Consider the following 57,671-nt stretch of genomic DNA (forward strand, 5'->3'; position numbering starts at 1 on the left):
GAAACTGATGTCCTACAAATGCATAGGACTGTCTAAAGTTCTGTCTAAAGTCTGCTCCTCCGTAGAGTTCCCTAACCATATTATTGGTGTAGGTGAAATTGAATCCCATGTTCCAGGTCCATTCCATGTTTCTGACCACATCTCCACTTAGGGTAAGCTCTATGATGTTATTGGTCACCCTTCCTGAATTGACCAGCATGGCATTATAACCGGTAGCCCTTGACACATTGGCATTGGAAATCTGCCCATCAGAGTCGGTATAAACATAGGCAGCATCCAGGTATAGCCTGTGATTGAAAAGTCCTACCTGCAATCCCAATTCATAGGAAGTTACAAATTCAGGTAAAATTCCCGGGTTAGGATTGGTCAGTCCCGGCAAGAAGCCTACGGTATTCCCAAAGGGAAAGCCGTTCAGCTGGCTATAAGGATTATTAAGCTGATATGGGGATAAGGTTACATTCCCTGTTTTGTTCCATGAGGCATAGAGCTTAGTATAAGATATTTTCCTCTGTTGTCTAATGGCCGGAATGGCTTCGGAAGCTATAAATGAGGCACTTATACCGGGATAGAAAAAGGACCTGTTTTCCTTGCTTAAGGTAGAGATCCAATCGTTTCTTCCGGTAAAAGTAAGGTAAAGGAGGTCTTTGTATCCAGCCACATACTCGGCATATACAGCCAATGAACGCTGTTCTGATAGAGAGGAGCCTCCGGTCAATTCACCTACCCGGCTACTTTGGTTGAAAATATCGGTATATAGGAGGTTTGTCGCTGCTACGTTGTGTTGTTTTCTATAATCAGTTCTGAGGTTATGTCCGATCAGCAGGCGATTGCTTACCGTGCCTATATCCTTTTTAATACTCATGATCAAATCACTGTTGAACCTTCTGTAGGTGAGGCTCTGATCATTGACAGACCCGGGCGTATTTCTGGTTCCGGGAGCTTCATATTTATTTGTAGTATTTCTGATTTCATCCATGGAGGCATACATTCCTGCCCTGTAAAGGATTTCCATCCAAGGTGTCACCTGGTAGCTGAATTCAATTTTCCCATTGAGGATTTGCTGCTGATTGGTCTGACGGATATTGTCTATCAGAAAATAGGGGTTTCTCAGCCAGGAGCCGTTCGGAATAAAGTAATTGTTGGGATTACCTGGGGAATTGGGATCCTGCCAGTTTCTGATCAGGTCATAATCAAAATTGGCCGGAAACCTGTAAGCACTTATCCAGGGTCCATCTGGGGTTACATCCTTCCTGTTGTTGATGAAGTTGATGTTATAGGAAGTCCGGAGTTTACCAAAATTTCTGGATCCGTTAAACCTAAGGTTCACCCTTTCATTCTTATCATCCGGTATGATTCCCGTTTGTCTGACGTGTTGTGCGGAGAGAAAATAGGTACTGATATCATCTCCACCTGAAAAAGACACATCATTCTGCAGATTCAGGCCCTGTTGAAAAAGGTTCAATCTATTGTCTCTTTCAGGTGCGGCAAATAATACCATGGGCTGTGTACCATCAGGCAGGGGGGTTCCAAAGGGCTGCATGCTACCATCAAAAGCAGGCCCCCAGGATTCAAAAGTTACCGGACTGTAGACTCCATTGTTACCCTGACCATAAACAGTCTGGGCCTCAGGCAAGAGGTAAACATTGGAAAATGTAGTGGTATTGCTTACCCTTACCTGACCTTTTCCCTTGGTTCCTCTCTTTGTAGTGATCATAAGCGCACCATTGACACCTTCCGAGCCATACAGGGCTGCAGCATTGGCACCTTTTAATACGGTGATGCTTTCTATGTCATTGGGGTTGAGTCTGGAGATATCAGGAATCGGGACACCATCCACCACATAGATGGGTTCATTGGGGTTTCTGCCATCAATTCCAGAGCTTCTTTGAAGTGATCTATTGCCTCTAAGTACCACCTGGGCTGCAGGATCTACTTTACTGTCATACATGTTGATCCTTAAGCCGGCAACCTTTCCTGACAATCCGAATATCGGGTTGACTACTTTGCCCTGATTCAACTCCTCAGACTCCACGATCTTGGATGAGGAGCCCAGTTCTTTGGCCGATCGACTTATGCCCAGCGCCCCGACCACCTCTACTTCAGACAGCAAAGTGGCATTTTCCTTCAGGTAAATGATCAGCTCCTCTTCTGCTTCCGGGACGATGACTTCTTTTGACAAAAATCCGATAAATCTAATGATCAACACATCTCCTGGGTTGGCATACATCCTGAATTTTCCGTCCTGATCAGTTACAGCAGTCGTCGGTCTGTCTTTGATCTGTATGGTAGCACCCGGCAGAGGGTTTTTAGAATAATCTTCTATGACGGTCCCAGAGGCATGAAAATGCTGGGCATTCGTTTGGGTTGACGCAAATAAAACACAAACAATAAGTACAATTTTTTTCATGGGCTTCAGATAATTTTCACTACTGTTATTTAGACTTAGTCTAAAAAAGAATTAAGTTTGTGCTGCAAATCTAAGCTCAGGTACGGTGTATCAATGACGCTATAAGGAATTAAAATGACGGTAAAGGGAAAAAGTGGCGTAAAATTATTCAGTCGTCTTTTAGATCAAGAAGAAGGAATTTTTCAGCAATTGGGTACTGAAGGTGTTTCCCATCCAAAAGTAATTTTGAGGAATCTGGAGTTTCCGGGTATCCAAGGGGCTGAGTATTTATCGGATGCGATTTATTATTGTCATGCCAAGATGATACCAGATCACAGACCTTACGCCATCCATGTGCTGTCACAGAAAAACTACATACAGCTAAGTTTTTGTCTGGCAGGCCATCTTAATTATTTCAACAACAAAACCGGCAAGCTTATTTACAGTCTTTCGTCGGGTATGGCCAATATGATTTTCTATGGCGATCAGGAAATCCGGGTGGAGTATGAAGGAGAAGAAGTATTTGAAACTTTGGTTGTCAACATCCATATAGATTACATCCAAAAGCATTTTTCAAAGATCTTTCTTGGCCTTGGAACACTTCTAAGAGATATTTCAGGCAATGAACCAAGGTTAATTTCAGAGAAAGGTATTTTGGTCAGTCCTGAGCTTCGGCAATTGCTGTTGCATTTTGTTTCCAAAAAGTATGCAGGCTGTTTTTTAGCGCATTATGTGGAGATTAAGATCAAAGAAGCATTTATCCTTTTGATGGATAGTTTGGAAGAAAAGGACTCTTATCCTACAACTGCTCAGTTCTTAAAGCCGGAAGACATCGAAAAAATGGAACTGGCAAAATCCATTCTACTTGAAAACTTCAGTAATCCTCCGGGATTAAAGGAGTTGGCCTTGTTGGTAGGTACCAATGAATTCAACTTAAAGAAACATTTTAAACTGCATTTTGGCAAAACTGCCTATAACTATTTACATGAATTTAAAATGGAAAAAGCCAGAGAATTGCTTGCTTCTTCAAAGAAACCTATAGCTGACATAGCGGAATATTTTGGATACAGTCATGCCACACACTTCAGCAGTGCTTTTAAAAAGTGCTTCGGAATGTTGCCCAAGGCTTACAGGGAATCCAATAGTTTCTGATTGGAGTTACAAAAGCCTGAAACCTTCTACCTGCTTGCCTCCCCTGAGTATTTCCAAGAAATTCATATTGACATATCCCATCAATGATTGGCTTGCAGGGAAGCATGTAAGTCAAGGTCTGGTTTTTAAAAATAAGGGGGAGGGCCATATGTCATTAACCCTCCCCGAGACAATCAAAAAATCAACCGTTTAAAATTTGAAGTATTTCCAACTCAGTTCTGGCTTTCTCGAATAGCTCGGAAAGTTGTCTATGTTCATATTCTTTAATGACAAACTGGATACTTTGATGGCAAGTATTGATCACTATAAATCTTCCACCTTCTTCTGTTTGCCAACTTTTTATATTAAAATCTATGGTTTGAAAGGATTTACTGAAAACAAGAAAATCCTCTTCCAGAAATGTAACCATCAGATTGTTAAAATACCATCTTACACAACCGGATTCAAGGCATTTGACCACATTGCTGTTGGGCATTTCAGCCAAAAGAACACTTTCACAGTTTTTCATAATCATTCAGTTTAAATTAGTGCCTGGAATCCGGAATTGCTTCAGTTACAAATAAACCCTATTCACAAAACCAATATTTCCGGATCCAGGACTTGATATCTTTATGAATTTGTACTTTTATCTTTTGATTTTAGGTCTTTATTTTTCAGCTGTGTTTTCAACCATGAATAAAAAACCAAAGCATGCCGATGCATGCAATCAAAACCACTCCATATCCTAAAACTATCTGCCTTTTCTTGATAGCTAACAACATCAAAACTGTTAATAAAACCGCTACCCCCCCCTTGATATAGAGATTTGGAAGGGCGACTTCGAGTACCATGAAATCCAGTACATATACCATACTGAGTACAAATACCAATAGCAGAGAGCAGCATAATGGTATAAGGATAGACTCAAAATAATTCTTCTTTTTCTTCACGCTTCCCATTTCACAATTGTCTTGCTGTTATTTTGGACTTATTTTTTTGTATTTTCTCATTGATTATACTTCTTCGCCTTTTACGCCATCGGAAGAGGTGATAAACAATAAATCCTATCAGGAAAATGTATACACTAGGCGTAATCACCGTAGCCACCCATACGTATCCAAAGAAGGTCACAGCCCATCCCATCAGAATCAAGAATACCAGAATAGATACAGAATAGACAAAAACAGTTTTCATGACAGTGGATTTGAAAACTGTCTTAGCTTCTTTTCTTTTCAGATAAATTATAAAACCGGTAAGAGATAGGAAACCCGAAGTCAGACCCAGGATAAAATACAGGATTTTTGTTATCAGGCCGGCATACCGACCAAAGTGAAGGCCTTCCTGGATGAAATAGAGTTTATGCCAAAAATTCTGTTTTCGACCGTCATAAGCAAAAAGCGTTTGAAGATCTGTTTTGTCCAGGACTATTTTATGAATGTGGGGCTCGTACAAAGTTCCTACATAATCTCCTCTTATTTCAATGGTATTGTATCCGTTTGAGGAAGGAATAATCATCACTGGTTTAAAGTCCGGGAATTCGGTATTGAGTTTTCCCATCAAAGCATTCAGGTCAAAGTTTAACGCTTCGTCCTGTGAGGCCTCTAAGGGTTTTTCTGATCTTTGATAGTGATTGGGCACTTTCATATCTGTCCATGTCATCAATTTGGGTTGCAAGCCAAGCCAGCCCCCTGTGATGGCAATCATCAGATTGAAAAGCAGGGCTGCGATTCCAATTAATTTATGCCAGTCAGCCATAATGACTCGGATTCCTTTTTGATTTCTGATGGCTCCAAACACTTGGCTTTTCATAAAATTACCATAAATCAACAAACCTGTAATAGATATAACCAAGAGACCTATGCCTGCCAAACCGACCAATTGACGACCATACCAGCCATCCATCAATCGTACATGAACCTGTCTGAGGTAGTTGGGGACTGAGTTTAATTGATCTTTCCTCCCCAGATAATCCCCAGTAGAAGGATCCACGAAAACCTTGTAACGCTCAGATTCATATTTTTCACCTGAATAATAATAATCATACACCCATGGATCTTCAGGAGTTTGACCAGGATAAATGCCCAAAAGACTGAACTTAGAAAATTCTTCTGGTAGAGAACCTTCTTCTACAGTTTTGAATACAAAAGATGCCTTCTCCCCTGATTGGGAAGAAGGCAATTGGTAGGAATGATCCAAAAAATCCTCTATTTCGGGAATAAAAATCGCTACTGCACCTGAAATGCTTAAAATACCAATGACTATACCAACATATAGGCCGGTCCAGTTATGAATTCGCCATAAAGTTTTATTTTTAATCATTTTCAACCGCTATTAGAAATTGTAGGCGACTGTTGCCAGGAAGTTTCTTGGCTCTCCCGGGAAAAGTCTGTTGAAATCATACCCTCCGACCCAGTGAACTTGGTTGGCTAGATTTCTGAAATTGACGGAAACCCTAAACTTGTCCACCGTATAATAAAGTGCTGCATCTGCCACGAAGTAGGAAGGCAAGGTCAGTATTGGACTGAAAGTATTTCTAGAGGATACAAAATTACCTCCCAAGGCGATGCCCAGTCCATTTAGATTTCCTTCTGTCAGGACATATTTGGCCCAAAAACCCCCTTGATGGAGAGGAGCATTTTCTTTGATTTCTCCAATTTCCTGCTCATTGTCTGACTCTGTGATGATCGCTCTGTTGTATGCATAATTTGCAGTCAGGCTCAAATTCTTGGTAATATTTCCAGCAAGATCAAATTCAATTCCTCTAGCCCTCTCCTGCCCTCTTTGTGCCAATAGGTCTGGATTTTCAGGATTGTTCGCATTGATTAGAATGTTATTTTGGGTAATTTGGTAAATGGCTGTAGTGGCAAACAATCTTCTATTGAAAAACTCACCTTTGAAACCTGTCTCGCCCATTCTACTTGTCAAAGGGTCAAATGGTCCTCCAAAAACCTCCGGACTACCGATAAAGCCTGCTCCCTGAGGTTGATATCCCTGGGAATAAGTCGCATAAGCATTGATATTTTTGTTTAGCGCATACACTGCACCAAGTCTCGGTATCAGCGCAGCTTGGGTTACCTCTTCTTCCTCACTGCCACCAAAACCTAATAGGTCTGTGTAAAACTCCTGTCTCAGACTGAGTAATAAAGTTAGTTTGTTGTATTCGATCTGATCCTGAATGTAAAAACCATTAACAGAATACTTAGCAGCTGTCAACGGATTATTAATAAAAAGATAATTTTCATAGTTAGAAATCGTAAATCTAGGATTTGCTAGGTTAAAGTGTGGAACATTAGGTATTGGATTGCCATTTTGATCAAACTGGTAGGCATCCCTATTGTAGGGATTGAAGGTATTAATAAATCCTGAACCGTCTGCCCGAAGGTAACCACCGGCATTTTGTGTAGCTCCTCCTACAGGTAACACCCGCTGTATATAATCATAGCCTCCAAGCAACTTGTGTCTGATTTTTCCAGTCGCAAATTCATGAACCAGATAAGCAGATAAGTTATCCGTGTAATTTCTTTGAAACCTTCGGATGGTGGACATTCCCATCAGGGTAGGGATTTCATTTCCATCACCGTCTCTTGCAAATTGGTTGGAAGTCCTGTGTTCCTGAAGGTCTTCCTGTGCCAGGTATTTGATATAGGACACATTCAGTGATGTTTTTTCAGTGAATTTATGCTGAAGGGAAATTGTACTGAATAGGTTATCAATATTCAGATAATCATCAACATAAGCTATGGCAAGGGAAATCGGCGTGGAGAAAAGATCTGTTCCGGCAGAAGCCCCGAAAATCGGCTGTCCCCTATCCAGTTTCCCTCTAGTAGCTGAGTAAACTAGGTCAAAATTTATAGCAGTTTTATCACTTGGCAAAAAGGTAAAAGAAGGTGCCACCATCATATCTGTTCTCCCCTGAAGCGTTCTGAATGATTCAGTATCCTGATAAGCTACATTCAATCTGTAAAGCAGGGTTTTCTCTTCATTCATTGGTCCAGTGAAATCCAAGGCAACACGGTAAGTATTGAAACTCCCGGTAGAAAACTGTAAGGACTTTCTGGACTCATCAAGCGGTTTTTTAGTAACCCTATTGATAGTCCCTCCTGGGTCCGTATTAGCAAATAGTGCTGATGCTGGACCTTTGATAACTTCAATCCGTTCTAAATTTGCAGTAATTGGAAGTGCCCAGAAAATACCACCCGCACGGAGTCCATTTATCAATTGATTGCTACTTCTAAATCCTCTCAAAGTAAAATCATCATAACTGGAAAACTGATTGATTCCACTCATGTTTTTTACAACCTCTCCTGTAGTAAAAGCTTGTTGATCTACCATCAGTTCTTTAGTGACAAAAGAAATTGATTGAGGTATATCTTTGATCGGAGAGGCTACTTTTGTTCCGCTAAAGGACACATCATTTTTATAAGAATCTTCCCGCCTACCTGTGATTTCCACTGCCTGAAGTCTGTATTCATCTTCCTGCAGAGTGACGGTGAAACTTCCAGTTACAAGGTTAGCAGGATCAACATTTATGGATTCCGCAACATAACCAATAGCCGAAACCCTCAAAACAATATTAGAGCTCCTATTGAAAGAAAGACTGAACTTTCCTTCTACATCTGTTACTGTTCCTTGGTTTGTCCCGGTAATTAATAGAGTGGCGCCAACAATTGGTTGTTGATCCTGATTCAAAACAGCCCCTTGGATAACAGACTGACTGTAAACAGTCTGCAAAAGCAGACAAAATAAAAGTGTAAAGAATAATTTCATGTTTTTAACATTAGATTTTTAAAGATGATTTAATTAGCACAGATCCTTCTGGGTAATCTTGCATGGGTATAAAGCAACTCAAGTATTGAAGTTATTTTCAATAGATTACACATTGTTTTTATTTAGACTGATTATAAACGATACAAAGTTGCAAACGGATCTTCCTAAATCAAATTTATTTAGATTAATTCTAAATTGATTTTTTCTATGGGATTTCAGAAATAAATTTTTGTTTGGTTCTACTGATAGTTTGAAAAAAAGTCTTTAGTAAATTGATAAAAGGTTAAGGTATAAATCCTCAATAAGCATATATTATTATGGCTAGAAAGTTCAGTTTGAAGTTTGACAAAAGGCCTGCAAAATTCCATAAGCAAAATGACAAGAAGATTGATCAGCTCTGAGTTCCGCAAAATATAGAAAATTGGCATAAACCTAATGTCGCTTAAGTTTTTGTTGATGGAACTGGTAAGCCAGGAAAAGATGCTCAAGGAATTGTATGAGGAAATATTACAATTATTATGAATCTTGATTTCTATTTATGAGAAAATTATTAACGTTTTTCTCCAAGTTTATAAGCAATTAAATAGGTCAATAATAAGTGATCTGAAAAATATATTCAATCTTACTACATGATGTATAGAATGTTTTTTTGGAAGGAAAACAAAACTTGGATCATTGTAATGAGCCTTACCAGAGTAAGATTTAAAAAACTGATTTTAAGCACTTGGCTTGAAAATGGATCCCAATGGATTGAAATTATTGACAATAAGGTTATTCCTTCAAAGGAAATGAGTAATCCTGCCATTCTTGAAGCGATTAAAAATAAAACACCCAATCGGTTTTGGATATTGGTTGCGGAGAAGAGTGACTGTGTAGGGAATTAAACGAAATAGGAATAAAAGTCTTTGGATTGGAAGGTACGAAGAGTTTGATATTTGTTTTAGGACCGCAAAGCTCAACAAATCACTTTTAGAAGATTCAGGCAAAAAAGGAGGCACCCCTCCCTCCCCTTCCTTCTACATCATGCCTTTGTCTGCAAAGCTGATTAAGCACTTCAGTAAAGATGATATGGTCCAGCACAATGATGTCCAGGTGTTTCCCGGCCTCAGAGAGTTTCCTGGTCAGTCTTCTGTCTTGCTCTGATGGTTTCAAGTTTCCTGAGGGATGGTTGTGGACCAGGATCATCGAGCAGCTCTGGTTTTCCAAATTAAAAAATATGTTTAAAATATCAACACAAAAAGGTCAATAGTATTAACAATAGATATTTTCGAAATTCTTACCCTTATGGATGAAAAAGAAATACAGGTCAATAAAAGGCTGGACAGCATCATTTCATCAAATCCGGATCCCTTTCCCTTTGAGCGGATCAATAAAGGAAAGGCACTCTTAAAGCTAATGGAAGAAATCAGGAAGTACATAGAGACGGATCAATGGCTCCATTTGGGTATGATATTAAAAGAGCTGGAAAACCATGAGATACAGATCATGAAAAAATGAGCACAAACACTCAGCAATCCAACTATTTGAAGACTGATAAAGCAACCCTATTAGAACATGCTCTTCCTTGCTAGACTAGATAAACTTAAACTATTAAAAATATGGAAACCAAAGCATCATTGATGCACCGAATATCCCAGTTGCCGTTACAAGGGTAAGCAAGATCAAGAGCATGGAATAAAAGACTTTTGGTAGGTCCCTACCACTTTTTTCCACCCGGAAATACATTTCCAAAAAGGCTAACGGAAGAATAAACTGTGCTGCATTTAATATGGTCAAAGCTGGCCCTTCAAATGTTTCGGGATCAAATCCTACAGGTCCTGAATTGACCAATAGCCAGAACATAAGACCTATTCTGAAAAACCAGACACCACTGGCAGCCATAAAAAGCCTGAGCCCCCATCTTCTATGGGAAGAGACCATGCTGCTTTTGGCCCGGCTGTAAACAAAGTAGGAGAAAACAATGATCAGAACACCATTGAATGCTGTAAGATTGGCATTTAACTGAGACCCCAAGGGTTTGTTGAGTAGGTTTATCAATATCCCAGTGATACTGGTCAGAAGCGCTACTCCTAGATATATTCTTCCATTTATCCTATGAAAGGCTGGAAAATGCTTCCGTAATGCGGGAATGAGCTGCAAAGGCCCTCCTATAGTAATGACCCCTGCCATAAAAATATGCAAGAAAACTATGGCATTGCTCCACAATCTACCTTCTTGATATCCGTGTGGCATGAAGGAATTCCAGGCTTCCCAGTCTCCCCTAAATGAAGCACCTCCATAAAGCTTTATGATATAAGCTGCAAAGATAACCTGGCCTATGAATGCTGTAACAAACCAAATTTCTGTATTAAGTTTTAGAAGTCCTTCAGCAGAATACCTATTGAAAAGTGTTGAAATGCCATGCTTCTTTATCTGTATCGGTGAACCCATATTTTTGAATTTTCACCAATTTGACAAAATGATTATAGCTTACACTTGACAAATGTTAAGAAATCAATTGCCTCCTGATGCGGCTCAGGCTTTCGGGCCGGATACCTAAGAATGAGGCTATATAGACGAGGGGGACGTTTCGGTTTATCATGGGATTTTTTTGGACAAAAGCTCTATATCGCTCTTCAGCGGTAAGGTTGCCCATTTCTGTCAACCTCTTTTTGTCTTCTTCAAGAAAATGTTGAAGGATCAAAATGGTGTAATCCTTTAGTATTGTGCTTTCTTTTAGCATGATATTTATATCATCCCTTTTGACCCTTAAAATGTCACAGGCTGTAATGCACTGAAGGTTTTCATCAGAAGGTCTTCTTTCCATCATTGCCAAATAGCTGCTAAAAAATCTGGGGCCTTCATTGATATCAACGGTGACTTCGAGACCTTTTTCATTTACATGAAAATTCCTCATGTGGCCGGACACTATAAAATTCTGATAGTCATGGACTGTACCCGCTTTTTCTATCAATTCCCCTTTGGAATAAGTAAAAGGCCTAAAATACTGAAGGCAAAGCTCCTTGTCTTTTGCTGTCATAGGGATCATTTGCTCTACAGTATCGAATAATGCCTGATGCATAAATAAAATTGGTTTGAAAATCCAAACTAAGCTAAAGCACAAAATCAGAATACACAAAAAAAAACGTGGTTGTTTATTGGTTCTAATTTTAATCTAAAATCCATTGAAAAAAACTCCCTAGATTTTCACTATTTTCTATCTCCTCAAGTTTGCATTATATGAATTGTAAATTCATTCCTATAAAAAGGCTTTGTTGCAAATTAAGCCTTCTTGAATAAAGGTTCATATAACTTTTTAGTACAATTAATTTTTAAATATAAACACAAAAAAAGCACCTCTCTAAAAGAAAGGTGCTTTACAAATTCCATTGACACTTTGCTTGGGAATTTAAAAACCTAATACCCGTTGTTCTGGGTAACGTTTTCATTCCCAACAATATCAATGTATAGCTGTGGGATAGGAAAGTACTCATGTTTTCCTTTGACAAACCTTCCATTAGTAAGATGAGAGCGTAGATTTTTCTCTGAATCAAAGTAAGTGTTCATTACTTCGTCAGCTATCTCCCATCTGACAAGATCGAAGAACCTATGTCCTTCCATGGCAAGTTCAAGCCTTCTTTCCAACCTTACTGCATTCCTGGCTACATCCGGGTTGTTCCATGGGGTTTGGTAGCTGTCTATGGCATACTTGGCTGCAGGCATTTGGCTGTTAAGAGCCAAAACAGGCTTAGTATTTTTGGCCCTGATCCTGACTTGGTTCACCAATTCTCTGGCTCCTTCCAAATTGCCAGTTTCTACCAGAGCTTCTGCTTTCCAAAGCAGAAGGTCCGGATATCGTATCACATAATAGTTAAGCGAGCTTATGTACGGCCATACCTTTACCTGAAGACTGGACAAAGCCGATACGATCCTTTTTTTGGGACCATATGGACCATAAGTACTCAGGTCTCTTGCCCAGGACGCTTCATAATTGATCCCCAGATCTAGGTAAGGAATACCTGGTCTTCCCACAGTATGGTCCAATCTTGGGTCCACATAATCCAGTTCAGAAAGGTTATTTCCGGCAACAGGAATACCTGATTGATCAACTTTATAGGCATTTATAAGGTTTTGGCTTGGCCTGTGAAAGCCATATTGCGGGTAGTGTGGGCCTCCCGGAGCTGAAAGTCTATCCCCAATAGCACCGTTAAAATGTCTTGGTTCTCCATCATTTACGGAAAACTGGACTGCAAAAATTATTTCCTCACTGTTATCGTTTTCCGGAAGAAATACATCTCGAAAGTCATCCAGCAGTCTATACTTTCCCGAATTGATTACTTCATCTGCTTCCTGAATGGTTTCATTCCATTTTTTCTGAAAAACGTATGTTTTAGCAAGGTAGGCTGAGGCAGTGTAGCGATTTGGTCTACCTATGTCTTGTTGGCTATCCGGAAGAAGGTTTTTGGCATTTCTAAAATCTGTTTCAATTTTTGACCAAAGCTCCGTATCTGTAAGATCTTTATTGCCTTTGTAGAATGAGTCTATTTCGATATCCCCTTCATCAAGAAACGGAACATTTTTATAGATTTTTTTCAATTCAAAATAATAATGGCCTCTAAGAAACAGCAGTTCTCCTGTCCTTACATCTTTCAACTGGGCATTAAAACCTTCCGAATTTCCCAGAAGGTACAATGCATAGTTTGTCCTTTTTATTCCTTCATACAATGCCAGCCATTTTCTTTGGACATCGGCAATAACAGGCGTTGTATTGAAGATTTCCATTTGGTGGATCTGGTTTTGATCGCCTGTACCTCCCCCTCCTTTGTAGCAGTCATCGGAAACGGCATCCCCGAAGCTCCAGTTGGAAGCGGGAGAATTAAAACCACTTGTGGCATTGTCAAACTGACCGTTCAATACGCTGTAAGCAGCAATTATGGCTCTTTCCACATTTTCAGGCCTGGTCATTTCAGCGGGAGAAACTTCTCCAAACGGTACTTCTTCCAAAAACTCCTGGGAACATGCCAACGTAAGCATTGCTCCCAAAATGCATAAGAATATTATTCTGTAAGATTTCATTTCTCTTGATTTAAAGTTTGATGTTGAGGCCAAGAATTATTGTTCTGGAGGGAGGGTATACACCTCTATCCACTCCAATGTCCAGGTTTCTATTGGAGCTGGAGTAATTTTGAAGGCCGATTTCAGGGGTCATACCGCTGTAATTGGTCAGGGTAAAGAGGTTGTTTGTCTGTCCATAAACCCTAAGTTCAAGTCCTCCCAGTTTATGAGGAGGAATGTTGTACCCAATTTGCAGGTTGTTCAGCTTGATAAATGATGCTTGTTCCACAAAAAATGAAGAGGGCCTGATATTTTCATTTTGATCATCAAGGCTAAGTCTTGGGATTGTAGCTCCCGGATTTTCGGGGGTCCATGCTCCCAATAGATCTGCAGATTTGTTGTAAGCAGACTGGTTAAAGAAGTGGGTTTTGTATTTGGTAAGGTTATAGATATCCTGACCAAAAGATCCGTTGAAGAAGAGGTTAAGGTCAAAATTCTTGTAATTGAAATTGGCATTAAATCCTATAATTGCTTTGGGATGGGGAGAACCTATTACAGTCCTGTCATTGGCATCAATTACCCCATCTCCATTTACGTCTCTAAAAATAAGATCGCCGGGTTGGGCATTCGGTTGTAGACCATAAGACTCAACCTCTTCCACTGATTGAAAAATACCTATGGCATCATGGCCAAAGAAGGAGCCAATGGCCTGTCCGGGCAAAGTTCGGGACACCTCCTGACCAAAATTAACTGAATGAAGGGAAGAGCCTGGAATTCCAAGATAACTTACTCCATCACTGAGCTCCATGAGTTCATTTCTGTAGAAGGAATAGTTCAGACCCAGATTGTAATACAAAGCCCCTGCATTTCCGGAATATTTGGCACCGATCTCCAGCCCTGTATTTCTCATTTTTCCGCCATTTGTCCAAACGCCGTCATTTGTCCCCCCATATGTCGGTGGTATTGGAGCATATACTAAAAGATTGTCAGTAATTTTATTGAAATAATCCATAGAAACAGACAACCTGTTTTCAAACAGTTCAACATCCACACCAATTCCGGACTGTGTGGTCGTTTCCCAGGTCAGGTTGGCATTAGCTACTCTTGTTTCCACGAGGCCTATCGCAACACTTTCCTGTGCACCATCTATGGCATAGTTGGAATGATGGATATTGTTCTGAAAGCTTGCAAGGCTTGAGTAGGCAGGAAGTTGCTGATTCCCTGTCATCCCCCAGTTAACCCTGACTTTCAGCTCATTGACACTTCTTCCCAGGTCAATGAAATTTTCTTCACTTACTCTCCATCCAGCTGAAAACGCGGGGAAAATATCCCATTTGTTATTGGAAAGTCTTGAGGTACCGTCATATCTTACTGTTGCAGAAAGCAAATATTTATCGGCGAAGGAATAGTTCACTTTCCCGAAATATGAAAGTAAATTCCATTGGTCGGCAACCCCTGTATTCTGTTGGTTATCTGTACCATAACTCAGGTACCTGAAATTTGGGTCTTCATAGAGAAACCCTTCCCTGTATGCAGATTTTGATTCAGCGTATTGTTCAATGGCTTCCTGTCCCAGAAGGAAATCCAGTCTGTTTTTTCCTGATTCTATACTATAATTCAGGGTATTGGTCCATGCCAGCTGATAATAAAATGAGCTGTTATCTGATAGGCTGTTTACTACTCTTAATGATAAAATTTCATCATACAAAGGGGCGAATGCCCTTCTGTTATAGTTTTCATAATCCAGACCCAGGTTTGTTCGGAAAGAGAGGTTTTTAAGGATTTCGGCTTCTCCATAAATATTGCCCAGAACCTTTATCCTGTTTCTGGTATTGTCCTTTTGTCTGGTCAATGAGCCCAGAGGATTGGCAATATCATTAAGAGGGTTACCTGCAAAATTTCCTTCAGTATCCCTTACTGGCACGATTGAGGGAAACTGAAACGCATCATATACTATACTTCCAAGTGAGCTATTGATTCCAACATCATTGGTTCTAGTCAGAGATGTGGTAAAATTCTGACCTATGGTAATGCGGTTCTTTATTCTGTATTCTGAATTGTATCTTATTGAAAACCGGTCAAAGCCGGTATGTCTTATAATTCCCTCCTGATTAAAGTATCCAAGGCCGAGCAGTTGTCTGGAATTTTCATCCCCTTTGGACACATTCAAATTATAAGAGTTCACTTTGGCATTTTGAAAAATCTCTCTGACCCAGTCGGTATCTCCGGAAGGAATTGTTTCAGCCTGGTTCAGGAAAATGGGAATCTGTGCCCTTTGAGGGTTATTTCCATAAATATCCGAAGTTGGATTTCTTCCATCGTTTAAAGATGCCTGCCAAAGCATGTCTCCATATTGTTGGGCGGAAAGCATTCTTGGCAAATTGAAGGCCTGTTGAATCCCGGAATACGCATCCAGGCTAACTGAAGTTTCTTCGCTCCTACCTTTTTTTGTTGTGATAATAACCACCCCGTTTGCAGCCCTTGAGCCATATATGGAAGCGGCAGAAGCATCTTTGAGTACTTGCAGGGACTCAATATCCTGGGGGTTGATTGAATTGAGCCCACCTGAGATTGGTGTACCGTCCACCACATAGAGCGGATCATTGTTGTTGACGGTTCCAAAACCCCTGATCCTGATTGAAACATTACCACCTGGACCATTATCAGAGAGCACTTGAACTCCTGGAGCCCTGCCCGCAAGCATGTTTTCGACATTGGCCACCGGAATATTCTTAATTTCATCCATGTTAACCACTGCAACAGCACCTGTCAGGTCCTTTTTTCGTTGGACATCATAGCCCATTACAACAAATTCTTCCAGAAGGTCTCCTTCTTCTTCTAGATATACAAGGATTGAAGTTTCATTGCTTATCGCAACATGCTGACTTCTGAAGCCTATATATGAGATGATCAGTTCCTTGGTCTCATCAGGGACCATGATCAAAAACTCCCCTTCAAGGTCAGTAATAGTACCAATATTTGTTTCGGGAACGAATACAGAAGCACCTACTACGGGTTCATTCCTTTTTGCATCGAGGACTTTTCCCCTGAGTTCCTTTTGATACAAGAGGTTATAGGTATCCGGAGAACCTTTCAATGTCGGGCTTAGATTCCCGGCGAAAGATGAATGACAGATAAGTACCAAAAATAGCACTATCCGCAAGCTACTGATTGCAGTATACCTGCTTTTAAGTAAAATAAAATTCATAAATTTAAATGTTAATGTTATAAGTCGTTTTATAGCTTAATTCTTAACCGGGTTGTTGGCGCAGCCCGGTTTTCTCATTTTGTTTGTTTCATAGGCTTACATAGGATTAGGTTTTTCAGATATTCTTTCAAGCAATGATATTGATGGCCACAGCTCCAAAACTTTGGACTGAAAAAATTCTTTATAATTTGGCTTTAACCGGACATAGTGAACTCATCAGATATCATTCTGCAAATCTATTTTTAATAAACATTTCGTTTATACCAGTTCAGGTTATGCTTATTTTATTTTATGTGCAGGTTATTTCAAGAAATCAGAAAAAAACTTAACTAATATTTAATTGTAAATAATTGGTAATATTAAAAATTTTCAATTAAGTTAATTTAAATAAACTTTTTTTTTAAATAAATGACATTGTTTTTATTTGGAAGGTCAATTCTCCATGAGTTCAGTTCATAAAAAAGATAGGCCTGTATCGGGAACAATAATTGATTTTTGCAAAAGGTTCTATTATGAATCGGAGTAGAACTTTAAGTTAAGTCTGGATACTTATACATCAGTAAAAATCAAGAAAATTTTAATAAACAGGATGAACAAGTCAAATCTATTGAATAGATATAATTGCTTTCCAAGAATGAGGTAGGGTCAAAAAAGTTTTGAAATTCGCAGATGGATTTTGAATAATTTTAATCAGTCATTCTATCCAAACTTTTGGTTTTCGATTAAAAGAAATTCCGGATGAAAACGTTTAATCATCCGGAATTTCAGATTATAGAGAAAAACTCTTTATCGATAAATACATTTAAGACTACTTTTCAATTTTGCTATGGTAGAGTGTTACTCCACTCTTATTGATGACATCAAACTCAATTTTCTCTTCAGTCAAGGAAAATAGGATAAAGCCTGGCTCTGATGCGGTGAACTTTGTATATGGCAGCGTATCACTTTGGGTAACTTCTGATGCCGACCCAGAAATCACCTGTTTGATTCCGTTATGCTCAAGGTATTGAAGGCTGTGGTCATGGCCGCTGATGTAAAGATCTACTTCTGAATGCCTTAACAAATTTTCCAATGATTTTCTAATGGACCTGGTGTCATAACCATTGGTCCTTCCACCTGTATATACAGGGTGATGACCTACTACGATTTTCCAGGCAATTTCGTCATCTTCTTCTTCAATGAGTTTCTTCATCCACTTTTTTTGGGCTAAGGAGTCGGACTTGGCAACATTGGGACCGTAGATAGAATTGGCATAAAATTCTGGGATGAGGCTATTGGTATCTATATAAATGAACAAAGCCTTTTTTCTACTTCCTTTTATAGGAATAGTTTTGGAGTAATACCTATCAGGCATGTTCCATCTTCTGGAAATGCGGGAGTATTCCACCTGGGCATCCGGGTCACCGAGGTAATCATGATTTCCTAAAATAGCGTACCAATCTATCTGAAGATGATAGCTTTTATAAATATCTTCAAATGAATATTTCCACAAGGGGTCAAGGATACTTCTGACACCATTAGGGTAGAAATTATCACCTGATGAAATGATAAAATCGGGTTTATATTTTTTCACCTGATGGAGAAGTTGATCAGCAACTTCCAGCTGCTGATCATCTCCATTTCTCCCCCAGTCACCAATAACTATGAATTTATTGGATCTAACAGTTGGGTCAATTGTCTGTGATTCAACCCTTAATACCAAGCCTGAAAATATCAAACAGAATATTAATAACCTTTTCAGCATAACTTTAATATCCGGGGTTTTGAATCAATTTAGGGTTGGTTGCCAGTTCACCTTGAGGAATGGGAAAAACCCTTCTGTATGTTTCATTGTTGGTTTTCACCGGTAAATTGGTTTCAGCATCTCTGCCCCATTCACTTTCAAATTTCCCAAACCTGATCAGGTCATTTCTTCTCCAGGTTTCGCCAGCCATTTCCCTACCTCTTTCTTCTAAGAGAATATCCAGATCAATGGCAGCCAAGGTGCTGGCATTCCGGATTGACCTGACCTGATTGACTAGCTCCAAAGGGTTTTGGCCCATAGGGTCATTTGCTCCCCTTAGCAAAGCCTCTGCTTTTAGCAGGACAAAGTCGGCATACCTGAACAGTAGGAAATCATTTCTGGAATCTCTGCTGGAAGTCCATGTTGGGTCTGGCGTGTATTTTACATTTCGGGCTCCTTGGGCAATCTGTTGTGGAGATCGCCCTCTATCGAAGGTTTCCACATTCACAAATGCAATCTCAGGGTCCAAAAACACATGGTAATCCCCATCCATCATGGGGCTACCATCATTATAATATTGGTGTCCGACCAACCAAATCCCATTTCTGATGTCCTCTGGATCCTTTTCGAATAAATAGTAAAAATCTGCCCAGGTATGTTGACAATTACCAACGCTAATTGTAGTCGGCAATCCAAAATTCACTCTGGAAAGCGGGTGCAAAGGAAATCTCCCTAACCTCATCCCATTGGCACCAAAATTTTGATCAAATGGGATTGCGAATATGGTCTCTTTAATATGTGGTCCGTTGTTAAAGCCAAACATTTCCATGTAATTCTCCTCAAGATCAAAGGGCTGGTTAGCCCCGTTTTCACTGGCACTCATTATGATGTTAATGGAGTTTACTGCTTCTTGATACTTAGCTGTTCCTGTATATACTTCAGCATTGATATACATTTTTGCAAGAAGAGCATGGGCCATCCAATAAGTTGGTTTCCCGTATGTAGCTGTACCTATTTCTTTGGACAGGAAAGGCAAAGCTTCTGAAACTTCATTTTCCAGGTATGCAAAAACTGCACTTCGGTCTGAATTTCCAGGTAGTGTAAGCTCCCCATATTCAGGGCTGATAGGAACATTTCCAAACAGGTCCATCACAAAGAAATAATAGAGTGCGCGCATTGTCCTGATTTCTGCTACGGTCCCGTCCTTTATTTCACCCTCACTGGCATTTTCCAGGGCGGCCAGTATTTCACCACAAAGGCTGATACCTCTATACGCCCAAGTCCAAGTGGAATTGATATGGGGGTGTGTTTCATCCCAAGTGTGTAGATTTAGCTGTATGTACCTTCCCCCATCATAATAATCTGCTCCTCTGGCAGTAAGGACTGCTTCATCTGTTGTCAGTTCCTGCAGGTAATAATAGTCAAGGGCTATATTGTTTCTCAGCTGTACATATACAGGCCCGGTTACGGAGGCAAACTCTGCGTCTGATCTTGGAAACACATCTGAAGTATAGCTGGACTCTATAGGCACATCAAGGTCCGTGCAGGCCAGTAGTCCCAGTAATAATAAAGCACTTAGTATATTTTTCATTTTCATGTTAATTTTTATTCAAAGAATTCTGAAATGGTTCAGCTTCCATCGATATTTCTGGGCTTTCCCTTTGAATGGAAGCACTTTTTAAGGTTTTTAGAAATCCAGGGTCAATCCCAGCAGGAACCCTCTGGTCATAGGGTAAAAGTTATTATTGTCAAATCCCGGAGTCAACCCTCCAAGGTTTACCTCTGGATCGATTCCTGAATATTTGGTAAAGACAAACAGGTTGTTGCCTGTGACGTAGACATTCAGGTTTTTGAAATTTTTGCTGTTTACCATGGGAAAATTATAGGCGAGTGTAGCATTGTCTATCCGAAGAAATGATCCCGGCTCCAAATAGCGGTCAGAGTAAAAATTGTTATTTACATCTGTCATGGGCTCATCCTGGGCTGAAAGAGGAATATTTCTTAAATAAGCCTGACTGATACTGGAGAGCACAGCTCTGGTAGAATTCAGGACTTGATTTCCATAAACACCTCGTATGAACACATTCAAAGACCAGTTTCCGTAAAAGAAGTTATTTCCTATACCATAGGTGAATTTGGGTTGTGCATGTCCCATAAGAATGGCATCAGCAGGAAATCTGGGTGCTGAGGTTTCCCCACCATCCGCGGTGCGGAAAGTTGAAATGCCATTTTCATTTCTTCCGGTCCATTGGAAAAGGTTGAATAGACCTATAGGATAGCCTTCTTTGATCAATTGGGTGGATACTCCGCTCACTCCTGCTCCAGAACCACCTGCTGTAGGAATTGAATCCAGCTGGTACTCAAAGTTTGAAAGCTTTTCTACCCTGTTTCTGTTGTTCGATATATTTCCTGAAACCTCCCATGCAAACTTTCCTTTTTGCATTAGGCTGGCTTGCAAAGTAAGCTCTACGCCCTTATTAGAAATTTCTCCCACATTTGCAGTCATCGTGGGATGTACAAATAATGTGGTAGAAACCGGATAATTGAAAATAAGGTCTGAAGTATACTTATTGTAAACTTCAAGGCTACCATTTACACGACTGCTGAAAAGTGAAAAGTCAATGCCCAGATTGAACATAGAAGTTCTTTCCCATCTAAGGTCGTCATTTACATTGGCTACAGAACCTAATGCCTGTTCATAGACCCCGTTATTGTAGTAGGTTCCTGAGCTACCAAACCTAAAGACTGTCAAAAGGGGATCAAACCCAAGAGAGTTACCGGTAACACCATATCCGGCTCTGAGCTTTAGCTGCTGTAGCAATGACTGACCGGAAAGGAAGTTTTCCTCATGGATCAACCAGCCCACAGATGCTGATGGGAAGTTGCCCCACCTGTTGTCCCGGCTGAATGCAGAGGATCCATCCCTTCTAAGGGAAACCTGTAAGAGATACTTGTCATAAAGAGAATAGTTTACCCTGGAGTAGAATGAAATTATCCTCAATGGTACCTGTAGAAAATTGCCATAATCCACCCTCAATGTATTGGAACCCAAAGCCAAATTCTCAGCTCCTGTCACATCGGAAACAAAGCCTGTATTAGTGGCCTGAAAGCCATCATTATTGACGTCGTCCTGCCAGGAATATCCACCCAAAATTTTCAGTTCCTGGTTCATCGTGTTCAGGGGAGTATATTCAAAGAATGATTCAAAAACCTTTCTATTGTTCTGAACACTGAACCTTTTGGCTATGCCACCTACCTGCTGGCCAGAATAGGAAGTTCCTTCATAGCCAATCGGTAATATGGATTCGCTGTTCTGGTATTGTTTTCCCTCGAATTTTTCCAACTGATACGAACCCAGTACATTGATATTTAACTGCTTAGTCACATCAAACTTTGCTGATATAAATCCCAGGATTGTATTGTTTTCCCTGCTATCCTGATTCAGTTCAAGAATACCCAAAGGGTTGAAGTAATTGGAAGTATGGTCGATGGTATTTTCTTTAAAACTTCCATCTTCATTTCTTACATTGACCGTAGGAAGATAGGAGACCATTTGCCTGTAAACCTCTCCTCTCACCAGCTTCTGCCGATCAAGTGAATTGGTCAACTGAAAATTCAAATTCAAACGATCATTGAATCCCTTTTGGTTTAATGAAAACTGGGCTATTATCCTTTCTCTTCCGGATTCCCGGATAATTCCTTCCTGGTTAAAATAATTGAGGCTGGCATTGAAAGTAGCTCTATCTGTCCCTCCTCCATAGCTAAGGGTGTGGTTTTGACTGATGGCCGTCCTTGTAACGATATCCTGCCAGTCCGTATTTACAAAAGCAGTATCCCCTTGATTTATTGAATAGTCGTTGTCATTTGGAAAAAGGCTTTGGCCGTTTTTGGCAAGATAAGACCTCAGTTCGTCTCCTGTCATCATCCGAAGTGAATTGGAGGCTTGTTCTACACCTGTATAGGCATGGTAACTAAAGCCGTATGTAGGTTGTGCTTTTCTTGTAGTGACAAGAATTACACCGTTGGCAGCCCTACTTCCATATATTGCAGTGGCAGATGCATCCTTCAAAACTTCTATGGATACTATGTTGTCAGGAGATACCAAGTTGATAGAAGCACCCGGAACTCCATCTATGACATAAAAAGGCTGCTGTGCGGCTCCTTCTCTAAGTGTGGAAGCTCCGCGCAATACAATACTCGAACCTCCATTGGGGTTTCCGTCTCTGCTGATCACCAATCCTGCCACTTTACCCTGCAGCAACTGTTCGGGGTTTGCAATGACTCCCCTATTAAATTCTTTGGGAGCAACACTGGTTATAGAGCTTGTTAATTTTTCCCTGCTGACTTCACCGTAGCCAATTACTACAGCTTCATCCAAAAGATTTTCCTTATTTCTCATTCTGATGGTCCAGTCACTGCGGTTGCCCACCGGGACCTCCAGAGGTTCATAACCAAGCATTGAAAATATCAGTACATCATTTTCTTCAAGGCCTTCAAATCTAAAGTTGCCATCAAAATCCGTCACCTGACCACTGCTTTTACCTTTTACCTGAATGGTGACCCCAAAAAGTGCTTCGGAGGTCTCCTCATCAATCACTTTTCCTTTCACTTCAATTGAAACTTTTTTTGGCTTTGATGTATTTGAAGTGGCGTTTTTTGATGCAGACTGTATAAAATACACCCCTCCTCTTTTTTCCACAAGGATGTCTTTGGATTTGGTGAGTTCGGAAAAAAACGTTTCCGCATCATTTGCTAGGATTGATTTACTGCTGACTTTTAATCCATCTAGCTCTTTGGCATCATAAATTATATTCAGATTGAAATTTTTCTGAAGCATACCCAGCGCTTCTGACAAGTGGATTTCTTCAGCTTTTGCATATCCCAATGTCCCTGATCCCTGGGCAATGGCATAATTGGTCAAAAGTAAGAGCGCAAAACTCCCACAGATGCTGAGAAAGACACGATGAATTTGTACTTTCTCCAATTTGTTTTTTTTCATTACTTTAGCGATTGATTAGTTAATAAAAGGTTATTGATGGAAACCATTTCATTCAATTAGCCTGTCCCGACACCTGCTCCAACAGGTGTCGGGTTATTGAATTTCGTAGTTTTTCGATCCTGTTTTTTTGATTTTCAAGTCATATTTGGAGAGTATACTACTCAACACATCAATTATGACTTCCAGGTCTAAGCCTGCTTCCAAATTGGCACTTAATCCCAGCCCCGTACCATCCGGGTAACTGATCTGTACATCATAATAGCTTGTAAGAAGATGGGCGACTTCTTTAAGGTCTGCATTGTCAAAAACAAGCCTTTTAAGTTTCAGGTCCTGATAGTACTCCGTTTTGCTTTGGACCACAGTCCCGTTTTGTCTATTGATTTTTAGCTGTTCTGATTGCTCAAGTGTGGCTACAGATTTCCCTTTGTAGGCGACGGTTACTTTGCCACTTGCTACCGTAATGCGCTGCTCGGGAAACTGGCTATAAGTCTGTACTTCGAAGGATGTGCCAAGTACTTCTATTTTTGAATCATCTGCTGTGACACTGAAAACTTTATCCGGATTTCTTTTTACATCAAAAAAGGCACTGCCCGACAAGGTTACTTTTCTCTCCTTTTCAAAACCCTTTTGATAGCTCAGGCTAGAGTTTGGTTTTAGAAGTACAAAGCTGCTATCGGGCAACAAAAACTCTTTGAACTCCCCTATCTGAGTACTTTCTACTACTTCCTGATATGAGCTGCCAACAGTTTTCCAAAGCAATATTGTCAAAATCAAAAATGGCAACAATATAGCAGCGACTTTCAATACAATGGACTGAAAAACTTTTCGTGGAGGTCTGATTGCGGCCATGGCATTTTTCTTTGCCCTGGACACTTTTTCTAAATTAACATCAGGCTTTTCGGAACCTGAAGCTGCAATGCCATCCAACCAATTTTCCAGTAATTGTTTTTCTGATTCGTTGGCAGTCCCATTGAGGTATTTATCCAGTAAGCGGGATATTTTGTGATTTTCCAAGAGTACGTCGTTTGGTAGAAGTACCCCGAGGAATCCATTTCAACTATTCAAAAAATCGAATTAACAGAAACTTAGCAATTGGAGTAGAATAGTAACAAGTAGTTAATACTTTGGTAATCTGAGGAAGGATTTTGTGTCTTGCTGATGCGATCTGATTGCGTACAGTCTGTTCAGAAACTTTGTTAAGTAAGGAAATCTCTTTGGCAGTATAGCCTTCCAGTTCATGTAATAAAAAGACCTGCCTTTCTTTTTCCGGCAGTACCAATGTCTGGGCATGAATCAGTTCAAGCAATTCCTTATGCAGAAGATCTTTTAATGGCAGGTCAGATTTTTCAATCTGATGAACAAGCTGTTCCAGATGTTTTTTACGTATTCCCTGACTTCTGAAGGTTTTAAGGATTTTCTTTTTTAGACAGGAGAAAAGGAAAACTTTCCATTCAGTCCTTATCGGAAGTTGCACTTCTCTTTTTTCCCAGATATCCAGAAAAAGCTCCTGAACCAAATCTTCAGCTTCATTTTCATCCTCTAAAATAGAAAAGGCATATCGAAATAAGGAGCTCCAGTACTGATCGAACAAATACTCAAAAGCCTTTTCATTCCCGGAACGCAGGTCTTCCCATAAATTCCCCTCTGACTTATACATTTCTAAAATTCTTTCAAATCCAAAGTTACCAAATTTTAGAACCGGGAATTGATACTTATGAGAATGTCACAGAAAGTTCATTCTGGATTAATAGTATATTAACATCTCTTGAAAATTGTAGCTTTTATATTTATTAAATATCCGACAAAACCGAAATGGCTTTAGCTCTTCGATCATATAAGTCCATACAAATATCCTTAGAACCAATCTGCTCTACGCCTAAGCCAACATTTTGAAAATGAAAAATTTCCAACAGAGCAAAGGCTTAACCTTTGAAATGGAAATTGAAACTTAAGCATGATTGTGAAACCCTCCTTTCCACGCACTGAACTGCTAAAAAGCATACAGTTATTACCAAACCCCATCACTTTGTCCCAATAAAATATCCCCTTATCCAAATTTTAGAAGGTTAACAACATTTTTCTATTAATTTGATCCATTGCTATTTACAAGGCAATTTTAAGTTTCCTCTCAAAACCGACCTACAATGAACCTATCAAAAAAACCAATTGCATGCCCATTGCTTCTATCAATCATACTTCTGCTAATTGTTTTCCCATTGAAAGCAAATGCACAGGTCAGTTGGCCTGATTCCCTGGAGTGGTGGAAAGCAAATAACCTAAGGGTTATACAGACCAATCTTCCTGCTTATGAAGCTGCTACCTTGGATCCGGATTCATTGGTTACAGATTTGATTCATTTTTCCGCCAACACCTTGATTATAAATGCAGGTGGTATCATGGCTTTTTATCCGACCAAACTGGAATATCACTATACCAATCCTTTTATGCAGGAAAACATGTTGGGAGAGGTGATCAAAAAATGCCATGAAAACAGTATCCGTGTAATCGTCCGATTTGATTTCAGCCGTGCCCACAAAAGTATTTTCGAGAAACACCCAGACTGGTTTTACATCTCCCCGGATGGCGAACATATCACCAATGAGGACCTCTATACGGTTTCAATCAATGCTCCCTACGAACAGGAACAAATCTTCAACATTGTAGAGGAAGTGATTGACCTTTACCCCATAGATGGTATTTTCATCAATATGCCCGGTTATCAGACAAGCAACCCTTACATAGGTAAATATTACGGCATAGATCAAAATCCCTATGATCAAAAGCGCTTTAAGGAATACAGTGGTGGAATGGAATTGCCCAAGGTAGAAGACCGCAATGACCCTGTTTTCAGAAAGTATGAAGAATTCAAAAAATTCACTGCTGACGACATCATCAAAAGATTAAACCTTTTGGTAAAGTCCAAAAACAAAAATATCGCCATATGTACCTATTCAGAAGATCATGTTGACATCATCCGCCATGAATCCCAGACCAATTCCTTACCCTATTGGCCATACAACGCATCGGACAATGTTAACAATACCAGACATTCCTTTCCTGACCATATTGTCAGCAATGCCAGTATTCAGCAGATTTCTTTCCAGTCAAGGTACAATGCCATAGAACCGGAAGAAGTGGCCATCAGGTTATATGAAAATATTGCTCATGGTTCAGGGCTTGATCTGAGCCTCATGGGAGATTTCAGAGACTATGAGGACGAGCGTAATTTTGAAGTTTTCAGAAAAGTGTACGCCCACCACAAAAAATATGAGCCTTATTTTGGCCACTACAAATCACCTGCAAAAGTCGCTGTCATAGCACCTGGCTCTTGGCCTTCGGGCGAAGCCGCCCAGGAATACAGAGGAATCCAGCTCATGTTGTTAGAATCACATATCCAATTTGATATCATAGAGAAGAGCCAAATCGCTCAACAGGAAAAGGCCCTTAGCAAATACAAGGTGGTGATTTTGCCTGAAATATCTTCTGTAGATCAAAATGCATTGGCTACTTTGAAAAGATTGGTCAATGACGGAGTCCATATCATTGCTACCAATCGCTCTCTTTCAGACCATCCTAAAATATTAGATGACTTATTTGGTGCCAAAATAAAGGAACTGAACCATGATGGAGCCGGGTTTTACCTTCAACCTGATAATAAAAACCTCTTCACTCGATTTGACAAACAATCTCTCTTGTTCTGGAAATTCAACCTAGGGCTTTATGATTTTGATGGGGCAACAGAAACGCAACTACCTATTTTAACACCGGGTATCCCCGGACCTCCTGAAATCATTGGCGGTCATGAACCTACTGGATTCCATGCTGTTGGCATTAAAAATCACAATAGCGGAAAAGCGGTTTTGATGCCCATTAATTTGGGAAGGCTTTATTTTCTACATGGCTACGAGCAGCATAAAAATCTACTCTTGGATTTGTTAGACTATATTTTTCCGGAAGTGGACCAACTCATCAGGACCAATGCCCATCCGAGAATTGAGGTGATTTTACAAAACTATGCCTTGAACACCCCTGAGAATTATGGCAATGAGGCAAAAGACGGTATGATCCTACATTTAGTCAATCTGACAGGATTTAGTGGAAATACTTATTTTGACCCTTTACCGGTCTTTGATACAGAATTTGAAATTCGCACTGAATTTAAGCCTCAACGCATTTGGAGCATGGTTAGTGAAAAAGAAATTCCTTTTACATTTCAAAATGGCAGAGTCACTTTAAAAATAGATAAAGTCCAAGAGTTTGAAGGACTAGTGATGGAAAGGTGAAGTTTAGCCCATAAAATTTAGAATGAAGAAAATTCACCTGCATCTAAAAATCCAAGATCGCTAACTCTAACCATAACAATAAAAAATATCCCACTTCATTCTTGTGAAGGAAATCAGGAAGTGCATAGAAACGGATCAATTGCTGCTCGCGGGGATGAAATTAAAAGAGCTGGAATATCATGGGATACAGATTGTGGCAATATGAGCTCGAAAAGCCAATAGTCAAGTTGTTTGAAGAAAGGTAATTGAATTCTGAAAATTATGATCTGTCCCAAATTTCCCTTAAGCTTCCTGATACCATTCCAAGGCCAATTTTTCAGTAGCTTTTATAAAATCATTTTTACCTGCATTATATTCAAAGTGGTGCTGAAACTCTTGTTTGGCCAATTCAATCTTTAAAGTTTGGTATTCATTTCTTTTTTTTGGATGTGCCCTTAGAAAATCTCTGAATGCAAGATGCCTTATCCATTCAGGACTGTCTTTTACCAATACATGGATATGAGTTAAAGAAAAGAACTCTTTGCCTGCAATATATTCCTCATTTAGACCGATTACTTCAGGGACTTCAATAGGTACCAAAGGTTTCAATTTTCCAAAAAGGCGTCTTTCAGGCAAAATGGCTTCATATATTTTGAAATAGGTATAGCCATTACCGGTCATTGGACCGATCACCTGATCCAATTGCTCTTCCTGGTTAAGCCCTACCATAATATCAATTATCGGTTTTGCCATTAATCCCGCCACACTGGTACTCCCAATATGTTCTATTGCAGGAGAAAACTGCTCCAGAAGATCCTTCAATTTTTGTTTCTCGGTTAGGAATAATCCAACCCATTTTGGATTGTAATCTTCAATAATGATTTTCATGCTAATTTTTTCGTTCGGGATAGCGCTTATTTAATGATTTTCAGCAAAAAGCCTCAAAAACTTTAATGGATCTACTTTTTAAATAACTTACCGGTCAGATGATAGCAGTTTTTAACCCATATTATTTATTGCTTGGTAAAGGTGTGCAATTTACAACAATGTTCTGAACGGGCTTTCTGATGAATTGACCAATAGTAGAATTCCAACCCAAGTAAAAGTTAACCATGTAAATTACCTGGCCGGGCATTTATAAAACTCACAATATGGAATAGTACAGATTTCCTGGTTCAGAGCAGAATTTAAAAAACATAGGTGTATGAGTTAAGCTGATGAAAGTCATTTCATCCAACTCTTCAACAAGTTCACTCAGATCATCTTGGCTAAAGGTCAAAATCAAAAATTACTTCACCTTAAATAGGGCTTGCTGAAAAAGTCTCAGGTATGCCAGATTCAAAGCGGGCGAATGAAGATGTATGCTTATACTTCGAGTGAGCCCAATGAAGAAGATGGTATGCCTGAGGCTAGCCTTAAAATTTCGAATTTTAAAATTTTAAGGAGCACGGAAATCAAACTATAACATTGAATAAGCGTGCACCTGCTTAAAAAGAAAATACCTGACAAACGGGGTATTCATCAAAATTTAAAGCATTTATTCTTCAGTTGGCGTTTTTCAGCACGCCCTAAATAAGTGAAGTAGTTATTTCCTATCTGTGGGTTTTAATCTGATAAGACGGCCCGTCTCGATTTTATTTCCACTCCAGACATTCTATGTCATTCAACTCCGGTCCACCTCCACGGTTGGCACTTCCTGCAGCTACAAAGACTTTTCCTTTCCAATATACCACTCCTGTCCCATGTCTACCTTGGTTGAGATCAGGCAACCTGGTCCAGGTCTCATCTCTGGTATCCAGAACCTCAACTTCAGAATGTCCCTGAACTTGTTGAATACTTTCACCATTCATCACCAGAAGATAGGGCTCATTTCCGATACTTGAAGTCCCTCCCCTTGGTGTTGGCAGGTCTGCACTTACTGTTGACCAGCTATTGGTTTTAAAATCAAAATAATCCACTTCCGGAATGGTCAACTCCAATACTTTTCCTATTTCAGCATGAGAAGTTCTACCTCCGGCAATGTAGGCCCTATCCCCAACCAATGAGGCTGAAAAATGATCCCTTGGCCGGGGAGCATCGGGCAATACTTTCCACTCACCTGTTTTGGTATCATATTCATCAAACCAGGGAACAAATCCATTCCAGTGGCCATCAATGATGCCACAGACCATGTAAATTTTATCTCCACGTGTAAATACCCCGGCAGATCCCCGACGTCTGCTTTCAGGGATTTCGGGTCCCTTTCTCCAGCTATTGTCTTGGGGGTTAAAAATCAAAAATTCCGGGATTGGGGTTTCATGTGGATAAGGACCTGTAAAGGCACCTAAAACGTATATCTCATTTTCGAAAGCGATAGCCTGAAAATGATGAAATTCCATTGGGCTATCTGCAAGTATAGTCCATTCATTTGTCTCAGGGTCAAAAGCTTCCACAGGCCTTTCTCCTCTTCCACCCAGTGCGTAGAATTTCCCATTACACTCCACAAGGGAGTTTTCATGTCTTGGCACAGCTTGGTTGGCTGCCTGAAGTCTTTTCCAGTTAGCCCCAACGGATTGTGCTGAAGCTACGGATGATACAAGAATAAGAATGGTCAAAAGAAAAGGTTTCATAGGTTTGTCGGTTTGCTGGAATGAACAGGAAATTTACATTTTTTAAACCAGAGTTTCAATTTCAATCTTCAAACTTGATTTTCCTGCAGTCAAGTAAGTTGGCTTTTGAAAGGTTTATCATATTATTTATTTCAGATCAATGTATTTCAAAAGTATAGTTCTGTGTTTTCAGAAAACGACAAAAAAAAACTTCACATCCACTTAATCTGACCGGGCTAAAAAAAATAATATCTGTAAAACATGATTTACTATGTAAAATTCAAATTACACTTTATGAAAAAACACCTATAATTAATCCCTAAAAAATTCTTTTAATACAGAAACAAATAATCTACATTTGATTAAATCACCCACTAATCGAAGGTTTGAAAATGATGGACAAAGCATCCTTGCTCCAAAGGATTTTATTCGTTTATTGTACCCTTTTACTAATTTCTGTCCCGCCTTCTTTTTCTCAACAATGGAATATTGTTGAGAAAGAAACTGTTTTTGTAAGAGCTGACTGGAACAATTCCAATGAACTTCCTGTCAACACTGTTTTCAGAACTGTACAGGACCAAAAAGGTTTTGTGTGGATGGCTACAGAAGAAGGGCTTGTTCGGTTTGACGGAAGGTCATTTAAAAACTTCAACCATACCAATAATCCAGACATCCAAACTCCTACCTTCAATGACCTGACTGCTTCTCAGTCCGGAGGTGTTTATGCTGCAAATTCAAATGCTCTTGTACATGCCTCATTCAATAAACTTGAAGTCTTTAACAGCCCAAGGGAACTAGGTCCCGTAAGGTTTACTTCTATTGCGGAGACATTTTCAGGGGAAGTTTATTTAGGAACGCAGAACGGAACGCTCTTTTTGTTTCATGAAAATGAGTTCAAGCAAGTGTATCGTCCTGACACCTTAAAAACAGGTTATATCAGGGAGCTGGAAGATTTTGGTGACCACTTATTGCTTGGAGGGATAAATGGTTTTTTTTCATTTGATAAAAAGACAGGAAAATTCCATGAATATGAATTGCTATCAGGAAAGGATGTGAAGGCTATCCTGATAACACCTGATCGTGAGGTTTACATTGGAACACGGTTACATGGTCTTTATCTTCTAAAAAAAGGGTCTTTGACAAAATTGGAATTACCTGCTGAAGGAGATCTGGAAGAAATCAGTGCACTGGAGTATTCTACTGTTGACAGAAGCATTTGGGTTGGAACTTCCTCTCAGGGAATTTTTAAAATAAAAGGAAAGGAAATCATTAGGCATCCTGATCTCAGCAAAAATTTAAATGAAGTCTGGGATATCTTTGAAGACGATGAAGGGGCCATATGGACCAGTGGATTGGGAATTGGAATTTCCAGATTCAGTTTATCAACTTTTGAAATCTTAGGTGAAAATTCAGGGTTAAGCCATCCCATTATTCTGGCAACAATGGAAGATAGTAAAAAAGGACTTTGGTTGGGGACTCCTGGAGGTGGGCTCAACAGAATAACTTCTACTGGAGTTCAGCACTTTACTACCAAAGAGGGGCTAAGCCATGACCTGGTTTTGAGCCTTGCCCAAAGAGATAATGAGATTTTTATAGGCACAGGTAAGGGATTGAATAAAATCAATTTAAACACACTGAAAATTGAAAAGGGCTTTTTGGACAAGCCTGACCTTGAGGAAGGAGTTATTTATTCCCTTCTTAAAGATTCAAAAAACAATATATGGATAGGCAGCATCAATGGTACTCTTTCAAAACTTGCTCTCGATGGGAGCTTAAAGACAGTACAATTAAATAAAGAGCTGCTGAATGCTAAAATCATTTTTGGCATGGAAGATTCCAATGGGCTACTTTGGTTTGGCACATTTGGAAATGGTTTTTTTTCAATCAATAAAAAAGAAGAAGTCATACATTTCCCTGTATATGACCTAGCACCCTCTCAGATGGTTACCGGAATTTTAGAAGATCCTGAAGGAGACTTATGGATCAGCACACCTGATGGTCTGATTTCATTTTCAAATGGCCAGATGCATATTTTCGGAAAGAAAAACGGATTTCAGTTTGACGGGATTTTCAAAATGATTCCTGATGATGATGGATTGGTCTGGATGAGTGGAAACCACGGGGTTCAGAGTACTTCTATAAAACAACTTATGGAGCTGAAGAAATCGAAGGATGAAAATCACCGGATTGCGTTTAGGCTCTTTGATAAATCAGACGGTCTGATGAATAATGAATTCAATGGAGGATTTCATCCAGCCGGATGGAAGCTTTCAAGCGGATTAATTGTCTTTCCTAGTATGGAAGGTGCAGTCATCATAAACCCAAAAAAAATCAAAGAACAGCGTTCTCTTACCCCACCGTATCTGGAATCTTTGAATTTTGAGAATCAAGAGTTGCATCTTAGTGAGGATATACATGTGCCTGCGGGAGTCAATTTTTTCAATATCAGCTACGGAAATATTGAATTCGACAAACCTAAATCGATCCGATATACATATAGAATCAAAGAACTGGGTCCCCAGTGGATAGACAACGAAAACAGAACAAGAGCATATTTCACCGGATTGAACCCAGGGAAATATGAGTTTCAGGTCAAAGCCGAACAATTCGGGGTATTTTCTGAAACCACTTCATTAAGTTTTACCATAGAGGCTTATTACTATCAAACCATTTGGTTTAAAATTTTGGTCATACTATTCGTTTTCATAATGGGGTTTGGGGTTAGGACGCTGATCATAAATAAGCGAATGAAGGAAGAACTTCAGCAAAAAATCAAATTACAGACAAATGACCTCCATGCCAAAAATGAAACTTTAATAAAGGCGATGGCCCATTTGGAAAAACACAACAGACTATTGGAAGAGGTTGCCTGGACCCAGTCCCACCAATTCAGGGGACCTCTTTCTAAAATCCTTGGGATGGTTGAAGTACTCAAGAATTATGAAAAGTTTAAACATATAGAAAAAACCAAAGCCGAAATTTTAAATGAAATTGAAACAAGCTCTAAAGAACTTGATCAAATTCTTCGGAAATTGAATTTAAAACTCGAGGAGCATGAAGCAGAATAACGGTTCCAACATCCCTGTCATCATAATTGATGATGAATCCGGTATATTATTTCTGCATGAATTGATGGTCGAAGAAAGCAATCTTTCAGACCAAGTATACTCTTTCAGGAAACCTTTAGAAGGTCTGGAATTTATTAAAGAGGCTGTTCAAATCAGTAAGCGTGTCTTGGTTTTACTCGATATCAATATGCCGGAAATGACTGGATGGGAACTGCTTGAAAAGCTGAATGAACTGAATATTACCGATCAGGTCAATGTTATCATGGTTACTTCCTCCATTCAAAAAGCAGATCGGCTGAAAAGCCAAAATTATCCTACTGTGAAAATGTATCTTGAAAAACCCATTGATCTGGAAACGTGTCATTTGATCAAACAGTCCTTATTGTAAAGTGGACAAGTAAAGTCCAAATAACTTACGTTTACAAAACAACCCTGAATTAAAAGTACAGATCAATAAAAAAGAGGCACTCCACCACTTCCATTACATCATTCCTTCGTCTGCAAAGCTGAAGTAAGCATGATCTGTAAAGATGATATGGTCCAGCACGATAATGTCCAGGTGCTTCTCTGCCTCAGAGAGTTTCTGGGTCAGTCTTTTGTCCTGCTCTGATGGTTTCAAGTTTCCTGAGGGATGGTTGTGGACCAGGATCATCGAGCAGCTCTGGTTTTCCAAAGCATGTTTAAAGATCACTTTGGGGTCTGCGATGGTGCCGCATGTTCCACCTGTGCTGATCTTTACTTTTCTTATGACCTGATTGATTCTGTTAAGGAGGATGATATAGAAGTGTTCCACCAGTTCATCCAAGAGGTCTGCTTTCATGATCTGATAGATATCCGAGGAGCAGCATATCTTTATCTTCTTTTGTTCGGGCTCCCTAATTCTTCTCCTTCCCATTTCAAAAGCCAGTACCAATGCCGTTGCTTTGGCTTCACCAATACCTCCTACCTTCATCCAGTCATGTAGGGAGTATTTGGCCAAAGCTGCCAGACTGTAGTTTTCAGCTGTCAGTATTGCTCTTGCCTGTTCTGAGGTAATCCCAGCTATTGCAGCAATCAGGTGGTAATCGGAAAGGGCTGATCTTCCTTTAGTGTAAAGGATTTCAGTTTCTTCTCTGAGGATGTTTCTGGAAGTAGCCATGATCTTATTGCAGACTTTTCACTCCTTGCGCTGGAGCTTTTGTTTAGCCCCTCCCCAGGAGTCTGCAAACCACTGAATGCAAGGTGGAACGGAATAAATCCTCCTCAGAAAACACTTCCTGTTTATGCCGTAAAACCTTGATCCCTTCAGAAAACCCATCAGCCATGTGTGGTTTCAGGGCTCCTATATTTGGCTTTCAAAAGGTCGGAAGTAAAAAATTGAAATTTTAAAAAACTCTGCTCTACTACTTTCCCGAACAAAAAATAATATTTAAAATATCAACATAAAAAAGTCAATAATATTAACAATGGATATTTTCGAAATACTTACACTTATGGATGAAAAAGAAATACAGGTCAACAAAAGGCTGGACAGCATCATTTCATCCAATCTGGATCCCTTTCCCTTTGAGCGGATCAATAAAGGAAAGGCACTCTTAAAGCTTATGGAAGAAATCAGGAAGTACATAGAGACGGATCAATTGCTTCTTGCGGGAATGAAATTAAAAGAGCTGGAATACCTGGGGATAAAGATTGTGAAAAAATGAGCTCAAAAACCTGTAAGAATTTGATAAATTTCACCTAGAATCGACCAGATTCTTGAGTTAAGATAAAATCAACACCCATCAATACTCCAACATGGATATTAGATCTGCCGCTGAAAAAATAATTGCACTGAAAAATGCTGATATGGCATTGAGGAACAGGCTTATTCAAAGCAAACAGCTCCACAAGGCTTACAACAAAGAAATGGAAGCCCTGCATATAAAAAATGCAGATCAATTAAATGAAATTATTGAATCCATTGGATTTCCCAGCATGGAAAAAGTTGGGAAGGAAGCCAATGAAGCGGCCTGGTTAATTATCCAACATGCTATCAGTAAACCGGAGTTTATGAGAAAATGTATGGCCTTAATGGGCAAACAGGTGAAGCAAACTTTGGAGGAGCGAAGACAAATAGCCTATCTTATGGACAGGATAGCTGTGTTTGAAGGAAAACCACAACTATACGGAACACAGTTCGATTGGGATGAAAAAGGACTATTAGGTCCATCCCCCCATGACGGCCTGGAAAGAGTAAATAAAAGAAGAAAATCCATTGGCTTTAATTCCTTGGAAGAACAGACCGATCTCATGCGAGATCAGGTAAAAAATGAAAACCAGATACCTCCTTCAGATTTTGAATTAAGAAAAAAGGAAATTGAATCCTGGAAGAAAACTGTAGGTTGGATAATAGATTAAATAAAACTGAAGATGCAAAGCTAATGTGTTGCATATGAATCCAGGTATCTTAAAAAAAATGCTTGTCAATTTTTCGGTGGATAGCCAAAGCTTCCTTCTATACTTTTGGAATAAAAAACATGAACAAACTAAAAGAATCAGTACTGATATTTTTTTATGCTTTTATGCAATCTAAATTGAAGAAACAGCTGATCCAAGTAATAGAAACAGGGAATTTATCTTTTATTTTCAACTGATGGAACTGAGCAAAGCTGAAATGTACCAGGCAATTTTGGAGAAGGATACTTCCTTTGAAGGTTTATTTTTCACCGCTGTCAAGACTATTGGGATTTTTTGCAAGCCCAGTTGTCCTGCCAGAAAACCAAAGATTGAAAATGTAGAATTTCTTTTTTCAAGTAAGGACTGTTTGCTGAAGGGATACCGCCCCTGCAAAGTCTGTAAACCCTTGGAACCGGTAAAGTCTATGCCATTGGAAATACGAAAACTTTTAAAGGAGATGGTAAGCAATCCTGACCTTAAAATAAATGATAGGGGATTACCTATAAAAAGCAGGCTGAAATGTTGGGAGACCCAATGGCTGTCCGTGCAGTGGCCAGTGCCAATGGGATGAACAGAATTTCCATAATTATTCCATGTCATCGGGTCATCGGGCGTGATGGCAGGCTAACAGGCTATGGAGGAGGGATCTGGCGAAAAAAATACCTTTTGGATTTGGAGGCCGGCATTCATAAATGAACAGACTTTATTTAGGGCGTGCTGAAAAACGCCATCTGGAGAATAAATTCTTTGCATTATGATGAATTCCAATTTAACAAGTATTTTCTTTTTAAGCAGGTGCAAGCTTATTCAATGATCCAGCTTGATTTGCGTGCTCCTGTAAATCAAATAAGTGTTTAATTCAAAGAAACACAACATTGTATTCCCTAGAGAGGTGATCTCCAATACAGTCATATAGGGACAAAGATCCAGGCTTCAGAACCAGAACCCAATCCACTAATTTATTTGTGGTTAAGATGTTTTGTATCTTTACAACAAGATGGGCTAATCCAGTCGTTGGTGTATTAAAAGATTAGCAGGAGTTAACAATGCGCAAATATTTAATTGCTTTATTAGCAGTAGGGTCATTTTTACTGTGTAAGTCAGTGTGGTCAATTGGACAAACTGACCAAATTAGATTTTCTTCCCTGGGGATTAAAGATGGGGTTTCGCATATGCAGGTGAACACCTTTTTGAAGGACACAACAGGATACATGTGGATAGGGACAGCCGCAGGACTCAATAGATATGATGGACACACAGTCAAGGTTTTCGAACACAAATCAAATGATTCCACTACCCTGGATAATAATATGATTCTTGAACTTTTCACTGATCCATTGGGAAGGTTGTGTGTCAAAACTGAACTGGGAATAAATTTTTATGACCCGACTACTCAGACTTTTTCAAGAGATTATTCAAAATATTCAAGGAGATGGGGACTCGAAGGCCAGCAGGTACATAGCATTAAAAACCTTGATAATACCTGGTTTTTGACTGATCATGGCTTGGCAAGATGGAATGCGATAAAACAAAAAGCTGAAACAATCCCTTCATTTACTTCCTATAAGTTAAGTGATATGGGAACTTATGGCCATGAACTTTGGGCCATAAAAAGTGATGGAGTACTCTTAACTTACAACCTTCATCTTCAGGAAATTACCGAAATCGACAGTACTTTATACCAGCAAACGGATGGGGACAAGGCATATCAATTAAAAATAGATTCAAGTGGGCGGGTTTGGATTTATCTCCCAGAAGAAAACTCAGGTTTGTATTGCTACCAAGACAAGGAATGGCAACATTTCACAACAGAAACCCCAGGGTACACCTTAAGCAGCAACCTTGTAAGATCAGTTGAAGAAATCAAAAAAGGCGAAATCTGGGTAGGTACGGATCATGGAGGAATTAATATCATCACTGAAGGCCAAGATGAAATAGCTTACCTGACAGCCAATAGTCAAACAGGACTCTCAGGTAACAGTATCTATACTATTTATAAAGATAGGGATGACTTTGTCTGGGTAGGAACGTATAAAAATGCAGTGAGCTTCTTTCATGAAAAATCCCTTCGCTTTTATCATCTTAGCGATCAGGAAAGGGGCAATTACAAACTCCCTTTTAATGATATCAACTCATTTTCAGAAGATCACAAGGGGAACTGGTTTGCCGGGACCAATGGAAAAGGAATACTCTATTTTGATACAAACTCCGATTCCATCCAGTTATTCGACAGTTCTAATTTCCCGGAAATGCAAAGTGATATCATCGTTTCTCTCCTTTATGACAGCAAACAAAGGCTTTGGGCGGGCACTTATCTTGGTGGTTTGATTAAACTGGAAAAAGGAAAACTTACGGTTTATGACCAGGAGACTGTGAACCTTCCGGACATGAGTATCTGGGAACTCTTTGAGGATTCTAAGGGAAGAATATGGCTAGGGACACTAACCGAAGGTATATTCTTATTTGATCCGGAGACAATGACTTTTTCAAGTCTGGAATTAAAGGACGGGCATGAATTGAACAACAATACATATATATCTGCCATTGAAGAGGATGATAATGGGAGAATATGGATCGGTGGGACTGCCGGGATAGATATCATTTATCCTGAATCGGGACAGGTTGAACACCTCAGCGAGGCCGATGGGTTAGCTCATGATTTTATCATGGATATCAAATCAGGTCCTTCAGGCATTATGTGTGTAGGTAGCCGGGGCGGCCTTACTTTTATTTCAGAAAACAAAAACATTTCCAATTTCAGTGTAGCAGACGGACTTCCCCATTCCAATGTACTTTCACTTTTGTATCATCAAAATGAACTTTGGTTGAGCACACCACATGGATTGAGCGTGGTTCGGAATTTGATGACAGAAAGCAAAATCACCATCCAGGCTTTCAATGCCGATCAAGGACTTTTATACACTGGATTTAATGAAAATGCCGCCGCGGTATCCAGCAAAGGGGAATTGGTCTTTGGAGGCACCCATGGGATCTATATAGTGGATCCCGGTCAATTTGAAGATGCTCTTTCCCAACCCAAAGTGGTGTTTTCCGATTTTGAATTGTTCAATAATAAACTGAGAATAGGGGAAACAGTCAATGGGAGAACATTGCTGGGCCAAGACATCAATTATATCGATAAAATAGTCCTTAAACCCGGTGAAAACAGTTTTTCTGTTGGATTTACCAGTTTGGATTTTCTTAAAAACTCCAATTCAAAATACCGGTACAGGTTAAAAGGCTTTGAGAATAGCTGGCAAGAAAGCGACAACAAAAACCGAAGAGCCGTCTACACAAACCTCAACCCGGGGAAATACCTACTTGAAATAAGTGCTGCAAATCCATCTGGTCAATTCAAGGAGACGAGTGCAACTTTGGCCATACAGATCCTGCCACCTTTTTACCAGACTGGTTGGGCTTATTTCATGTATGCTGTTATGTTGTTGGGTGTTTTGTATTTTTCAAGGAGATTGATTTTGAGCCGTGCCAATGCAAAGTTTCAAATCGAACAAGAACGACGGGAAGCACAACAACTTCATGAACTGGACAAGCTAAAAATCAGATTTCTCACCAATCTTAGTCATGAATTCCGTACTCCCATATCGCTTATCCTGGCCCCTATTGAGAAACTGCTAAGTTCTGAAAAAGAAAGCCCCAATAAGAAACAATATCAATTGATATACAAAAATGCCAACCGCATTCTAAAACTTACTGATCAAATACTTGATTTTAAGAAATTGGAACAGGAAGAAGAAGGCCTCAACTTGCTGGAAGGTGATTTAATGGCTTTTATCAAGGATTTGATGAATTCCTTTTATGGAATTTCTGAAAGACAGGGTATCAAATTTGAATATCAATTGACGCCTCTGTCCTATTACACTTCTTTTGATATGGATAAGCTGGAAAAAATCATTTTCAATCTACTTTCCAATTCTTTTAAATTTACTGCAGATTCAGGTACAGTCTCTGTAAAAACAAAAATCTCTGAGAATATAGATGGAAGATCAATATTGACATTATGCGTAGCAGATAGTGGAGTGGGTATTCCGGCACACGACCAAGCCCGGCTTTTCGAAAGGTTTTATCAGGTCGAATCCCACAAACACCTGACCAACACGAGGGGAAGTGGTATTGGTCTTGCGATAACAAAAGAATATGTAGATCTTCATGGCGGTTCTATCCATTTTGAAAGTAAGGTGGGTGTAGGCACGACTTTTTACGTTTCCCTTCCATTGAATGCTGTTGTCACACCAGTACCGGCGGAAGAACCCATTGCTCTGTCCAGCACCTTGGGTGAAAACAAAGTGAAAATCCTGGTGGCTGAAGACAATCCTGATTTTAGGGCATTTTTGATTGAATACCTTCAGGAAGATTTTCAGGTAATAGAGGCAAGTAACGGTAAAGAAGGCTGGAAAAAAACGCTTGCTTTTTCCCCTGATCTGATATTAAGTGATTTGATGATGCCTGAGGTAAATGGTATTTCCTTTTGTAGAAAGGTAAAAAATGATCCACGAACCTCGCACATACCTTTTATCCTGTTGACTGCCTTTACAGACAATGAGAGAAGGCTTCAGAGTATGGATATAGGTGCCAATGATTATATCACAAAGCCCTTCAATTATCAGGTATTAAACTCACGAATAAAAAACCTTATTCAGGAACAACAAAATCTGAAAAATACGCTGGCAAAAAAAGTCAAAGTCAGCGCGAAGGATATCATTATAGATTCTGAGGATCAAAAATTTGTCTATAAAGTAACTGAAATAGTAGAGAAATTTCTTGAAAACCCTGAGTTCAACGTAAAGCAATTGAGTGACAATATGGCCATGAGCAGAGTACATCTGTACAATAAACTCACTGCATTGACAGGCATGACGCCACAGGAATTTATCCGGGACATGAGACTTAAAAGAAGTATTCAATATTTGGAAAAAAGTAAACTGTCTATCGCGGAAATTGCATATGCAGTAGGTTTTAACAGCCCAAAAGTTTACAGTAAGTCTTTTAAGTCAACTTATGGTTATACCCCAAGTGATTTTTTATCCAGCCAACTTGCGAATTTCAAAAACTCCCCAAACACAGATTAAATTGTATTTTTTTAACAAATTTTTACCTTTTTAACCTCAGAACCCCCTATTCTTAACATTTAGAACCCTTCATCTATCACATTTTTTCCAGTTTTGGGACAATAATTAACATTATCAATAACCCAAAATTTCTTATGAAGCTTTTTTACTTCCTGCTATCTGGATTGGTGATATTCACATCCAACCTTGTTCTGGCCAATGATCATATTACGGTGACAGATAAGGGTCTTGTCATACGTTTTGAAGCTGCCCCAGACGGCACCAAAGTTCTCCGTCTGGAAGCTGTCACTTCAGAAATCTTCCGTGTTTCGGCTACTTCGAAGTCTGAATTTAAAGAGACCAATAGTTTAATGGTCAAAGAGGATTTGTCTTATGAGGCAAACTGGCAGCATGAAATAGATGCTGACACCTTACGCATGTGGACTGATAAAGTCACTGCCCATGTCAATTTGAAAACTGCCGAGATACTTTTCAAAGATCCTTCGGGAAAAATCATCCTTAAGGAAAAAACCGGAGGAGGCCGGCGCTTTGATTCTGCATCAACTGAAGAAAACAGCTACTCTAGCTTCTCTCAGCATTTTCAAAAAAATGAAGCAGAGGGAATATATGGTTTAGGCCAACATCAGGCCGGACTGTTCAATTATCGGGACAGACATGTTGATCTCACCCAATACAATGGTGTGGCTGTAGTACCTTTTATGATTTCCACCAACCAATACGGTTTGCTTTGGGACAATAATTCAATCACCAAATTTGGGGACACACGGATTCCGGAACCTATTTCCAAATTAACCCTACAACCGGGACTGGAGGATGATGCTAAGGGCCTCAAAGCCATTTATGCTTCCGATCGCAGCAATCCTACAAAAGGATTAGAAAGACTTGAAAGCACAATTGCCTATACAGACCTACCTTCATTGAAAAACCTGCCGGAATTTGACCAGCACCGTGGTGCTGTGACCTGGACAGGCTATATCACTCCTGAGCATGTAGGGATCCATACTTTTAAGCTCATCTACTCCGGCTACATCAAAATCACCATGAATAACCAAGTCTTGATGGATACCTGGAGAGAAAGCTGGAATCCGGGTTTTGAGGAATTTGATTATGATTTATCCAGTACTGCCACTGCAGTAAAAATAGAATGGATACCTGAGTCTGATCAATCATTTCTAGACCTCAGCTATTTAAAACCTTTGGAAGGCAAGGAAGAGGATTTATTTGGATTTGCTTCTGAAGCAGGTGAATACCTGGACTATTACTTCATTTATGGTGAGGAGATGGATGATGTTATTTCAGGCTATAGAACACTTACTGGCAAGGCCAAGATTATGCCTAAATGGGTGATGGGATTTTGGCAAAGCAGGGAGCGCTATAAGACCCAGGAAGAGTTGTTGGAAACAGTCAGAAATTTCCGGGAAAAACAAATCCCGCTCGACAATATAGTACAGGATTGGTCCTACTGGGAAGAAGATGCATGGGGAAGTCACGAATTTGACAAGGATCGGTTTCCGGATCCAGAGGCAATGATCAAGGAAGTACATGACCTGAATGCCAGGATAATGATCAGTGTTTGGCCAAAATTCTATGAAGGAATTGACAACAATCGGGTAATGGATGAAAAGGGCATGCTTTACCGGCAAAACATTGTAAATCAGCAGAAAGACTGGATAGGAGAAGGTTATGTTTCCACATTTTATGATGCCTTTAATCCAGCCGCAAGGTCCATGTTTTGGGACCAGTTGAACAAGCGGCTGTTCAGCATAGGAATTGATGCCTGGTGGCTGGATGCAACTGAGCCTGATATCCACTCCAATGCTTCTATAAGTCAGAGAAAAACATTGATGGACCCAACTGCCCTGGGGTCTTCCACGGCATTTTTCAATGCCTATTCCCTGGTCAATGCCAAAGGCATCTACGAAGGGCAAAGAAAAGCAGCACCTGACCAACGTGTATTTATCCTGACGAGATCGGCATTTGCAGGCATTCAACGCTATAGCGCTGCAACCTGGAGTGGCGATATAGCCAGCCGTTTTGATGAAATGGAAAGACAAATTGCAGGAGGGTTAAACTTTTCTCTATCAGGTCTCCCTTATTGGACAACGGATATAGGAGGTTTTTTTGTGGAAGATAAGTATGATAGACCACATCCTGAAGGGGACGCATTGGATGAATGGAGGGAACTGAATACACGCTGGACTCAATTTGGAGCATTTACCCCCCTGTTTAGGGCTCATGGACAATATCCACATCGTGAAATCTACAATATTGCCCCGGAAGAACACCCTGCTTATCAGTCCATGCTTTATTACAACAAGCTGAGATATCGTTTGATGCCATATATCTATAGCATAACAGGGGCTGTTTATCATGAAGACAATACGATCATGCGTCCCTTGGTAATGGATTTTAAAGACCCGAAGGTCCGTGATATCGGTAACCAATACATGTTTGGACCATCAATTATGGTGACTCCAGTGACTGTCTATCAGGCAAATACCAAAGCCGTATATCTTCCAAAACATGCCGGTTGGTACGACATGTACTCAGGAAAATTTTTAGAAGGTGAGCAGACAATTACAGCAGAGGCCCCTTATGAGCGCATGCCTCTCTTTATAAAAGCGGGTGCAATCATCCCATTTGGATCCGAAATTTTCCACACCGCTGAGCGCATGCAAGATGAAATTCTCCTCTTTGTTTATGCGGGTAATGATGGGGAATTCTGCCTGTATGACGACGGACATACTGACTATGCCTATGAAAATGGCCAGTTTGATAAAATACTTATTTCTTACAGTGAGCAGGATAAAACGCTGAAAATAAATGAAAGGGTTGGCAAAAAACATCAAAACAGAGTGGACAAAATTGATTTCAAAGTAATAGTCATAGACCGGGACAAACCCAAGCCACTGGATTTTGACCAAATCCCTGACTTCAGTTTCAGCTATACCGGAGAAGCACTTTCGATTAAACTAAACAATTAAATAAACCAAATAACCCATGAAAAATAACAGACCAATTCAACGCAGGATTTTGCGGAAAGAAAGCAAAATGATAAGCAATAAACCAAAAATTCACAACACGAACCTATGAAAAAGACTTTAGCCAGTATTTTAGCTTGGCTATTGCTGCTGCCGGCAGCAATGGCTCAACAAAATGTAATAGGCCAAGTCACCGACGGTGACACGGGAGAGCCTATTCCCGGTGTGAGCATCCTCGTCCGGGGAACCGGACAGGGTACAATAACTGACATTGATGGTACTTACAACTTAAGTGTAGATCAGGAAAATGCCGTATTGGTTTACTCCTTTTTAGGATATATCAAGCAAGAAGTAGCTGTTGGCAACAGGAGTGAAATCAATGTAACCTTGGAGCCTGATCTTAGTGATCTGGAAGAGGTGATAGTAGTTGGTTACGGTGTACAGAAAAAGAAAGTCGTCACCGGTGCAACAGTACAGGTGGATGGGGATAAACTTAAAAGCCTGAGCACTACCCAACCACTGGAAGCCCTACAAGGTCTGGCACCGGGAGTTCAGATATCTGCCACTTCAGGGCAGCCGGGAGAAAGTATGCGTGTGGTTATCAGAGGATTGGGCACTATAGGAGATGCCTCACCACTGTATGTAGTGGATGGGGTTTTGACCAATGACATTTCATATCTCAACCCAGCTGATATAGAATCGATTGATGTCCTAAAGGATGCAGCCTCAGCTGCCATATACGGTTCCCAGGCTGCCAATGGTGTGGTGTTGGTGACTACCCGCAGAGGCCGGAGAGGAGAAAGAGCTACCGTAACATATGATATGTTTTACGGAGTTCAAAACACACCTAGAACTACGAAAATGCTCAATGCCTATGAATATGGCACCATCATGAATGAGGCGGCCATCAACTCAGGAGGGCGTCCATACTTTTCGCAGGATCAATTAAATGAATTTGGACAGGGTACCATGTGGTTGGACGAAATGTTTGCCAACAATGCGGTAAACCAAAACCATGTATTGGGTTTGCAGGGTGGAAGTGAAAATTCCATCTATTCGGTTTCTCTGGCATATACCGGGCAAGAAGGTATTGTGGGGGGGAGTGACCTTTCAAATTTTGAGCGGTACAATATCCGCGTAAATTCAGAGCATCATTTATACAATGATGTGCTGACCATCGGACAAAATCTTACCATCTCGAACAGACAGTCTTCAGGTGTCGGGGTTGGCGATCAGTATAACAATGCCCTGAGGGGTGCCTTTAATACCTCTCCCCTAGTACCGATGTTTGATGAAAACATGAATTTTTATGACAACAGCAACTCAGATTGGAATCCAAACGAAGCCAATCCTTATGCTTTGATGTATTATCAGAACCAAAACCTTAACAATAACCAGCGTATTCTTGGGGATGTATACATGGTTTTGGAGCCGATAAAAAATCTCCGGTTCCGAACAAGCGTAGGTTTGGATTATTATTCAAATGAAGGAAGATCTTTTACCCCTACCTATCAACTTTCTTCCTTTGCATTTTCATTGTTTTCGAGTGCTCACCAAAATATGGGAAAAGGTAGAACTGTTCTGTTTGACAACCTGTTGACCTACAATTTCTCCCTGAATGACAAGCACAACTTTGAGACCATGGTAGGAAGTTCTATGTTTCAGTTTCAAGGTTCATACATGTTTGCAAGTAACCGTGATGTAATCATTGAAGACCTAAAATATGCCTGGTTATCCAATACTACCAATGTGGATGGGGCCAACATCAATTTAGGAGGAGGACCGGCTGACCCAGATAACAGGATGTCTTATTTTGGAAGAATCAATTACAATTACAATGAAACATATCTACTGAATCTGACTTACCGTGCTGATGGTGCGTCCCGATTTGCAAGAGGTAACCGGTTTGGTTTTTTCCCTTCCATTTCAGCGGGTTGGGTGATCAGTAACGAACCCTTTATGGCTCCATTGGAAAACACCTTGGAATTCCTGAAACTCCGTGCAAGTTGGGGTCAGGTAGGTAATATGAATATTGGATTTTTTCAATTCATGGCTCCGGTATCTATTTCCAATACAAACTATTTTTTCGGACCTGGTGAAGGAACAGAGGGTTTGGTACCGGGAGCTTATCCCAGCAGGTTAGGGAATACAGATTTGCTGTGGGAAACCTCCGAACAGGCAAACATCGGTATAGACGCACAGCTATGGCAGGGCAGGTTGACAGTGAATTTTGATTGGTACAACAAAATCACAAGGGATTGGCTGATAGAAGCCCCTATCCTATCCACTGCTGGTGCAGCACCTCCATTTATCAATGGTGGGGATGTTCAAAATACCGGTGTTGAGTTGGCCTTATCCTATAATAACCGGGCAGGTCAATTAAATTATAGCATTGGTGTAAATGGAGCCTATAACAGAAACCGGGTAGGAAATATCCCAACAAGAGACGGTATCATCCATGGCCAGGCAAATCAGTTATTTGACAATTCGATGCCTTTTTATCGTGCACAGAATGGGTTCCCTATCGGTTACTTCTGGGGATTACAGACGGATGGTATCTTCCAGTCAGAGCAAGAGGTAAGGGATCACAGATCAGGAGAGACCATCATACAGCCAAATGCCGAACCAGGTGATGTCCGTTATGTAGATGTCAATGGCGATGGAGTTATTGATGACTCGGACCGTGTCATGTTAGGTGATCCAAATCCTGCGTATACCTTTGGCCTTACCTTCTCTGCGGATTATAAGGGGTTTGATTTCAACTTTTTGGCAAACGGGGTAGCCGGCAATCAGATTGTTCAGACTTACCGTAACCATGCCAATCCATACGCCAACTATACGACTGCCATATTGGACAGATGGCATGGACCGGGCTCTTCCCATACGATGCCAAGAGTAACCGAGGATGCCAGAAACTGGACAAACTTCTCAGATCTGTATATACATGATGGGGATTTTTTAAGAATCAGCAACATCACTTTAGGTTACGACCTCAACAGGATCCTCAACAATGAAAAACTGGGGCAAGTCAGAATATATGCCTCTGTGCTCAACCTCTACACCTTTACCAAATATGAAGGAATGGATCCTGAAATCGGGTATGGAAGCAGTTTTTCTTCGGGAGTGGATTTAGGATTTTATCCTCGACCACGGACTATGATGCTGGGGGCAAATATTAGATTCTAAATAAAAGGACATGAAAAATATCAAAACATATATACTTGCTTTGGGGATCGGTTGTACAGCAGCTTCCTGTACAGGAGATTTTCTTGATACCGAGCCCATTACAGAATTGACAGACGAAAACTTTTACAGGACTACCAATGATGCTTACAGGGCATTGGTTGGTTGCTATGAAGGCCTTCACCAAATTTGGGCTGGTGGGGTAAGTTTCCCTGTAGCTTCAGAAGTACTATCGGACAATGCCTTTGGTGGGACGGGATCTGCAGATGGCTTTGGCTATCAGATGCTAGATGAGTTTGACCGTAACAGGTCTACCGCAGATCAAAACCTATTTCAGGATAACTGGTCCGCATATTACAGTGCTATATTCCGGATCAATTCATTCTTACAAAGAATGGATCAGATTGATTGGGAAGATGATGATGCTCTAAGGTTGCGGTACGAATCTGAAATCCGGTTTTTGAGGGCCTTCCTCTATTTTGATATGGTAAGGCTTTGGGGAAATATCCCCTTATTGACCGAACCATCTCCTGAAAATATACCACAGGCCGAACCGGAAGAGGTATATAGGGTTATTGCCGAAGACTTACAGTTTGCCGCAGAAAATCTAGAAGCCATACCGGGCACGTCCCAGCCAAGCAGTGAGTTTGGAAGGGTCACCAAATGGGCGGCAAATGCTTTGATCGGAAGGGTTTATTTGTATTATACAGGTTACTACCAACAGCCTGACCTTGCCGGAGTCATTACCGGTCAACAAGCTCTGGCCTATATGGAAGATGTGATTCAATCCGGTGGTTATGGACTGGTGGAGGAGTTTAGTCAACTTTGGCCTGCAGCCTCTTTGGAAGATTATGCCGGAGAACTTAATGAGGAGGTAATATTTTCTATCAGATACACCTATACCAGTGACTATGATGGCAATACAGATGGAAATCATTGGATGGTAATGCTTGGGATCAGAGAACAGTCATTTTTCCCTTATGGTCGGGGTTGGGGCGGAGCCACTGTTAACCCGAGACTGTACAATGCCTTCAATGAAAATGATGCGCGTAGAGAAGCCTCTATTATTGCCATTGAAGAAGAAGGTCTTCCCTTTACAAACTTTAGCAGACAGAGGGAATATACGGGATATTATACAAAAAAATATTCCCCGATGATTAATGAAGATGGCGTTGAATTGCCGGTTGATCTGGGCGCACCGAATCATATGATTGGTCAGTTTCAGGATTATTTCGTCATCCGGTATGCAGATGTGTTGCTGATGGCTGCTGAGTTGGGAAGCCCTAATGCACAAACCTATTTTGATGATGTAAGAAGGAGAGCATACGGTGAGAATTTCAGTTCACTTGCAATTACTCCAAACAGGCTATTGGAAGAACGTAGGCTTGAATTTGCGCTGGAGGGTATCCGCTATTGGGATCTATTGCGTCAAGGAGTGGACTTTGCAGCCAATGTGATCGGAGAGTCAAGCACAGTGTTGAATGCTGGATCACCTGTATCAAAAGTCATCAACCCATCCAATATCATTACTACAGAAGGGCTTCAACAAATTCCTAACAATCAGATTATTCTTTCTGATAATGTTCTTGTTCAAAACCCCGGTTGGTAAGTTTGTTAACAATTAAGTAGACTAATTATGAAACTAAGGATAAAAAAAATATTCCTGGCAGCAATTCTTCTGTTGCCTATGGCTTGTGTAGTGGACGACAACTATGAGTTAGGGAGCCTGCTCACAGCTGATCAGATAAGCTTCAGGGTTGAGCAGGATCTGACTTCGGATCCGGGAGGAAACACAGTGATCTTAATCAATGATACACCAGAGACGGTTCCTATCTGGGATTATGGGATTGGCAGATCTACCAGACAGCAAGATACTGTCCGTTTTGCATTCGCCGGAGATTATGAAATTAAGTTGTCATTTGTCACTGGGGGCGGTATCGTAGAACTGGATCCGGTTATGGTAAATGTCTCTGAAGATAACCTGAATTATGTGGATGATCCGCTTTGGACTGCACTTTCCGGTGGAGTTGGAGAGGAAAAAACATGGATACTCGATATAGACGCCAATTTTTTTGATGGACCTTTGTTTTTTTACGGAGCGGACAATGGCTATTTGCTTGAAGGAGATTCCTGGGATGGCGGAGATACGGGATGCTATGGAGAGGATTGTTGGGCATGGGAGCCTGATTATGCTGAAAATACCTGGTTGATGGACTATGGTGATTATGGTACCATGACATTCAGTCTGGATGGTGGACCCTATGTACAGGTCAACCATAACATGCTGCCCAACAGAGGTCTAGAAGAAGGTACCTATTTTTTGAATGTAGAAGACAAAACTTTAACACTCACAGATGCGGCCATTTTGCATAATTCAGGCAATGCTGACTGTGTCAACAATTGGGGAAATACGAGAATCTTCTCCCTTACCGAAAACGCCATGCAACTGGGTGTTTTGAGAAGAGACGATTGTGACGGTGCCGCTATGTTGGTATATAACTTTGTTTCACAGGATTATTTGGATAGCCTGGAAGAAGAATGATGGATAGCCAAAAGCAATAACCTGAAAATGGAATTAAAAAAACCATAAGGAATAGTTTCTTGCAGCAATAGAGGCCGATTTTGCTAAAATCGGCCTCATTTTGTTGTAGCCGGAAAGAACTTAGCAGGAAAGTACACAGAAGCCTCTATCGTTAAAAATCATAACCTAGTCAATATATTTACTGAATTTTAAAGACTTTTCTTCTATACACCTACACTCTGCGAAATTATCCCGGATAAACTGAAACAATTCCAGGAAAGAATAACCCTTATTGTCTTTCAAAAATTCATCCCGGATACGTTTATAGGTTTCAAGAACTTCCCCGGCTTTTTGCTTCAATTCCATATCACTTGTCAAAGGTTCCTGGTTTTCCGGTAATGCATAAACAAATCTCCCTGTTTCTGAACTGGCAACAGGAATCTGAAAAAAGCTTCTCTTGACAAATTCTCCTGTATTTTCTTTATGAATAGCGGCTTCAACAAAAAAATCAACAGCATGCTGAGGATAACCAAACAAATATCCATATGCACGGAATCGGTCCATTATTTCCTCAAACTCATACATCACCAATATAGCCTGGGGATCACTGGCTGCCACAATACCTCTTTTCAGGAAAAAGTCAGCGTATTTTTCAATCGTATTTTGTAAGCTGGCCTTATTATATACGAGCAACTGAAATATTCTTTCCTCACCCGATATTGCCTTAAAAGGTATGATTGCAAAGCCTATATTTTCATTTGATAATTCCTCCAGGCTTTCTTGAAGCAGCTGGATCTGAGTTGCGGCCACATCTACTTCTAAAAGGACTTTGGTAACTGTATCAATGGGAAATTTAAAATGTTCAACCGTACTAATGGGCTTGAGTCCTCCAAAAACTGTGAAAAGCCCTTCCTTTTCAAGTGTTTCCTTGGCTATGGAGTCAGCTAGCTGAAGCATTCCATGGTCTGCCTGAGCCAGGACCTGCCCAAAGGAGAAAAGAAAGACCGATAGTAAAAAGGATGACCTTCTTAAGGTTTTAAGTATAATTTTCATAGTGAACAGGCTATATTATCAAAGAAAGATTAAGTTGAAATATTGAGAATTGCTGAATATTTTGAGATTTCAGCGTGTAATCAAAACCCAATTTGACAGACTCCTTTGGTGAGCGCAGTAAAAACCAGGAGGACAACTTTGCCTCCAAATGATTACTTTGGTAAAATTGGCGGTCCGGACCGTGCATCATTTGGCTGATGCCATCTGATAGTTCCGGAAATATGCCGGGTTGAGGCATAAATACTCCCAAGCCCGGCCTTAGGAAAATACTGAAATGCTTTCTATCAATGAGGGCAAAGGAATTAGAAGCAAGCAGATACAAACTCGAAAAACTCCTGAGGCTTTCAGCTGCAAAATCCTCATCGCGCTGCTTAATAGATGCCCAGCGCAATTCCCATATGCTATTGGATCGGTAAACATTAAAAGTATGGACTCCTTCAATTCTTTGGGTACGGTACAAGAAATTGACAGCCTCAAATACAGGATCCATGCTTGTTCCGTTCAAAATTTCCCAGGAGAAATGCTGTTGATAATCCCCTTGTTCAAGTGGAATAAACAAACCCGATTCCATGGAGAATTTACCGGCCCTTGAACTTCCGGCATCCACAGGAAAAGCTATTCCATCCCTCAAATTTGCACTGAGTATCCCATTGGAAAACTGAAGGAATACCGAGGTCTTGTTGGCAAAAGTATGTCTGCCGTACAGTTGAAAAGCCGACTCTTCAATAAATTGGTTTCTTGTAAAACTCTGGAATGCATTTCTGGAAAAAGTGTTTAAGCCTCTCATAAAAATGAGGGAAAACTCCTGCACAGCAAATGCCCCTATCTGATTTTCCTCATTGCTCCTTGAAAATGTAGCGGCAGCTCCAAGCTCTGTACTTCGGTGAGGTCGAATACTTTGCCCAACCTGAACTTCATAGCGGTTTTTGTTATACAATGGTCTTGGTTCTGCATCCATTGCAAAAGTTTCCACCTGATAATTGACACGGAAGAAATTGCCCAGTTTTTCTTGCAGGTAACGGGCGGAATTTCCGGAAAGGCTGATCCTTACTTTATCTCCGGACCAGGGGGAAGTCTGCTCTTGTGCCAAAAGATAAGGATGTAGGGAAGTTTCCATACTCTGCATCAGAAAAGGCCTTACTTGCTCTAATTCTCTTGTATATTGAAAATCTCCCTGAAAAGACCAATTTCCCAGCTGCTTTCCGGATTGGGAATAAAAGTGAATGTTTCTAAAAGATTCCGGCATCAAGGAAGCCACCAGGTTTCCTTCACCACTGGAATAATTCAGAGAAGCTCTGTAAAATTCAGCCTTCTCTTGATCCATTAAAAAAGGATAAGCAGCATGCCAGAATATATCCTGACGCAGGAAATACTGTACAGGATGGAATTTCTTAGCTTGTTCATCTTGCCGCAACAGGCTATCTGCCCCCTTAGCCATCAATGAACCAGGCAAAAAACACATTCCAAATACTACAAACACATGGATGCTGCTTATCATTTTCATACCATCATATCTTAACGGTCAGCAGGAGATGGATCAGGATTAATCACAAAATCGTTTGTACTGTTATTCGTGTCCTCATAGATCATGTTACCATCTACAGTTCTGGTTTTTCTTATGATGGACTCCGCAGAATAAATATCATTGACAAAAGAAAATCCTGCATCCAAACTCACAGGAATCCTTTTAAAGCTTCCGTCAGATTCGCTTCTTAAAGCCTCTACCGCGTCTATGACCAAATTATTTGGAACTTTTACCACGGGAGGGGAATCGGGGTTTGCTCCTGGCACGGGAACCTGCTCTAAAGCATCAAAATCCTCAGTTCTCCAAATGATTGTACCAGGTCCAAATACAGGAACCAAAGAGAAGGTACTGTTAAAAGGATGGTACAGCATTTCCATATTCGTGACATTGGGTGCATCCACATCCCGTTCAGATCCTACCACAAATAGCTCAAAATCTGCTTGGCTAAGGTCTACGGGACTGTTTGGATTTGCCTCTGAGGCACGGTGATTGATTCCTTGTTGTGCTATGGTGATGGCAGAAAATGGTGCCAAAACATTCGTATTGCCATTTCCGGGAATTCTCCATGCCGTGGTGACATACACATTAGATTGATCTTCAGCGAAAGGCGTAGGAATGGTATTTGGGTTGATTTGACCGGATGGGCCATGCACATTGGACAAAATCAAACCATCCAGAATGATAGGCTCACTGGTGTTGTTGTAGATTTCAAAGAACTGGTCAAAGAAATAATTGGAGCCTTCAGGTGTCGCTGAACCTGCATAATAAACCTGACTGATCACCAGATTACCGGCAATAGATCCCTCCAAACGGATCTGTACAGGTGATGCCGCTATGGTTGGATTGAGCAATAAATTATTGTCTACATAGTTCAGGTTTATATTTATAGGGGAACCGACAATGACAGCAGCCTCTTCTTCACTCAGGACCCGGGTAGCCTGTAGCCTATAAAGCCCCGGAACTATATTTTCGATGTTCACTTCACCGTTTGCTCCTGATGTTTCCTCAATTACCTGTCCGGAAGAAAGGTTGGTCAGTGAGAAAGCAACTTCAGAAGCATTCTCTTCCAGGAAGTCTTCAGGAAACAAAATCTGAAAGGAAGCATCAAAGCGCTGAAGCCTTGGTTCGTCTTCATTATTACAGGCCATTATGATTAACAAGGCGAGCAGTGGGAGTAATCTGGTTGATGTTTTCATTTAATCGATTAATTTGTTTTAGAATTATTTAATTATTTACGCTTGGGTAATTCAAACTAAAGTCTATAGAAAACCTCTGCCCCAAAGAATAGGCTTAGGTTCCGTTGTACAAATGCTTCTGTCCTTGGGTCTTGAAATAATGGTCTATGGTTGAACAGGTTGTTGACAAAAAATGCAAAGCCCCTTCCTTGGTTAAACTCTTTGTTCATTCTGAAATTAATCAACAGTAAGGGAGGTCTGTTGACCGTTTTCAATTGTTCATCCGACAGCAAGTTTCTATATTCCATAAGCGCTTCCTGTCTGGATTCTTCCTCGGAAAGTCTCAAAATTTCTCCCCTTCGATTTAGCAAAGCCGTAGGAAATGGATCGAAACCTGTGAGCTGGTCGCTCTGCTGCCATATTACCTGTGAAAGAGTAGAAATGACTATACCTGCTTTTGGAATGTGATGGATCAATCTCAAAGAGGTATTAAGTTGCGTACCGGAGTTGCCCTGCCCTGCCTGAAAGAACGGGACAAAAGGTGAGTTAACCTGTCGAAAAATAAAATTGGGATTGACTTCTTTCCCTTCAACAAAACTTCTTGTCTGTATCAAAGCCCCGTTGAACGATAGGGAAGTGTTCAGGGATTGAATTTCGGGGAAATCCAATGCAAACTCAATTCCCTTATTTTCCAGGCCTCTATTGTTGAAAGGGGCATCGTATGCCAGGAATAAAGTGTCATACCGGACTGGCTGATCAGTGATTATAGGAGGCAGTCCATTTCTGGTTTCTACAATACCAAACACTCCCCGGTGCGCAATAAAAGGTTGGCGAACAAAGCTGGGGCCACCCTTGGTATTTTCAATAAACCCATTGACGGTATACCTGACGGCTCCCAGTTCACCGTCCAAACTCACTTCAAATTTATCAGACCTAAAACTTGTTAACCTTTCGGTTTCGGGTGTTATTTTTCTAGTGGTTACGACCAACAACCGTTCTTCGGGATTGGGAGCAAAGTAGTTGAAGTTGATCATGTCAATAAATCTGGGGCCTGGGGATAAGAAGTTCAGCCCTGGGATTTTGGAGTGAATACCATAGGCCAAGCGGATTCGGTGGTTTTGGCTAAGAGAAAAGGAGGTTTGGATCCTGGGCTGCCAATCTGTTCCGATGACTCTTTGTTCAGGGCCGGAAAGAAAGTAATGGTCAGTCCTTAGGCCAAGCTGCCAGGACCAGATATTCTGGCCAAGACGCAAATAAAAGCGATCCTCAACATAAGCGGAAAATTGATTCAATCCCGGAATTTCATCAAAGGTTCTGGGCCTATCACCGGCATTATAGTTTTGTCTTGGAGGTGTTTGCAGGTCAAACTGCCTGCCTAAGCCCGAATTTACATCATATCGGTACTCTGTACCCATCACCAACTTATGCGAAATGTCCCCAGACTTGACACTTTTAAAAAGCTCCAGCCTGTGATAGTAGTTAAAGGGGTTTCCTTCCACCGTGGTCATATTAAAATAACGGGCAGGGCCGAAGGGGACCACAGCAGTAGAGTCTACCATCAAAGTGGGCCTAGGGCCGACACTGGTAGTTATAAATTCTGTAAAAAAAGACCTTTGCCGGTTTTGGGTCAAAGAAATTGTCCCTTCCAGTCTATCGAACCAGCTTTGGTTTTGTAAAATAAAATGGCTGTTCCACCGAAGCATATAATCGGAAGATTCCCAACTGCGTTGAGAGGGATCCCTATCTGCCTGCATGGCCCTGGATGCAGTATTGATGCCAAAAGTAGCCCTGTTTCTAATGATCAGATCACCATTAAGTCCTGTCCATTGATGTCCCAGAGTTCCCTGACGGCGAACAAACCTGTTGAAGACATCCCTTGGGTCGGGTCTGGAATCCATAGCATCCAAATCAATACTGAAAGCATGGGATTTACTCCATTCAAAGCCTGCACCACCGGATACCTGAAGGGCATTGGGATTTGCCCTCAGGTTAAGGCTTGGTCTGAAAGCACCAATTCGGGTCTGCACGATCACTGCTCCTGCTGTGAAGTTTCCATGCCTTGCAGAGCCTACCCCTCTCAAAACTTCCACTGATTCTATCTGATCAGCAGGGATCTGTCTTAAATCAAAACCTTGGTTGGCAACTGATTGAAATGGAGGAGCGGTGTTGGGACTACTATTGAGAATATTTACATTGTTTTGAAGATTGGCATCATTTGACAGCGGGCTGCCGTCCATCACTATGGCAGTACCCATTTGTGCAACAGCATTACCTGCTCCATTGGTCGAAACCTGCCGTAAAAGAATCTGTTGTGGCGTATTGACATTTGGATTAATTGCTAACTGACCGGGAATCAACTGAAGTACATCTCTTAAACTATTGGGTTGAACATGTGCTATAGCATCCCTCACTATCACTGATGCCGTTGCCAACCCATGAACATTTTCCTTGGATATAACAGTAACTTCATTGAGTTCCAAGCTTCTTTCTTTAAGAACTAATGAATGATCAATGTCAGGTTCAAATACATTCAATGTGGTAACGAGACGCTCATATCCCATCATTGATATGATTATTTTTTTCTGACCATGGGAGAGCAGGGAAAAGGTTGCCTGTCCTTCAATATTGCTAATCTGAAATACCCCATCCGGCTCAATCTGTATTAAAGCACCGGTTATTGGCTCATTATTGCTATCAAAAATAGATAGCTTAAGGTCTGAAGAAGAGTTCTGTAAATTAATGCAGTGAACCAAACCAAGGATGAATAAAAGCATGAGATAATCGATAACAAAATGTATTTTTCAGTAAAGCTGACAGGTAACCATAAAGGATAGGCGAATCCATTAATAATTGTTGCTTTCATATTTCCAGAATTCAATTTATTTTCCAGGTATCTGAAAAGGGATCAAACCGAATTCTATAAATGCAACATTGTTGCAAATAAACCATCTTTTTCCCAGTTACGGAAGACTTTTTTGCATTTTTATCAAGAATATATCTTTTAGCTTGGCCACATTTTTTAGGCTCCCGACAAAAAATTGATGAATCCAGGTATCTTTAAAAAAATGCTTATCAATTTTTCGGTGGATACCCAAAGATTGAAAATGTAGAATTTCTTTTTTCAAGTAAGGACTGTTTGCTGAAGGGATACTGCCCCTGCAAAGTCTGTAAACCCTTGGAACCGGTAAAGTCTATGCCTTTGGAAATACGAAAACTTTTAAAGGAGATGGAAAGCAATCCTGACCTTAAAATAAATGATAGGGGATTACCTATAAAAAGCAGGCTGAAATGTTGGGAGACCCAATGGCTGTCCGTGCAGTGGCCAGTGCCAATGGGATGAACAGAATATCCATAATTATTCCATGTCATCGGGTCATCGGGAGTGATGGCAGGCTAACAGGCTATGGAGGAGGGATCTGGCGAAAAAAATACCTTTTGGATTTGGAGGCCGGCATGGATAAATGAACGGACTTTATTTTACAAAAATTTAAAATCCATTCAAATCTATATACTAAAACAAGCAACATCATAACCCATCAATGTTCGGTTGCGGACAAATTTGTTCGGGAGATCATGAGACATCTATGAAAAAAATAGGTTTAAGGGCATAAGAGTGTCTTTAGATTTGGCATGCATTTAGGTTTAATTATTTTCGAAAGTCCTAACCCTAGTCCGCAGTCCTATGTTGAAAAGTTACTTTAAAATTGCCTGTAGAAACCTTCTAAAACACAAGATCTTCAGTGCTATAAATTTTTTAGGCCTAACTGTCGGTGTGACTTCATTCTTGATAATTTTTCAGTATGTCAATTATGAGTTGAGTTATGACAGGTTTCATGAAAATGCAGATCGTATCTACCGGGTTCAGCATGACAGGTACTTTGATGGAGAGCTACAATATCAAAAAGCCCAGACTTTTATTCCTACAGGAGAAGCAATGATGAATGAATTTGTTGAGGTGGAAGCCTACACCACCTTATTCCGAATCAGCGCCGAATCGGATATTACCATGAGGCACAAAACAGAAAAGGGGGAATTAGTCAGCTTTTCAGAAGAGGAAGTTTACCATGCAAAAGGTGATTTTTTTAAAATATTTACCTTACCTATAATAGAAGGACAAAAAGAAATCAAAAGCATACCTGAAAAATCAGTGTTGATTTCCAAATCTGTTGCCAGCAGGTATTTTGGAGAAGAATCAGCTGTAGGGAAATTCATTAGCCATAATTATGTTGAGGACCATGAAATAATCGGAGTTTTTGAAGACTTTCCCTCCAACTCACATGTAAGTATGGATTTCATTTTTGCCTGGCAGAAAGTAACCGATGAGGCCAATGGTGGGGATGAAAACAATTGGCGCTGGGATGGATTTTACACCTACTTACTGCTGCATCCGGGATCCGATCCCGGGACATTGGAAAATAAATTTCCGGGATTGGTAGAAAAATATAAATCTGGCCAGTTAAATGAGCAAGTCAGTTCGGTACTTTCCCTTCAGCCTTTACCTGACATACATTTAAAATCCAATCTTTTAGCTGAGTTAAAACCAAACGGTGATCAAAAAATTG

39 protein-coding genes and 1 pseudogene (2 of these 40 cut by a window edge) are annotated in these 57,671 nt (G+C 40.4%); 18 read left to right on the plus strand and 22 right to left on the minus strand.

Annotated elements, in window-relative coordinates:
• Window positions 1-2,407, minus strand: partial view of a SusC/RagA family TonB-linked outer membrane protein gene (locus EGN73_RS17420; protein ID WP_219292793.1) — the 5' portion only. 653 nt of this gene lie to the left of the window's left edge; only the first 2,407 of its 3,060 coding nucleotides appear in the window; it begins with the start codon at window positions 2,405-2,407; its stop codon lies off the left edge, out of view.
• A 114-nt stretch (window positions 2,408-2,521) separates the two neighbouring features.
• Between EGN73_RS17420 and EGN73_RS17425 the strand changes: the two genes are divergently transcribed.
• The gene (locus tag EGN73_RS17425; protein WP_219292795.1) at window positions 2,522-3,538 is read left to right on the plus strand and encodes a helix-turn-helix transcriptional regulator; all 1,017 of its coding nucleotides are present in this window, start codon (window positions 2,522-2,524) and stop codon (window positions 3,536-3,538) included.
• Window positions 3,539-3,719: 181 nt separating this feature from the next.
• Here EGN73_RS17425 and EGN73_RS17430 read toward each other — a convergent pair whose 3' ends face one another.
• The 4 genes from EGN73_RS17430 to EGN73_RS17445 form a co-directional block, all read right to left on the minus strand.
• Window positions 3,720-4,046, minus strand: a complete 327-nt coding sequence (locus EGN73_RS17430) for a DUF6686 family protein (protein ID WP_219292797.1) — start codon at window positions 4,044-4,046, stop codon at window positions 3,720-3,722.
• 157 nt (window positions 4,047-4,203) lie between these two features.
• Window positions 4,204-4,476, minus strand: coding sequence for a hypothetical protein (locus tag EGN73_RS17435; protein WP_219292799.1), 273 nt, complete (start codon window positions 4,474-4,476; stop codon window positions 4,204-4,206).
• A gap of 1 nt (window position 4,477) precedes the next feature.
• A complete protein-coding gene (locus EGN73_RS17440) occupies window positions 4,478-5,836 on the minus strand; it encodes a PepSY-associated TM helix domain-containing protein (RefSeq protein ID WP_219292801.1) in 1,359 nt (452 codons plus the stop codon).
• Between the two features lie 12 nt (window positions 5,837-5,848).
• Complete coding sequence (locus EGN73_RS17445) at window positions 5,849-8,284, minus strand: TonB-dependent receptor (protein ID WP_219292803.1); 2,436 nt, start codon at window positions 8,282-8,284, stop codon at window positions 5,849-5,851.
• Between the two features lie 680 nt (window positions 8,285-8,964).
• On the opposite strand from EGN73_RS17445, the gene EGN73_RS17450 reads away from it, so the two are divergent.
• Window positions 8,965-9,168, plus strand: coding sequence for a hypothetical protein (locus EGN73_RS17450; protein WP_219287012.1), 204 nt, complete (start codon window positions 8,965-8,967; stop codon window positions 9,166-9,168).
• A 132-nt stretch (window positions 9,169-9,300) separates the two neighbouring features.
• Here EGN73_RS17450 and EGN73_RS17455 read toward each other — a convergent pair.
• Window positions 9,301-9,472: pseudogene (locus tag EGN73_RS17455) on the minus strand (JAB domain-containing protein); the annotation flags it as partial.
• A 96-nt stretch (window positions 9,473-9,568) separates the two neighbouring features.
• Between EGN73_RS17455 and EGN73_RS17460 the strand changes: the two are divergent.
• On the plus strand, window positions 9,569-9,781 hold the full coding sequence (locus EGN73_RS17460; RefSeq protein WP_219287013.1) for a hypothetical protein: 213 nt from the start codon (window positions 9,569-9,571) through the stop codon (window positions 9,779-9,781).
• A 93-nt stretch (window positions 9,782-9,874) separates the two neighbouring features.
• On the opposite strand, the gene EGN73_RS17465 is transcribed toward EGN73_RS17460, so the two are convergent.
• From EGN73_RS17465 to EGN73_RS17505, 9 genes are all read right to left on the minus strand, one after another.
• Window positions 9,875-10,714: a DUF2306 domain-containing protein gene (locus EGN73_RS17465; protein WP_219287014.1), complete on the minus strand. Its 840-nt coding sequence runs from the start codon at window positions 10,712-10,714 to the stop codon at window positions 9,875-9,877.
• A gap of 55 nt (window positions 10,715-10,769) precedes the next feature.
• On the minus strand, window positions 10,770-11,345 hold the full coding sequence (locus EGN73_RS17470; RefSeq protein ID WP_219287015.1) for a Crp/Fnr family transcriptional regulator: 576 nt from the start codon (window positions 11,343-11,345) through the stop codon (window positions 10,770-10,772).
• Window positions 11,346-11,680: 335 nt separating this feature from the next.
• Window positions 11,681-13,339 (minus strand): RagB/SusD family nutrient uptake outer membrane protein, encoded by a 1,659-nt coding sequence (locus EGN73_RS17475; protein WP_219287016.1) that lies wholly within the window; start codon window positions 13,337-13,339, stop codon window positions 11,681-11,683.
• A gap of 10 nt (window positions 13,340-13,349) precedes the next feature.
• A complete protein-coding gene (locus tag EGN73_RS17480) occupies window positions 13,350-16,526 on the minus strand; it encodes a SusC/RagA family TonB-linked outer membrane protein (RefSeq protein ID WP_219287017.1) in 3,177 nt (1,058 codons plus the stop codon).
• A gap of 808 nt (window positions 16,527-17,334) precedes the next feature.
• The gene (locus EGN73_RS17485; RefSeq protein WP_219287018.1) at window positions 17,335-18,270 is read right to left on the minus strand and encodes a purple acid phosphatase family protein; all 936 of its coding nucleotides are present in this window, start codon (window positions 18,268-18,270) and stop codon (window positions 17,335-17,337) included.
• A 4-nt stretch (window positions 18,271-18,274) separates the two neighbouring features.
• Window positions 18,275-19,840, minus strand: coding sequence for a RagB/SusD family nutrient uptake outer membrane protein (locus EGN73_RS17490; protein ID WP_219287019.1), 1,566 nt, complete (start codon window positions 19,838-19,840; stop codon window positions 18,275-18,277).
• 96 nt (window positions 19,841-19,936) lie between these two features.
• On the minus strand, window positions 19,937-23,248 hold the full coding sequence (locus tag EGN73_RS17495) for a SusC/RagA family TonB-linked outer membrane protein (protein WP_219287020.1): 3,312 nt from the start codon (window positions 23,246-23,248) through the stop codon (window positions 19,937-19,939).
• Between the two features lie 93 nt (window positions 23,249-23,341).
• Window positions 23,342-24,262: a FecR family protein gene (locus EGN73_RS17500; RefSeq protein ID WP_219287021.1), complete on the minus strand. Its 921-nt coding sequence runs from the start codon at window positions 24,260-24,262 to the stop codon at window positions 23,342-23,344.
• Window positions 24,263-24,305: 43 nt separating this feature from the next.
• Complete coding sequence (locus EGN73_RS17505; RefSeq protein ID WP_009036194.1) at window positions 24,306-24,905, minus strand: RNA polymerase sigma factor; 600 nt, start codon at window positions 24,903-24,905, stop codon at window positions 24,306-24,308.
• 487 nt (window positions 24,906-25,392) lie between these two features.
• Between EGN73_RS17505 and EGN73_RS17510 the strand changes: the two genes are divergently transcribed.
• Window positions 25,393-27,531, plus strand: a complete 2,139-nt coding sequence (locus tag EGN73_RS17510) for an alpha-amylase family protein (RefSeq protein WP_219287022.1) — start codon at window positions 25,393-25,395, stop codon at window positions 27,529-27,531.
• A gap of 282 nt (window positions 27,532-27,813) precedes the next feature.
• Here EGN73_RS17510 and EGN73_RS17515 read toward each other — a convergent pair whose 3' ends face one another.
• The gene (locus tag EGN73_RS17515; RefSeq protein ID WP_219287023.1) at window positions 27,814-28,398 is read right to left on the minus strand and encodes a GrpB family protein; all 585 of its coding nucleotides are present in this window, start codon (window positions 28,396-28,398) and stop codon (window positions 27,814-27,816) included.
• Window positions 28,399-29,144: 746 nt separating this feature from the next.
• Window positions 29,145-30,119, minus strand: a complete 975-nt coding sequence (locus EGN73_RS17520) for a Kelch repeat-containing protein (RefSeq protein ID WP_219287024.1) — start codon at window positions 30,117-30,119, stop codon at window positions 29,145-29,147.
• 371 nt (window positions 30,120-30,490) lie between these two features.
• Here EGN73_RS17520 and EGN73_RS17525 point away from each other — a divergent pair, with 371 nt between their 5' ends.
• Entirely contained in the window at window positions 30,491-33,166 is a 2,676-nt protein-coding gene (locus EGN73_RS17525; protein WP_219287025.1) for a two-component regulator propeller domain-containing protein, read from the plus strand.
• On the plus strand, window positions 33,153-33,554 hold the full coding sequence (locus tag EGN73_RS17530; protein WP_219287026.1) for a response regulator: 402 nt from the start codon (window positions 33,153-33,155) through the stop codon (window positions 33,552-33,554). Before EGN73_RS17525 ends, EGN73_RS17530 begins: the two co-directional genes overlap by 14 nt.
• Window positions 33,555-33,647: 93 nt before the next feature.
• Here the strand turns inward: EGN73_RS17530 and EGN73_RS17535 are convergent, their stop codons facing one another.
• Entirely contained in the window at window positions 33,648-34,304 is a 657-nt protein-coding gene (locus EGN73_RS17535) for a JAB domain-containing protein (RefSeq protein WP_219287027.1), read from the minus strand.
• Window positions 34,305-34,611: 307 nt separating this feature from the next.
• On the opposite strand from EGN73_RS17535, the gene EGN73_RS17540 reads away from it, so the two are divergent.
• The 9 genes from EGN73_RS17540 (at window position 34,612) to EGN73_RS17580 (ending at window position 49,377) form a co-directional block, all read left to right on the plus strand.
• Window positions 34,612-34,851: a hypothetical protein gene (locus EGN73_RS17540; RefSeq protein WP_219287028.1), complete on the plus strand. Its 240-nt coding sequence runs from the start codon at window positions 34,612-34,614 to the stop codon at window positions 34,849-34,851.
• 91 nt (window positions 34,852-34,942) lie between these two features.
• Window positions 34,943-35,545, plus strand: a complete 603-nt coding sequence (locus EGN73_RS17545) for a DUF6624 domain-containing protein (RefSeq protein ID WP_219287029.1) — start codon at window positions 34,943-34,945, stop codon at window positions 35,543-35,545.
• Window positions 35,546-35,801: 256 nt separating this feature from the next.
• Window positions 35,802-36,155 (plus strand): Ada metal-binding domain-containing protein, encoded by a 354-nt coding sequence (locus EGN73_RS17550; protein WP_484793079.1) that lies wholly within the window; start codon window positions 35,802-35,804, stop codon window positions 36,153-36,155.
• Window positions 36,104-36,280, plus strand: coding sequence for an MGMT family protein (locus tag EGN73_RS22890; protein ID WP_219287031.1), 177 nt, complete (start codon window positions 36,104-36,106; stop codon window positions 36,278-36,280). Before EGN73_RS17550 ends, EGN73_RS22890 begins: the two co-directional genes overlap by 52 nt.
• Before the next feature lie 350 nt (window positions 36,281-36,630).
• Window positions 36,631-40,671, plus strand: a complete 4,041-nt coding sequence (locus EGN73_RS17560; protein ID WP_219287032.1) for a two-component regulator propeller domain-containing protein — start codon at window positions 36,631-36,633, stop codon at window positions 40,669-40,671.
• A gap of 134 nt (window positions 40,672-40,805) precedes the next feature.
• On the plus strand, window positions 40,806-43,655 hold the full coding sequence (locus EGN73_RS17565; RefSeq protein ID WP_219287033.1) for a glycoside hydrolase family 31 protein: 2,850 nt from the start codon (window positions 40,806-40,808) through the stop codon (window positions 43,653-43,655).
• Between the two features lie 105 nt (window positions 43,656-43,760).
• Window positions 43,761-46,838 (plus strand): SusC/RagA family TonB-linked outer membrane protein, encoded by a 3,078-nt coding sequence (locus tag EGN73_RS17570; RefSeq protein ID WP_219287034.1) that lies wholly within the window; start codon window positions 43,761-43,763, stop codon window positions 46,836-46,838.
• A 10-nt stretch (window positions 46,839-46,848) separates the two neighbouring features.
• Complete coding sequence (locus EGN73_RS17575; RefSeq protein ID WP_219287035.1) at window positions 46,849-48,444, plus strand: RagB/SusD family nutrient uptake outer membrane protein; 1,596 nt, start codon at window positions 46,849-46,851, stop codon at window positions 48,442-48,444.
• Between the two features lie 27 nt (window positions 48,445-48,471).
• The gene (locus EGN73_RS17580) at window positions 48,472-49,377 is read left to right on the plus strand and encodes a hypothetical protein (RefSeq protein ID WP_219287036.1); all 906 of its coding nucleotides are present in this window, start codon (window positions 48,472-48,474) and stop codon (window positions 49,375-49,377) included.
• Between the two features lie 165 nt (window positions 49,378-49,542).
• On the opposite strand, the gene EGN73_RS17585 is transcribed toward EGN73_RS17580, so the two are convergent.
• Genes EGN73_RS17585 through EGN73_RS17600 form a run of 4 tightly spaced genes read right to left on the minus strand, consistent with a single transcriptional unit; the run spans window position 49,543 to window position 55,883 of the window.
• Window positions 49,543-50,409, minus strand: coding sequence for a hypothetical protein (locus EGN73_RS17585; protein WP_219287037.1), 867 nt, complete (start codon window positions 50,407-50,409; stop codon window positions 49,543-49,545).
• Between the two features lie 10 nt (window positions 50,410-50,419).
• Window positions 50,420-51,913, minus strand: a complete 1,494-nt coding sequence (locus tag EGN73_RS17590; RefSeq protein WP_219287038.1) for a DUF6850 family outer membrane beta-barrel protein — start codon at window positions 51,911-51,913, stop codon at window positions 50,420-50,422.
• 11 nt (window positions 51,914-51,924) lie between these two features.
• Window positions 51,925-53,130 carry a DUF4876 domain-containing protein gene (locus EGN73_RS17595; RefSeq protein ID WP_219287039.1) on the minus strand — a complete coding sequence of 402 codons (1,206 nt, stop codon included), beginning with the start codon at window positions 53,128-53,130 and terminating at the stop codon, window positions 51,925-51,927.
• 56 nt (window positions 53,131-53,186) lie between these two features.
• Entirely contained in the window at window positions 53,187-55,883 is a 2,697-nt protein-coding gene (locus tag EGN73_RS17600; RefSeq protein WP_219287040.1) for a TonB-dependent receptor, read from the minus strand.
• Between the two features lie 323 nt (window positions 55,884-56,206).
• Here EGN73_RS17600 and EGN73_RS22850 point away from each other — a divergent pair, with 323 nt between their 5' ends.
• The 3 genes from EGN73_RS22850 to EGN73_RS17615 form a co-directional block, all read left to right on the plus strand.
• Window positions 56,207-56,449: an Ada metal-binding domain-containing protein gene (locus EGN73_RS22850; RefSeq protein ID WP_219287611.1), complete on the plus strand. Its 243-nt coding sequence runs from the start codon at window positions 56,207-56,209 to the stop codon at window positions 56,447-56,449.
• A complete protein-coding gene (locus tag EGN73_RS17610) occupies window positions 56,374-56,574 on the plus strand; it encodes a methylated-DNA--[protein]-cysteine S-methyltransferase (protein WP_343207085.1) in 201 nt (66 codons plus the stop codon). Before EGN73_RS22850 ends, EGN73_RS17610 begins: the two co-directional genes overlap by 76 nt.
• A 217-nt stretch (window positions 56,575-56,791) precedes the next feature.
• Window positions 56,792-57,671, plus strand: the beginning of a protein-coding gene (locus tag EGN73_RS17615) for an ABC transporter permease (RefSeq protein WP_219287042.1). Its footprint extends 1,580 nt past the window's final position; the window shows 880 of its 2,460 coding nt (coding positions 1-880); its start codon is at window positions 56,792-56,794; its stop codon lies beyond the right edge, outside the window.

The sequence above is a fragment of the Arthrospiribacter ruber genome, assembly GCF_019343195.1.
GTDB lineage: Bacteria > Bacteroidota > Bacteroidia > Cytophagales > Cyclobacteriaceae > Arthrospiribacter > Arthrospiribacter ruber.

Excerpts from the sequence above, each read along its gene's own strand:
- EGN73_RS17435 (WP_219292799.1), bottom strand. The coding sequence starts at position 4,476 with ATGGGAAGCGTGAAGAAAAAGAAGAATTATTTTGAGTCTATCCTTATA.
- EGN73_RS17575 (WP_219287035.1), top strand. The coding sequence starts at position 46,849 with ATGAAAAATATCAAAACATATATACTTGCTTTGGGGATCGGTTGTACA.
- EGN73_RS17460 (WP_219287013.1), top strand. The coding sequence starts at position 9,569 with ATGGATGAAAAAGAAATACAGGTCAATAAAAGGCTGGACAGCATCATT.
- EGN73_RS17535 (WP_219287027.1), bottom strand. The coding sequence starts at position 34,304 with ATGGCTACTTCCAGAAACATCCTCAGAGAAGAAACTGAAATCCTTTAC.
- EGN73_RS17600 (WP_219287040.1), bottom strand. The coding sequence starts at position 55,883 with ATGCTTTTATTCATCCTTGGTTTGGTTCACTGCATTAATTTACAGAAC.
- EGN73_RS17510 (WP_219287022.1), top strand. The coding sequence starts at position 25,393 with ATGAACCTATCAAAAAAACCAATTGCATGCCCATTGCTTCTATCAATC.
- EGN73_RS17570 (WP_219287034.1), top strand. The coding sequence starts at position 43,761 with ATGAAAAAGACTTTAGCCAGTATTTTAGCTTGGCTATTGCTGCTGCCG.
- EGN73_RS17495 (WP_219287020.1), bottom strand. The coding sequence starts at position 23,248 with ATGAAAAAAAACAAATTGGAGAAAGTACAAATTCATCGTGTCTTTCTC.
- EGN73_RS17540 (WP_219287028.1), top strand. The coding sequence starts at position 34,612 with ATGGATATTTTCGAAATACTTACACTTATGGATGAAAAAGAAATACAG.
- EGN73_RS17515 (WP_219287023.1), bottom strand. The coding sequence starts at position 28,398 with ATGAAAATCATTATTGAAGATTACAATCCAAAATGGGTTGGATTATTC.
- EGN73_RS22890 (WP_219287031.1), top strand. The coding sequence starts at position 36,104 with ATGTTGGGAGACCCAATGGCTGTCCGTGCAGTGGCCAGTGCCAATGGG.
- EGN73_RS17590 (WP_219287038.1), bottom strand. The coding sequence starts at position 51,913 with ATGAAAATGATAAGCAGCATCCATGTGTTTGTAGTATTTGGAATGTGT.
- EGN73_RS17490 (WP_219287019.1), bottom strand. The coding sequence starts at position 19,840 with ATGAAAAATATACTAAGTGCTTTATTATTACTGGGACTACTGGCCTGC.
- EGN73_RS17430 (WP_219292797.1), bottom strand. The coding sequence starts at position 4,046 with ATGAAAAACTGTGAAAGTGTTCTTTTGGCTGAAATGCCCAACAGCAAT.
- EGN73_RS17425 (WP_219292795.1), top strand. The coding sequence starts at position 2,522 with ATGACGGTAAAGGGAAAAAGTGGCGTAAAATTATTCAGTCGTCTTTTA.
- EGN73_RS17450 (WP_219287012.1), top strand. The coding sequence starts at position 8,965 with ATGAGCCTTACCAGAGTAAGATTTAAAAAACTGATTTTAAGCACTTGG.
- EGN73_RS17525 (WP_219287025.1), top strand. The coding sequence starts at position 30,491 with ATGATGGACAAAGCATCCTTGCTCCAAAGGATTTTATTCGTTTATTGT.
- EGN73_RS17530 (WP_219287026.1), top strand. The coding sequence starts at position 33,153 with ATGAAGCAGAATAACGGTTCCAACATCCCTGTCATCATAATTGATGAT.
- EGN73_RS17480 (WP_219287017.1), bottom strand. The coding sequence starts at position 16,526 with ATGAATTTTATTTTACTTAAAAGCAGGTATACTGCAATCAGTAGCTTG.
- EGN73_RS17505 (WP_009036194.1), bottom strand. The coding sequence starts at position 24,905 with ATGTATAAGTCAGAGGGGAATTTATGGGAAGACCTGCGTTCCGGGAAT.
- EGN73_RS17485 (WP_219287018.1), bottom strand. The coding sequence starts at position 18,270 with ATGCTGAAAAGGTTATTAATATTCTGTTTGATATTTTCAGGCTTGGTA.
- EGN73_RS17580 (WP_219287036.1), top strand. The coding sequence starts at position 48,472 with ATGAAACTAAGGATAAAAAAAATATTCCTGGCAGCAATTCTTCTGTTG.
- EGN73_RS17470 (WP_219287015.1), bottom strand. The coding sequence starts at position 11,345 with ATGCATCAGGCATTATTCGATACTGTAGAGCAAATGATCCCTATGACA.
- EGN73_RS17465 (WP_219287014.1), bottom strand. The coding sequence starts at position 10,714 with ATGGGTTCACCGATACAGATAAAGAAGCATGGCATTTCAACACTTTTC.
- EGN73_RS17440 (WP_219292801.1), bottom strand. The coding sequence starts at position 5,836 with ATGATTAAAAATAAAACTTTATGGCGAATTCATAACTGGACCGGCCTA.
- EGN73_RS17560 (WP_219287032.1), top strand. The coding sequence starts at position 36,631 with ATGCGCAAATATTTAATTGCTTTATTAGCAGTAGGGTCATTTTTACTG.
- EGN73_RS17565 (WP_219287033.1), top strand. The coding sequence starts at position 40,806 with ATGAAGCTTTTTTACTTCCTGCTATCTGGATTGGTGATATTCACATCC.
- EGN73_RS17475 (WP_219287016.1), bottom strand. The coding sequence starts at position 13,339 with ATGAAATCTTACAGAATAATATTCTTATGCATTTTGGGAGCAATGCTT.
- EGN73_RS17595 (WP_219287039.1), bottom strand. The coding sequence starts at position 53,130 with ATGAAAACATCAACCAGATTACTCCCACTGCTCGCCTTGTTAATCATA.
- EGN73_RS17520 (WP_219287024.1), bottom strand. The coding sequence starts at position 30,119 with ATGAAACCTTTTCTTTTGACCATTCTTATTCTTGTATCATCCGTAGCT.
- EGN73_RS17585 (WP_219287037.1), bottom strand. The coding sequence starts at position 50,409 with ATGAAAATTATACTTAAAACCTTAAGAAGGTCATCCTTTTTACTATCG.
- EGN73_RS17545 (WP_219287029.1), top strand. The coding sequence starts at position 34,943 with ATGGATATTAGATCTGCCGCTGAAAAAATAATTGCACTGAAAAATGCT.
- EGN73_RS17445 (WP_219292803.1), bottom strand. The coding sequence starts at position 8,284 with ATGAAATTATTCTTTACACTTTTATTTTGTCTGCTTTTGCAGACTGTT.
- EGN73_RS17550 (WP_484793079.1), top strand. The coding sequence starts at position 35,802 with ATGTACCAGGCAATTTTGGAGAAGGATACTTCCTTTGAAGGTTTATTT.